The organism is Bosea sp. Tri-49 (assembly GCF_003952665.1).
GTDB lineage: Bacteria > Pseudomonadota > Alphaproteobacteria > Rhizobiales > Beijerinckiaceae > Allobosea.
This window is the reverse complement of the sequence record NZ_CP017946.1, coordinates 5,222,518-5,279,467: the sequence shown is the minus strand read 5'-3', so window position 1 is coordinate 5,279,467 and position 56,950 is coordinate 5,222,518. Positions and strand designations below refer to the sequence as shown.

Sequence of the window (56,950 nt, the reverse complement as noted above, 5' to 3'; positions counted from 1 at the left end):
CGACGATTGGCATAGGAGAGGCTGTAGGCCGGCTGGTCGATGCGCGGCAGCAGCCGCTCGCCGAAGATCGCCAGGATCTCGCGCACCTCCGCGCGCAAGGCGGCCTCCTCGGCCCTGACCGAAGGCGGGCGGACCAGCGCCAGAGCCAGCTCGGCCAGCGGTCCGATCACCGGCCAGTTCGGGCGGACCGCGCGCAATCGGCGATGCGCCCCGACCAGCACATTGTCGGCGACGCTCAGGTTCGCGAAGACACGGCCGTGCTGGAAGGTTCGGGCGAGGCCGGCGGCGGCGACTGCCTCCGGTGGCTTGCCGGTGATGTCCGTGCCGTCGAAGCGGATCGAGCCTTCATCGGGCTTGTCGAGCCCGCTGATCAGGTTGAAGGCGGTGGTCTTGCCGGCACCGTTGGGACCGATGACGCTGACGAGTTCGCCCTCGGCGATCGCAAGGTCGATCCCGGCGACGGCAGTGAGGCCGCCGAAGCGGCGCACCAGACCGCGCGCCTCGAGCAGCGGGCGGGGCGGCTCGACCGAGGGCAGAGGAAAGGGGGCAGTCATGGCGCTTCTCCTCAGACGGTGCCGAGCAGGCCTTGCGGCCGGAAGCGGACGAGCAGAAGGAGCGCGATGCCGTAGAGTAGGATGCGGTACTCGGCCGCGACGCGGAACACTTCTGGCAGGCCGATCAGCGCCAGCGAGCCGAGGATCGCGCCGCCGACATTGCCCATGCCGCCGAGGATCGCGATGGTCAGCGCCAGCACCGAGATCTGGGTGTTGAAGGTCTCGTGGTTGATGAACGAGTACATATGCGCGGTGAAAGCACCGCTGATCCCGGCGAAGAAGCCGCCGAAGGCGAAAGCGAGGCCCTTGTAGCGGTTGAGCCCGATGCCGAAGGAGCGCGCCGCGACATCGTCGTCACGCACCGCCCTGAGCGTGCGGCCGAGATGCGAGCCAAGCAGACGCAGCTGCAGCAGCGCGAGAGCCGCCATCAATGCGAAGGCGAACCAATAGATCGCATTGGTGTCGTAGAGCGCATGGCCGAAGAGCTCGAGCGGCGGGATGGCGGCGACGCCGATCGGCCCGCGTGTCACGCTCTCCCAGTTCAGGATCACGAGCGCGACGATCTCGCCGATGCCGAGCGTCGCGATCGAGACATAATGGCCGCGCAGGCGGAAGGCCGGCGAGACCAGGAGCGTGCCGAGGCTCGCCGCCGCAAGGCCGCCGCAGAGCAAGGTCAGCCAGACCGGCCAGCCGAAATCTGAGGCCAGCAGCGCCGAGGTGTAGCCGCCGATGGCGAGCAATGCGGCGTGACCGAGCGAGACCTGCCCGCTCGTCCCGGCGACGAGCGTCAAGCTCAAGCCCAGCAGCGCGTAGAGCCAGGCATTGGTCAGGGTCTGGATCAGGTAGCCATTGTCGATCAGCAGCGGCAGCGCGACGAAGAAGGCGCCGGCGGCGGCGATGAGCGGGAGCGGCGTCGCCACCGGCTTGCTCGGCGCGACGAAAGTGCCGGTCATCGGCTCGGGCGGCAGCTGGCGGCGGCTGGCGAACAGCCCGTTCGGCCTGAGCACCAGGATCGCGATCAAGAGAATGAAGGCGAAGAGGTTGCGGTAGCTCGTGCCGAGCAGCGCGACGCCATAGCTCTCGATGACGCCGAGCAAGAGCGAGCCGACGATCGCGCCGGGCACATTGCCGACGCCGCCGACCACCTCGGCGACGATGCCCTTCAGCGTCGCCTCGAAGCCCATCGTCGGGGTGATGACGTTGTAGTACATCCCGACGAGCACGCCGCCGACGCCGCCCAAGGCAGAGGCGATGGCGAAGACGATCAGGTTGACCCTGTCGACATCGACGCCCATGGCCCGGGCCGCGTCGCGGTCGAGCGCCGTAGCGCGCACCGCCCAGCCCCATTTCGTCAGCTTGAGGAAGGCGAAGAGCGCGGTCGCCGCGACGATGCCGATGCCGCCGATCAGCAAATCGAGCACGCCGATCGAGCCGCCGCCGATCGCGACGCGCCAGTTCGGCAGCTGCATCGGCACCGAGCGCGGATCAGGGCTGAACAAGATCTGCACGGTCTGGTCGAGCACGAAGCTGAGGCCGATGGTCGCCAGGAGCGGGGCGATCCGCGGCGCGTCCGCCAGCGGGCGAATGCCGAAGCGCTCGATGACGATGCCGAGCAGGCCCGTCAGTACAACCACCAGCGCCAGCGTCACCGGGAACGGCGTCTGCAGAACCGAAACCGCGACCCAGCCGACATAGGCGCCGACGACATAGACCGAACCGTGCGCAAAATTTATCAGGCGGCTGACGCCGAAAATCAGCGCGAGCCCGACCGCCAGCAACGCGTAGATGTTGCCGATGATCAGACCGTTGACGGTGTGATCGAACCAGGAGGTCATCGGTTGGTCTGACGCGTCAGTTCGTCTTCACCCCATCCCACAGCGTGAAGCGCCCGTTACGCACCACGAGCTGAGCGCTCTGGGCGCCCAGGATGCGGCGCGTCTCGGTGTTGAAGGTGGCCTTGCCATAGACCACGCTCGGCACGTCCTTCACCTTGGCCAGCGTGTCCCGGATCGTGGTGCGGTCCAGGTTCGGCGCCTCGCGCAGCACCTGACCGAAGAGAACCACCGTGTCATAGGCGTAAGCGTTGAAGGCGTCCGGCTCCTTGCCGTACTTGGCCTGGAACGCGGTGACGAAGGTCTGAACCTCGGGGCGCGGATCCTCCGGGAAGAAGCGCGCATTGGTGAAGACGCCTTCCGAGGCCTCGGCGCCGAGTTCGATGAACTTCGGCGAATAGATCGAGCTCGACGCCGCGATCGGAACGGTGACGCCGGTCTGGCGGGCCTGGCGGACGATGAGGGCTCCATCGGCATAATAGGAAACCAGGAAAAGCCCGTCTGGCTTTGCGTCGCGCACGCGCACCAGTGTCGAGCGGAAGTCCTTCTCGTCGGGCTGGTAGCCTTCGGCGGCAACGACCTCGGCGCCCAGCTCCTTGGCCGTGGCGGCGAAATGGTCCTTGCTGGTGCGGCCCCAGTCGGTGTTCAGGAACAGGATCGCAATTCGCTTCAAGCCGACCTTGTTGACGACGTAGGTCGCATTCAGCGGCTGCTCGTCGGCCTGGCTGACCGAATTGCTCCAGATGAAGTCGCCCGTCTTGGTGAAGTTCGGATGCGAATTGGTGAAACCGAACTGGACAAGCCCGGCGCGCTGGTAGATCGGCGAGGCCGCCATCGAGGCCGGGCTGGCGAAATCGCCGAGCTCGGCGACGATGCGCTTGTCGGCGACGAATTTCTGCGCGACCGCGACGGTCTGCTTCGGGTCGCTCTGCGTATCCTCGAAGACATAGCGCAGCGGCCGCCCCTTGATGCCCCCTGCTCCATTGATCTGGTCGAGCGCCAGATCGAAGCCCTGCTTCCATTGCGCCCCGTATTGCGCGTTCGGCCCGGTCAGCGGCCCGCTCACGCCAAGCAGGATTGGCTCACCGGTCGGCTCAACGGCGAAGGGAGCGCCGGTCGTGGAAGCCAGGATGATGGCGGCGGCCACAGAGCGCGTAAGCACGCGACGGCTGATCATGTGTTGCTCCGGAAGGTGCCTCGGGCCGCCGGCAGGCGGCGTTCGCTATCACCGTCAGAGTGCTCTCCAGCTGATGGGGCGGTCAATGAAACGTTCTTTCAAAGGAACGCTACAGACAGAACAGCCATCTCAACAGCGTGAGAAAAGGGGAAGATACTTCCCCACGGTCGGGAACGCGTCTACGACGGGGAAGAAATCCGCTGCAAACATACAAATTTTGTAGGATTCACTCGCGCGTTGCCTTTTCTCGCCGGCCGCCCGTTCGTCTATAAGAACGGAGACTCTCCTCTGGAGGGCTGTTCCACCGGCGGCAAGGCTTTGCGGATCATGCCGTGGCAGCCCACAATCTGATGGACAGCAGATGCTCTGGACGATCGGTGGAGAAGGCGAGGTCCGGGCCAACCGGTTCGCCACATGTCGATGACCTCCCAGCCGCAGGCCGAATGTCCGCAAATGGCGCAGAATAGACGAGCGTCCGTCGCAGGCGCTGCAAGCCATTATTGTGTTCTGGCTCCCGAGCTGCCGCTCGGCCAAACCGATCAGGTCCAATCAACCGCGGGCGACGATGAGCGGGTTTACGAATTTGGCTAGGTGCGGCACTCTGCCCACTTCGCCGCAATTCTATTCGCTGATGTTCATCGGCAACCTCAACGAACGTTGGCCTTTATGATGGCCTCCATCTGCAGATTTGAATTAAGTTATTATGTTTATCAGCTATTTAGAAATGTTGTTCAAGTCCCTCTCCCGCTACCATCCCTGCGAATTCAGACAGATTTCACGGCCAGCCTAGGCAGACGACTCTCGCCAGCCGAAAGCTCCGCGTGACCGCACCGCGGCAGCATGCTTGCATGCCGTGCGTCACTGCGGCGTGGAGAGCGTTTGATGGCCTATCGGCATGTCATCGGCCAGACGACCTACCGGTTCGGCGATCTGCGCGAGCTGATGGCCAAGGCGACGCCGCCGCGCTCTGGCGACGAACTCGCCGGGCTTGTCGCCGCCACCGCCGAGGAGGCGGTCGCGGCGCGCTTCGCCCTCGCCGACCTGCCGCTCGCGACCTTCCTCACCGAAGCGCTCGTCCCCTATGAGGACGACGAGATCACGCGGCTCATCATCGATGGGCATGACCGCGCCGCCTTCGCTCCGGTCGTGAGCCTGACCGTCGGCGCGTTCCGCGACTGGCTGCTTTCCGATGCGGCGACGAGCGATGTGCTGGCGCGGCTGGCGCCAGGAATCACGCCAGAGATGGCGGCCGCGGTCTCGAAGATCATGCGCCTTCAGGACCTCATCTCCGTCGCCCGCAAATGCCGGGTCACCACGCGCTTTCGCAACACGATCGGCCTGCCGGGCACGATGGCCGTGCGGCTGCAGCCTAACCACCCGGCCGACGATCCGCGTGGCATCGCCGCCTCCATCCTCGACGGGCTCAGCTACGGCTGCGGCGATGCGACGATCGGCATTAACCCGGTCTCCGACAACCTGTCGGTGCTTAGCGATCTGCTCCATCTCCTCGACGAGGTCATCCAGCGCTTCGCCATCCCGACGCAGGGCTGCGTCCTGACCCACGTCACCTCGACCATCGAGTTGATCGGACGTGGCGCTCCGGTTGACCTGGTCTTTCAGTCCGTCGCCGGGACGGAATCCGCCAACCGCTCCTTCGGCGTCGATCTCGCCATTTTGCGCGAAGCCCACCAGGCCGGCCTGTCGCTGAAGCGCGGCACGCTCGGCAGCAATGTCATGTATTTCGAAACGGGCCAGGGCTCGGCATTGTCGGCCGAGGCACATCACGCCGTCGATCAGCAGACGCTCGAGGCGCGTGCCTATGCGGTTTGTCGAGCCTTCGATCCGTTGCTGGTCAACACCGTGGTCGGCTTCATCGGCCCGGAGTATCTGTACAACGGCAAGCAGATCATCCGCGCCGGGCTGGAGGATCATTTCTGCGGCAAGCTGATGGGTGTCCCGCTTGGCTGCGACGTCTGTTACACCAACCATGCCGAGGCCGATCAGGACGACATGGACGCGCTGCTGACGCTGCTCGCCGCCGCCGGCGTAACCTATGTCATGGGCGTGCCCGGCGCCGACGACGTGATGTTGAACTACCAGTCGACCTCCTTTCACGACCAGCTCTATATCCGCGACTTGCTGGGGCTGAAGCGGGCGCCGGAATTCGAGGCCTGGTTGCAAGACCAGGGCATCAGCGGCGGTGACGGCCGGCTGCTGCCGCAAGCGGCCGCGGCCCGTCTGCTCTCCTCCTTCGCCGCACTGGAAACGCGATGAGCGAGATCGAGAGCTGGAAGCGGCTTGCCGCGCTCACACCGGCCCGCATCGCGCTCGGGCGCGCCGGCTCCGGGCTGCCGACCAGCGAAACCCTGCGCTCCGCGCTCGCGCATGCCCGCGCCAGGGACGCGGTCCATGCCGCCCTCGATACCGACATGCTGGCGCGCGAGATCGGCAAGCTCGGCCTGCAGCTCATCCGCGTGCAGAGCCGCGCGCCGACCCGGGACTCCTATCTCCTGCGCCCAGATCTCGGCCGCAGGTTGTTGCCGGCCGACCGGGAGGCGGTAGCGGCAGTAGCGACGGATCCGGTCGATCTCTCGATCACCATCGCCGACGGTCTCTCGGCGAGCGCGGTCCAGGCCCATGCGCTTCCTGTCCTGCGCTCGCTTGTCGATCATGTGCGGAGCGCCGGCTGGCGCCTTGGCCCGATCGCCCTGGCCACACAGGGCAGGGTCGCGCTCGCCGACGAGATCGGCGAATTGCAGCGGGCGCGGCTCGCGCTGATCCTCCTGGGCGAACGTCCCGGGCTGTCGACGCCCAACAGCCTCGGCCTCTATCTGACCTACGCGCCACGCCCCGGCCGGCAGGACGGCGAACGCAATTGCATCTCGAACGTGCATGACGCCGGATTATCGGCTGCCGAGGCTGCGGCGCGCGCCGCTTGGCTGATCCGCGAAGCCTTCGCGCGGAGCCTTACCGGTGTTGCGCTCAAGGATGAGAGCGGCGCGCGCGCCGCCCGGGAGATCCGTCCAGGCTCCGGTTGCGCAGATGGCGAGCAGCCGCCTAGCTGATCCGCGAGGTGCGTGATGATCGTCGGCCGCGCCCGGCTCGAGCCGGCGGCGTGATTGCATATTGGCGGCCGGTTCAGAGCCGCCATCGGTTCGTCGCCCACCATGCTGCCGCCACGATGGCGACCATGCCGAGCGTGACAAGAAGCGCCTCGCCTATCGAGCCGGCTCCTTCCGTGCGCCCATGAAATTCGTGAACCATGCGCCGTCGACGACCTCCGTCGAGTCGTCGCGCCATTGCGCCGTCACCCGGCACAGCAGTTCGATCTCATCGAAGGAGAGATCGAAAAACGGCAACAGCATCGGGTTGCCGACGATCGAGCGATCGCTCTCGGCTACAGCCTCGCCGTCCATGAACCGTCCCCCCATGCGTCGCCCTCGCATCGGCTCCTTCCGGAGCGCGCCGAGGCAACATCAATCTTATCCGTCCCACCACACCCAAATGGGAGGCATGGCGGACATATTGTTCCCTATGGTACCGATTTCGGCGAATTCGCATAGAGCCTTCGGCGCCGGCGCATTTTGAACAGTGGGGATCACGGCGCCAGATGGCGCGGGCGCCGTCCTTGCGGCGTGCCGCACCAGCCCGGACCTCGCTTATGCCTGCCAATCTCGAACTCGGCCTCGACACTTTCGGCGACGTCACCGCCGGCCCGGACGGCACTTTGCTCCCGCATGCGCAGGTGATCCGCGACCTCGTCGAGCAGGCCGTCCTCGCCGACGAGCTCGGCATCGATTTCTTCGGCATCGGCGAGCACCATCGCGCCGATTTCGCGGTGTCCTCGCCCGAGACCGTGCTTGCCGGCATCGCGACCCGGACCAGCCGCATCCGCCTCGGCTCGGCCGTCACCGTGCTCAGCTCGGATGATCCGATCCGCGTCTTCCAGCGCTTCTCGACGGTGGACGCGCTCTCGAACGGCCGCGCCGAGGTCATCCTCGGCCGCGGCTCCTTCACCGAATCCTTCCCGCTCTTCGGCTTCGACCTCCGGCAATACGAGGTGTTGTTCGAGGAGAAGCTCGACCTCTTCGTCGAATTGATCCGCAAGAAGAACATCAGCTGGGAAGGAACCCTACGCCCACCGCTCCGGGATCAGCAGGTCTTCCCGCCGATCGAGAAGAGTGAGCTGACGACCTGGATCGGCGTCGGCGGCAGCCCGGAATCGGTGGTGCGCGCGGCGCGCTACGACCTGCCGTTGATGCTCGCCATCATCGGCGGCCCGGCCCAGCGCTTTGCCCCTTACGCCCAGCTCTACCGCGACGCGATGGGGCGGCTCGGCCATGGCGAGCGGCCGATCGGCGTGCATTCGCCGGGCTATGTCGCGGCGAGCGACGCTGAAGCCGCCGAGGAGTTCTTCCCGGCCTACAAGGCGATGCGCGATCGCATCGGCGCCGAGCGCGGCTGGGGCCCGATGTCGCGCGAGGAGTTCGAGCGCGAAGTTGCGGGCGGCTCGCTCTATCTCGGCTCGCCCGAGACAGTTGCCCGCAAGATCGCAGCGACAGTGAAAGCGCTCGGTCTCCAGCGCTTCCAGCTCAAGATCAGCGCCGGCCCGCTCTCGCAGGACAAGCTGCTGCGCTGCATCGACCTCTATGGCCGCGAGGTCGTCCCGATGGTGCGCGAACTGGTCGCAGCAAGCTAAGTTACACCGCCCCGTGCGCCTCGACATAGAGCGCATAGAGCGAGTGCGAGCTCGCCATGTAGAGCCGGTTACCCTTCGGTCCACCGAAGCAGAGATTGGCGCAGCGTTCCGGCAGGCGGATGAAGGCGAGCGGCTTGCCGGCCGGGCTGAACACCATCACCCCGTCGAGATCCTCCGACTTGCCGCGCAGGCCATAGACCTTGCGCCCACCGACATCGGCGGGTTCGGCGTTGAGCGCGCCATTGCTGCCATAGCCGCACCAGAGATTGCCGTCGCGGTCGACCCGGAAGCCGTCGAGCGCGCCGAAATCGGCGGCGTCGAACAGCTTGACCTTGTTCGAGACCTTGCCGTCGGCGTCGACGTCATAGCTCCAGATGCTGCGGTTCGGCGTGCCGCGCCACTCGACGACGTAGAGCTTCTTCTCGTCGGGTGAGAAGGCGAGCCCGTTGGGATTGACGAGATCAGTGATTACCGCCGTCAGCTTCCCGTCGGGAGCGAGCCGGTAGACATTCGTCGTCGCCTGCTCCGGCTTGGCGCGCGAGCCTTCCCATTCCCCGTTGATGCCGAAGAGCGGATCGGTGAACCAGATCGTATCGTCCGACCTGACGACGACATCGTTCGGCGCGTTCAGCCGCTTGCCCTCGAACTTGTCGGCGAGGACGGTGATCCGGCCGTTCTTCTCGGTGCGGGTGATACGCCGGGTCACCGAGTGCTCGCAGGTGATCAGCCGGCCCTGGCGGTCGCGGGCATTGCCGTTGGCGTAATTGGCGTTCTCACGGAATACGGTGAAGCTGTTCTTCACCTCATCGTACTTCATGATCCGGTTGTTCGGGATGTCGCTGACGAGGAGGTAGCGCCCGTCCGGGAAGTAGACCGGCCCCTCGGCCCAGCGCATGCCGGTGCCGACCTGCTCGACCGTGCTCGAATAGATCCGGTACTTAGCGAAACTCGGATCGAGGATATCGACCGAAGGGTCCGGATAGCGCTGGTTCGGCTTGAACGGGAAGCCTTGCGCCAATGCTGGAGCGGCCAGCGCCGAGCCGGCTGCCGCGAGCCCGCCCTTTAGCAGGCGACGGCGAGACATCTGCACCATTGTTTCCCCCATGCTTTTGTTGTCGTTGACGGATTCCGGACGCCGCCGACTGGCGGCGCCGGCTAGGCGCGGGCTTTCACAAGGCTCGCCGCCGCATCAGCGGCGGGTGAATGCGGGACTCACTTCCAGTCGGGCCGCCACTTCGCGAACTCGGCCTTGGTCTCGGCGTTGGCTGGGTAGAGGCCGAAGATGCCGCGCCCTTCCCTGACCTTGGCCTCGACGAAATCCTCATAGGCGGTCTGCTCATAGGCCTCGGCGGCGACCTCGTTGGCGATGTCGGCTGGAATCACGCAGACGCCCTCGCCATCGCCGACGACGATGTCGCCGGGATAGACCGGGACGTCGCCGCAGCCGATCGGCGCGTTGATGTCGAGCGCGTGGTGCCGGATCAGGTTGGTCGGCGCGCTCGGGCGGTTGTGATAGGCCGGAAAGCCGAGCGCAGCGATCTCGGGGCTGTCGCGGAAGCCGCCATCGCTGACGATGCCGGCAGCGCCCCGCTGCATCAATCGCGTCACCAGGATGCCGCCAGCCGAAGCCGCGCGCGCATCCTTGCGGCTGTCGATCACCATGACATGGCCGGGCGGGCAGGTCTCGACTGCGACGCGTTGCGGATGCTGCGTACCCTCGAACACGCCGAGATGGTCGAGATCCTCGCGCGCTGGGATGTAGCGCAGCGTGAAGGCCTCCCCGACCATGTGGGGGGCGTTCGGCGACAGCGGCCGCACATCCTGGATGAACTGGTTGCGCAGGCCGCGCTTGAACAGCGCCGTGGTCAAGGTCGCGGTCGAGACACGCTTCAGCTTCTCGCGATTCTCGGGAGTCAGGATAGTCAATGTCATGAGCCAGTACTCGTTGAGAGAGCGGGAGTCGTCATTGCGAGCGTAGCGAAGCAATCCAGAGGCGGCAGCGCTCCAAGTCTCCTGGATTGCTTCGTCGCTCCGCTCCTCACAATGACGGCAGAGGAAGCGGAGTAGATCGCCCTCACTCGATCTTCACATTCGCCTTCTGCGCTACTTCGGCCCAGCGTTTGGTCTCGCTGGCGATATGGGCGGTGAACTCGGCCTGGCTCGAACCAACCGGATCGACGCCGAGCTTCTTGAGCTGCTCGATCACCGCCGGCTCGCGCATGATCGCCTGCGTCTCGCTCGACAATTTGGCGACGATCTCCGGCGGTACTTTCGAGGGCGCGAAGAAGCCGTGCCAGGAACTGGCGTCATAGCCCGGAATGAACTCCGACAGCGCTGGCAGGTCGGGCGCGACCACGAGCCGCTTCGGCGTCGCGGTGGCGAGCGCCCGGATTTTCCCGGCTTCGACATGCGGCCAGGCGATGGTGATGTTGTCGAAGGTGAGCTGGATCTGGCCGGAGAGCAGGTCTTGCGTCACCTGTGCACTCGACCGGTAGGGCACGTGGACCATGTCGGTGCCGGTCGAGACCTTGAACAATTCGGCCGCCATATGGGTCGAGGTGCCGGCGCCCGACGAGCCGAAGGAATATTTGCCCGGATTCTTCTTCAGCAGCTCGATCAGCTCCGGCACGGTCTTGGCCGGCAGGTCGAGATTGACCATCAGCAGGTTCGGCACGCTCGCCACCTGCGAGATCGGCGCGAAATCCTTGATATGGTCATAAGGCATCTTCGTGTAGACGCCGGGATTGATCGCGTGGCTGGAGACCGTGCCCATGGTCAGCATGTAGCCATCCGGATCGGCCTTCGCGACCGCCGCAGCACCGGTATTGCCGCCGGCTCCGACGCGATTCTCGACGATGAACTTGCCGCCAAGGCGCGCGCCCAACCGGTCGGCCAGGATGCGGCCGAGCAGGTCGGTCGTTCCACCGGCGGCGAAGGGCACGACGATGGTGACGACCCTGCTGCCGGGATAGCCGCTCTGCGCCAGGGCAGGAGTAAGTCCTGGCGCGGCCAGCATGGCGCCGGCTCCGGCGAGCAGGCCGCGGCGTGTGATCAATGTCATCCAATCCTCCCTCGTCATTGTCCGTCCGGCCCATGCCGTTCCGGCGTCTTGCGGCCGTCTTGCCCTCTCCATAGCACGCAATTCCAGATTTGAAATCTGAAATTTCAGACTTGATGTCACTTGCGCTTTATGGTGTCTGGTGAGGCAATGGCGACAGGCGGGCCGCGTGCAGAATCGCGGGCAGCGCCGCGCCAGAGGAACCCGGATGCCAGAAGCGCTCGCGATCGAACCTGTCTCGCCGCATTTGCTGCGCTCCCTGCGCGAGCATGTGCACGAGCGCCTGCGCCGGGCGATCGTCGCCGGCCGCTTCCGCAATGGCGAGCGGCTTAACGAGCGCAGCCTCGCCGATATGCTCGGCGTTTCCACCACGCCGGTGAAGGACGCGATCCGCATGCTGGAGAGCGAGGGGCTCGTCCGGACCGAGGCGCGCCGCGGCGTCTTCGTCGAGTTCTCCGCCCGCCAGGCGCTGGAGATGGCGCTCGGCCGCGCCGCGCTCGAAAGCGTCATGACGCATATCGCCGCCAACCGGATCGCCGATGGCGAGATCGTCGAGATGAGCCGCCTGATCGACGAGATGGCGCACGCGACCGCGCATGGCGACCTCGAAGACCTCGTCAATCTCAACGAGGCCTATCACGGCATGATCCACCGTATCTCGGGCTGCAGCTATCTCGAGCGCCGGCTCGATGGCCAGCGCATGTACGACCATGCCCAGCGCATCGCCCTGCTGGGCGAGCCCTCCGAGCGCGCCAGGGGCTTCGAGGAGCATCGCGGCATCTTCGAGGCGCTGCGTACGCGCGAGCCGGCCCGGGCCGAGCAGCGCATGCGCAGCCATATCGTGCGCTCCGCCAAGAGCCATGTGCGCCAGGTCTTCGGCGCCGATGCGGAAGGATTGGACTACGATGAGTGACAAGGTTCGTGCCGCGCTGCGCGGCATTTCCGGCGTGCACGTCACTGCCTGGAAGGGCGATGGCGATGCCGACTGGGCGCTGACCGGCAAGATCGTCGCGCGCATCGCCGGGGCCGGCATCCACAACATCGTCTCGGCCGGCAATACCGGCGAATTCTACCCGATGACGACCGATGAGGTGGTGCGCAGCCACGCCGTCGCGGCCGAGGCCGCCGCCGGCAAGGCGCTGGTCACTGCCGGCATCGGAAGGTCTTTGCGGGAGGCGATCTCGACCGGCAAGCTCGCGGCCAAGGCCGGCTGCGATGCGGTGATGGTGCATCACCCGCTCGACCCCTTCGCCGCCCCGCAGTCCCAGGCCGACTACATCCTCGCCATTGCCGAGGCACTGTCGATCCCGCTCGTCGCCTATATCCGCTCGGATGCGATCGGCGTGAAGGATCTCGCCCGCGTCGCGACGCATGCCAATGTCGCCGGCGTCAAGTTCGCCTCGCCGAACGTCATGCTGCTCGCCGAATGCGTCCGCGCTACGCAAGGCTCGAGCGCCAACTGGATCTGCGGCCTCGCCGAGGGCTGGGCCGCCCCCTTCCACGCGCTCGGCGCCCGCGGCTTCACCTCCGGCCTGGTCAATGTCGCGCCGGAGCGCTCGCTGGCGATCTGGCGGGCATTGGAGGGCAACGACTACGACCTCGCCCGCCGCCTGGTCGACGAGATCGCCGGCTTCGAGACGCTGCGGACCAAATACGGCAACGGCGCCAACGTCACCGTGGTCAAGGAGGCCCTCGGCCTGCTCGGCACGAATGTCGGACCGGTCCGCCTGCCCGGCCTGCCGGAACTCAACGAGAGCGAGCGCGCCGAACTGCGCAAGATCGTTGGAGGCTGGGGAAGCCAGCGAGCGGCAGCGGAGTAGGCTCACGTCATTCTCGGGCGAAGCGCAGCGTAGACCCGAGAATCTCATGACCAGCTAGCTGGTTTCCGAGATGGTCGGGTCAAGCCCGACCATGACGTTCCCCGGCCTGCTTACCAAGTTAGAACACCAAGAATTCGAGGAAACGACCCATGCCCCATCCCCGCAAGACGCCCGACTCGCTGCGCTCAAAGCGCTGGTTCGGCGCCAGCGACCTGCGCTCCTTCGGGCATCGCTCGCGGGCGCTGCAGATGGGCCTCAACCATGACGAGTTCATGGGCAAGCCGGTGATCGGCATCCTCAATACCTGGTCCGAGATCAACCCCTGCCACACCCATCTGCGCGACCGCGCCGAGGCGGTGAAGCGCGCGGTCTGGGCCGCGGGCGGCTTCCCGGTCGAGATCCCCGTGATGTCGGCCTCCGAGCAGTACCAGAAGCCGACGACGATGCTCTATCGCAACTTCCTGGCGATGGAGGCGGAGGAATCGATCAGGTCCCATCCCCTCGACGGCGCGGTCCTGCTCGGCGGCTGCGACAAGTCCACGCCGGCTCTGATCATGGGTGCCTGCAGCGCCGGCCTGCCCTTCATCTTCGTGCCGGCCGGGCCGATGCTGCGCGGCAACTGGGCCGGCAAGACGCTCGGTTCCGGCGCCGATGTCTGGAAGTACTGGGCCGAGAAGGAGGCCGGCAACATCTCCGACGCCGACTGGCGCGACATGGAGAGCGGCATCGCCCGCTCGCATGGCACCTGCATGGTGATGGGCACTGCCGCGACGATGATGAGCCATGCCGAGGTGCTCGGTCTGACCCTGCCCGGCGCCTCCGCCATCCCCGCCGCCGACGCCGCGCATCCGCGCATGGCGGCGGCCGCTGGCAAGCGCATCGTCGAGATGGTCTGGGAGGACCTGACGCCGGACCGTATCCTGACCCGCGAGAGCTTCGAGAACGCGCTCACCGTCCACATGGCGGTCGCCGGCTCGACCAATGCCATCATCCACCTCGTCGCCATGGCCGGCCGCGCCGGGGTGCCGCTGACGCCCGACGACTTCGACGCCTTCTCGCGCAAGGTCCCGGTGATCGCCAACCTGCGGCCCTCCGGCGAGTTCCTGATGGAGGATTTCTTCTATGCCGGCGGCCTGCCGGCCCTGCTGAAGCAGCTCGAGAGCAAGCTTCACACCGGCGCCATGACCGTGACAGGCAAGCCACTTTCCGAGACCATCGCGCTCGCCAAAGTCTACGACGACAACGTCATCCGCCCGCTCGACCGTCCGGTCTCGACCGCCAATGGCCTTGCCGTGCTCAAGGGCAACCTTGCCCCAGGCGGCTGCGTCATCAAGCCGTCCGCCGCCGAGGAGCGATTGCTCAAGCATTCAGGCCCTGCCCTCGTCTTCGAGGACTATGATGCGATGATGAAAGCGGTGAACGACGAGAACCTCGACGTCACCGCCGACCACGTCATGGTGCTGAAGAATTGCGGCCCCGTGGGCGGTCCCGGCATGCCGGAATGGGGCATGCTGCCGATCCCGAAGAAGCTGCTGAAGCAGGGCGTGCGCGACATGCTCAGGCTCTCCGACGCGCGCATGTCCGGCACCAGCTACGGTGCCTGCGTGCTCCACATCGCGCCCGAGGCCTATATCAAGGGCCCGCTCGCCGCCGTGCAAACCGGCGACATCATCACAATCGATGTCGAGGCGCGCACGATTTCGGTTGCGCTCAGCGGTGACCAGATCGCGGCAAGGCTCGCGATCTGGTCACCGCCCAACCGCGACTACCCGCGCGGCTGGGGCAAGATGTCGGCCGCCCATATCCAACAGGCCGACAAGGGCTGCGATTTCGACTACCTCGCCGGCACCGCGAAGGTGGCGGAGCCGGAGATTCACTAGACCCGGATCCGACCGATTTGGAGAAGGCGCTCTGGACGGCCGACGGCTCGTTCCCGCGCCAACCTCATAGGGTGTCGAAAGCACCGTTCGGAGGCGCCGCCCAGGGGAAGCGAGCGAGCACGGCATGGGCCTCTTGCCGGTTGCGCGGCGCGGGATCGAGTGCCTCGGCCAACGCATCGATATCGCGCGCTTGTTCCGGCAAGACACGGCGCGTGCTGCGGAAAGAGTGGCTCGGCCCCCAATCGTCCCAGGGCAGGCATTCGCTTCCCGCGAGCGCCGCGGCGTCGCGAAGGACGGAGGCCGCGATCCACCACTCGCCTGCTATGCCGGCGGACGACAAACCGACAATGCCCGGGTCCAGTTCGCCAGAGCGAACCGCGCGCCATGCCGACGCCGCCGATCGCCAGCCAGTGGGCGGAACGTCGGCGATATCGAACCCGATTCGAAGGCCAGCCCGGGCTCGCGGCCCGAGCTGTGCGTCGAGGACCGCCCACTCGCCATCGAAGCGGTGCTCGCAAACATAGTGATCTTCCCAGTAGCCGGGGTTGAAGTAGCTCGCGAAGCCCGCTCGCAGCCGCGCTGGAATGCCCCTCTCGCGGAATGCGCTCACCGCCAGCAGGGCAAAGTCGCGGCAGGTGACGTACACGTAATCTTCGATGGCGCGATGCACGGAAAGCGGACGCGCGTCGCGCCGGACGACTTCCCCCAGGAGAAGGGACGCACGGCGCAGGCTGCGATCTCCTTCGGCAGCGGCAGGAACCCCAAAGCCGATCTGGCGCGCCACCGCATGGTGGATGACGAATTCCTCCAGATTGTCCGCGATCGCTACCGGGCGATCGGGGAGTTCGCTCAGCCGCAGCCTGTGCGCGCCCGGATCGCTCCACCACGTATGCTTACCATCTGAGGTGCCAGGCTTCATCGGGTCATCCATCGCAAAGGCGGATCGACCCGAGCACGGAACGCCAACTCGCCCGCTTTGTGCAAGGGCTCGATAGCGGTCATCTGCGAGCATCGTCACATCGCTGTAACCGCGGGCAACCAGCGTCGCGGCTCCCAAAGGAGCCACCATGGTCACCCGCCGCAACCTTCTCGCAGCCGGCCTCGCCGCGCCCGCCTTCCTGCCCGGATTGGCGCGGGCGCAGGCCGATACGCGCCCGGTGCTGCGCGTCGCCGTTCAGGCGTTGCCGCCGACGCTGGAGCCGTTCGAGGCGATCTCGAATGTCGGGCTGCGGTCCACCTACAATGTCTTCGACACGCTCTGGCGTCGTGATTTCAACCGCGAGGCCGCGGAAGGCGGCCAGCACCTGCTGCCGCATCTTGCGACCTCGCTACGGCAGCGCGACCCGCTGACCTGGGAGGCGAAGCTACGTGACGGCGTGCGCATGCATGACGGCAGCGTGCTCTCGGCCGAGGACGTCCTTTCGACCTTTTCGCCCGAGCGCATGTACGGCAAGGAGGTCCAGCACCATGAGGGCCGCGTCAATTTTGGCCACCTCACTGCGGTGGAGGCAGAAGGGCGCGATACGGTCGTGTTCAGGACCGCGACTCCCGACGTGGCGATGCCGCAGCGTCTGGCCGCCTATGGCGGCTGGATCCATTCGGCGAAGTTCTACAAGGAGCAGGGCCTCGCCGGCATGCGCCAGAAGCCGGTCGGCAGCGGCCCCTATCGCATCGCCTCGTTCCAGCGCAACCAGCGCCTCGTGCTCGAAAGCCATGACGATTACTGGATGGGCCGCCCCGCCGCGCGCCAGATCATCCTCATCGCCGTGCCCGAAGCCTCGACCCGCCTCGCCGGCCTGCATGCGGGCGATTTCGACCTCGTCACCAACCTGCTTCCCGAACAAGCCGAAACCTTCCGAGGCAGCCCGACGCTCGAGGGCATCGAGGTCGTGCTCGATCTCGCCCATATCCTCTATTACGACACCCGCAACCCGGTGGTGAAGGATGCGCGCGTCCGGCGCGGGCTCAACCATGCCGTCGACATGGAGACACTCGGCAGATCGCTCTGGGGGCCGAACTTCCAGCGCATGGCGGCACTGCAGACGCCGGCCTTCGGCGACTATTACGACGCCGGCCGACGCGGCCACGTCTACGACCCGGATCTCTCTCGCAAGCTCCTGAACGAAGGCGGCTACAAGGGCGAGGAGGTCGTGATCCGGATCGCGCCGGGCTACTACCTGCAGATGGACCTCGCCGTGCAGGTGGTCCAGCAGATGTGGGAGGCGGTCGGCGTCAGGAGCCGTCTCGAAACCGTGGAGAACGTCGCCCAGGTCATTCGCCCGGGCGCCGATGTCCGGCCGATCTCGGTCTCGTTCCGCTTTCCCGATCCGCTCGGCGGCGGGCTGATGGTCAATTTGTCGAAGGACTATTCGACCCAGAAGAGCGGCTTCTGGCAGCCGGTGAAATTCAACGCGATCAGCGACGAGCTCAAGCTCGCGACCGATCCGGCCGAGCGCAAGCGGCTTTGGCTGGCGCTGATGGACGAATACGAGGCGGAGGCGCCAGCGCTGACGCTCTATCAGGTCCGGGAATACTTCGCGAAACGCCGCGATATCAGGTGGAACCACTACCCGCTCTACTACATGGATTTCCGCCCCTTCAACCTGAGCTTCGCATGACCCGCGTCATCGTCCTCTCCGATCCGCATCTCTCCCCGACGCACGGCTTCTTCTGGCCGAACTGGCAGCTCGCCTGCGATGCCGCGAGCCGGATCGAGGCTGCCTGCACCATCGTCAACGGCGACCTTTGCATCGACGGGCCCGATAGCGACGCCGAAATGGAATTCGCTGCCAGGGCGCTGGCCGCGCTGCCCGGCACCGTGCTGCCACTGCCCGGCAATCACGACATCGGGGACGAGCCGCCGGGTCAGGATCCGAACCAGATCGTCGACGAGGCTCGCCTCGCCCGCTGGGACAACGCCATCGGCGCCGATCGCTGGCGTTTCCAGCTCGATGGCTGGACCCTGCTCGGCGTCAACGCACAGCTTTTCGGCTCCAGGCTTGCCCGCGAAGCCGAGCAGAACGATTGGCTCGATGCGATGCTCACGGGAAGCAAGGGCGACCGCGTCGCGCTCGTCCTGCACAAGCCGCTCTTCGTCGAGAGCCCGGACGAGGCGCTGCCCAGCCCCGCTTCGCTCTGCCCGGCTCCGCGCGGCGAGCTGATACAGCGTCTCTGCAAGGCAGATATCCGGCTGATCGTCAGCGGCCATTTGCACGCGCATCGCGATCGCAGCATCGACGGTCTGCGCCATCTCTGGGTACCCTCGCTCGCCTTCTCCGGCAGTCACGGGCTCGACGGCGACGTGCGCTGCGGCTTTGCGGTGCTCGACTTCGATGGCGATCATGTCGGCGTCGAGATCATCAGGCCGGAGGGCCTCGTCTCGCATGACCTCGCCGCGATCAAACAGCATGGCCGCTACCGCTTCCTGCGCGAGATGCCGCCCTCGCCGCCGCGGCTCGCGGCCTGAGTGCCAACTGGCGCTTCTGACGAGGCCCGACTAGCCTTGTTCCGGGCAGCAGGCGCAAGGGCGGCAATGACGAAATCCGAATTGGACGAGCGCCGCTTCGACCCCGCGGTCGCCTATGAGATGGCGACCAACTCGCAGATCGAGCAGGAACGCTGGGTCTTCGCCATGTGCAATGGCCGACGTGACGGCCGTTTCGCCGAGATCGGCGCCTTCGACGGTGTGCTGCACAGCAACAGCTATTTCCTCGAAAGCGAGCATGGCTGGCAGGGCGTCTGCGTCGAACCGAACCCTGCCCTTTTCGCCCGATTGAAAGAGAACCGCAGCGCCGTGTGCCTTGAGCGGGCGGTCTATCGCGAGTCCGGCCAGGTCCTGTCCTTCATCCCCTCCCAGGAGATCGGCACGCTGGCGGAATTCGCCGGCCATGACCGCTATGCCGAGGATCGCGCCCAGGCAGCCGCGACGCATGGGCTGATCCAGGTCGAGACCATCAGCTTCGCCGAGATCGCGACGATGGGCGATTTCGGCGAAACCGGCTTCGACTACGTCTCGCTCGACACGGAGGGGTCAGAGCTCGATATCCTGCGGACCATCGACCTTGCGGATCATCGCATCGCGCTCCTCACCATCGAGCACAACTTCGTCGAGCCGAGGCGCGAACAGATGCGGCTTCTGCTCGCCGAGGCCGGCTACGACCGGCTCAATGTCGGCTTCGACGACTGGTATTGGCACCCCGCCATTCTGACCGAACGGAACCACGGCGTGGTTGTCGACCACAGCGAGATCAACCGGTATTTTAAGAGTATTTTCAAAGACTAAGACTGGCTGCGGTACGTTCTGGCAAAACAGCTGGATGCAGAGCAGGGCCATGTCGCGAATGCCCCGGCTGATGTTGACCTGGTTTAGCAACTCTGGAAGAAGCACGCCCAAGGCAGGCCAGCGGCCGATCTTGCCGCAATTCCGGGATGCACTGTGACCTCGCCAGCCGCACAGCGATTCATCGAACGCGCCAACGACCGCTCCATCGTGGTCGGTATCGTCGGCCTCGGCTATGTCGGCATCCCGCTCGCACTCGCGGCGCTGCACAAGGGCATCAAGGTCATCGGCTTCGACATCGACCAAAAGCGCGTCGACGATCTCAATGCCGGCCGCAGCGCGATCAAGCACATCCCGCTAGACCTGATCGCCGAGGGCGCCAGGGCCGGCAGCTTCGTCGCGACCACCGACTTCGACCGCATGGCCGAGCCCGACGCACTGCTGATCGCCGTGCCGACGCCACTGACAAAACATCGCGAGCCAGACCTCTCCTATGTGGTCAAGACCACGGAGGAGATCAGCACCCGGTTGCGCAAAGGCCAGCTCGTCGTGCTCGAATCGACGACCTACCCCGGCACCACCGACGGGGTGATGCGGCCTATCCTGGAAAGGGCGAGCAGGCTGACAAGTGGCGAGGAATTCTTCCTCGCCTTCTCGCCGGAGCGCGAGGATCCGGGCAATCCGGACTTCGGCACCTCGACGATCCCAAAGGTCGTCGGCGGCGACGGGGCGGATGCGCTCGCCATGGCCCTCGCCCTCTACGGCGCGCTCGTCGTCAAGGCCGTGCCAGTCTCCTCTACCGCGACTGCGGAAGCGGTAAAGCTGACCGAGAACATCTTCCGCGCCGTCAACATCGCCCTCGTCAACGAATTGAAGACCGTCTACGCCGCCATGGGCATCGACGTCTGGGAGGTGATCGATGCCGCCAAGACCAAGCCCTTCGGCTTCATGCCATTCTATCCGGGCCCAGGCCTCGGCGGCCACTGCATCCCGATCGACCCGTTCTACCTGACCTGGAAGGCGCGCGAGTTCGACGTCACCACCCGTTTCATCGAGCTCGCCGGCGAGATCAACACGGCGATGCCGCATTGGGTGGTCGACCGCGTCGCGGAGGCGCTGGACCGGCAGCAGGGCCGTGGACTAAGCGGGGCGCGTATTCTTGTGCTGGGTATCGCCTACAAAAAGAATATCGAAGACACCCGCGAAAGCCCTTCGTTGAAGCTCATTGAGCTCTTGGAAAAGCGAGGCGCGCAAGCCGACTACCATGACCCGCATGTTCCGGAACTACCTCCAACCCGCAAGCATGGCAATCTTGCTGGACGCGCCTCGATTCCACTGACAGCCAACATCATAGCGAGTTATGATGCCATACTGATTGCAACAGATCATGATGCGGTCGACTACCGAGCTCTGGTGGAAAGCGCTAAACTGATAGTCGACACTCGAAACGCCTGTGCCAGAGCAGGGTTTACTAGCAATACGATCGTAAAAGCCTAAATTGAAACGAAACCGTGACCAACGCGGATTAGAATACTCCTGCTGTGTGGGGCATTATTTGCAAGAGCATTCTTAGACACCCTTCCTCGGCTGGGCAGGAATCATTGACGGCGCAGGTAGGCTGGTGCTATGCGCTCGGTTAACCGGAGTTGGTTACTTTGCCTTCCCAGCACGTATTAGGCAGTACATGAATCGCCTGGCCATCGTCACAACTGCTGCACCACCCTCCGCTAGCGGTCAAGCGCGAGTTTTGAGCTTACTTTTAGCACAAGAACGCGACGAACGTTGTCATGTTTTTCTATCCGACCAATTACAAGCACTTGATTCTGGCGAAAGAAAATTTGGCCACTACGTTCCGTTGTCTGCACCGAGATTCCAGATGGTCCGAACGCTCGGGAACGAACATATCCAGCGCTTCAACAATTATGCCGGGCTAGTGCGAGACGTCCTGACGCGCGCAACCGAAATCGCAAGTGCCGTCAAGGAACATCCGGTACAGGTGGTTGTGGGATGCAGCGGCAACCCCTTCGATCTTCCGGCCGCGGCTATCGCCGCAAAACGCCTAAAGCTACCCTTCGTCGCCTATTTGTTCGATGATCCTGTCTACCAGTGGGAGAAGGGTGTCTATCGCTCACTAGCGCGGTTCTGGGAGAAGCGGTGGGCAGCACGCGCCGCAAAGGTGATTGTCCCCAATGAGGTGCTGGCCGAGGACGTACGCGCTCGCGTTCCCGGCGCTTCCATCGCCATCGTTCGTAATCCCGCCGATTTGGCACAGATCGAGCCCGGTGATATGGTCGCTGGCGAGGCGCGGCATGCAAACCCTCCGCCAACCGCCCAAGCTCCCTGGATAGTGCTGTATACTGGTTCGGTGTATAGCGCACAGGCTAGCGCCTTCCGGAATTTGGTCGCTGCGCTGGAGCGAACCGGGGGACGCTTCCATCTTCATGTCTACACGGCGCAGAGCGAGACGCAGGTTCGCGACAACGGTCTTATCGGCCCCTTCGTCCACCGTTTCGACCACCTGCCGCAGGAGCAGGCACTGCTGCGCCAGCGCGAGGCCGACATTTTGTTCTTACCTCTTGCTTTCGAATCTCCGATCCCTGAAGTCGTACGCTCGTCAGCACCCGCCAAGGTCGCGGAATATCTTGCTTCGGGACGACCTGTTATCGTTCACGCACCGCGCGGGTCATTTGTCTCGTCGTTTTTCACGGCCCGTGAGGCAGGGCTGGTGGTCGACCAGCCGGACATTGATGCGCTCGCCCAGGCCCTGACCCGGTTGAGCGAGGATGCGACATTGCGGGCCAATCTCGTCGCCAACGCACGGGCCGCGGCGACAGAATTTGGCGTCGATCGCGCCCGCGCAGCTTTTTCGGCTGCGCTCGCAGAGGTTGGGTAAGATGGGGCCTGTGTTGGATGGAAGACGCCCTCGCATCCTGTTCGTGGCGATGCATCATTCCGTGCATACGGCGCGTTGGATCGAGGCTCTTCTCGACGCGGGCTTCGACCTGCATTTGTATCCGGTCGACCCCGCGCCTCCACACGCTTACATCCGCGGTCTGACATTCCACGTGCCGACGCCGGCGTCGCCCGTTGTCGCTGCGCCACGGGTCTCGCCCGGCAGGCGGGCGGCGCGCTTTCTGCGACATGCACTCAAGGATCCGTCGGACGCGATCCGCCTGCTGCGGGAGAAACTCGCTCACCGTGCGGCGACGCCGCCCGCGCCGCAGCCTCCGCCGCGTGCTGGAGATCCTGTTCGCATTCGTCCCGTTCCGTTCGATGGCGACGATCCGCAGGCGCGGGTGCGGCTCGGCCGCCCCGACGAAAGCGCGGAAACAATCACGGCGCTTCATGGCCCGCAGATGCTGGCCGAAGTGATCGCCGATGTGCAGCCGGACCTCATCCACTCGCTGGAATTCCAGCACAACGCCTACCTCGTACTGGCAGCGCGCGATCTCATGCTTGCGGAAAATCTGTCGCGTGGCTTCCCGCGCTGGCTGGCGACGAATTGGGGCAGTGATATCTATTACTTCGGCCGCGACGAAGCGCATGCGCGTCAAATTCGGCGAGTATGCGAGGCGATCGACCTCTATTCTTGCGAATGTCGCCGCGATCTCGCGCTCGGACGGAGCTTTGGTTATCGAGGCCCCGAATTGCCGGTTCTGGCCAATTCAGGCGGCATCGACGTCGATACTGCCCAACGCTTGCGCGGCGAAGCTCCGCCATCACGGCGCAAGCTCATCATGGTCAAGGGTTACGATCATTTTGCCGGCCGTGCCATGGTCTCCCTTGCCGTGCTTGAGCGTTTCGCTGACCGCTTGAAAGACTATGAGATCGTCATGTTTTCAGTCGGCGCTCGTCCCCGAGCCCGCGCGCTCGAATTGAAGGCCGCTGGTGTCCTCAACATCCGCGTCATCGATCTCGCCACCCATGACGAGATTTTGGAATGCTTCGGACGGGCGCGCGCCTATTTGGCAGTCAGCATTTCCGATGGAATCTCGACCTCGATACTCGAGGCGATGCTGATGGGAGCCTTTCCGATTCAGACCAACACGTCGTGTTGCGAGGAATGGTTCGTGCAGGGAGAGACCGGCTTCGCCGTCTCTCCCGATGATTTCGAGGAGATCTGCGCGCGGTTCGAACGCGCGCTAACGGACGACACCCTGGTCGACGACGCGGCGCCGCGCAATCTTGAGATCATCCGGTCCCGCCTCGATCAGTCGGTCATGAAACCGGCCATTCAGGATTTCTATCGTCAAGCGCTCGGCGTGCCGTTCCGCGATGGGAGTGAACGACGCTGAAAGTTCTTCAGATCAACGCAAGCGACATCATCGGTAGTCGTTTCAATAATTTCGACATTCGCCATCTGCTCGCCGCGGATGGCATCGAGTCCACGCATCTCGTGTGGAGCAAGCTCAGCGACAGCCCCGATTCCCAGCTCTTCTTCGACCTGCCTGGCGCGCGCCTGGCCAACAGGGTCATCAATCGGATCGAAGCGAAACTCTCGATCCATTCGCGGCTGCAATGGCAGGCTTACGCGCTGGCGTTGTCGGAAGCCTATCGCATGGCCGATCTGGTCCATTTCCACATCATTCATGACGGCTATTTCAGCTTGGACGCCCTGCCTTGGCTGACCCGCGGCAAGCCGAGCGTGTGGACCTGGCACGATCCCTGGCCCATGACGGGGCATTGCATCTATTCCCTGGAATGTCAGCGGTGGCTGGAGGGGTGCGGGTCGTGTCCCTCGCTCGACCTGACCTTCCCGATGCGCAAGGACCGCACGGCCGAGCAGTTCGCCTGGAAGAAGCGCATCGTCGCCAAAAGCCGCGCGCAGATCGTGGTCGCCTCCCGCCACATGCGCGACATGGCTGCGCGGTCCCCGATCGCCGCGGGTCAAAATATCGAGGTCATTCCCTTCGGCATCGATCTGACACGCTTCCGTCCGGTCGATCCGCAGCCGGCGCGATCCCGTCTGGGAGTGCTGCCAGGCAGGGTGGTACTCGGCGTGCGTGCTTTTGCCGACAGCCCGTTCAAGGGGTTCGAATATGTCGTCGAAGCCCTGCGCCAGCTACCCGACACGGGCGTCCCTCTGACCATTCTGACGACCCATGGAAAAGGGCACCTCAACGAATTCATCGGGCGCCATCAGATCATCGATCTCGGCTGGGTCAATGACGGCGCGACCATCATGGATACCTTCGCTGCCACGGATATTTTCCTGATGCCTTCGACGGCCGAGGCCTTCGGCATGATGGCGATCGAGGCGCTCGCCTTTGCCAAGCCGATCATCGTTTTCGAGGGCACTGCGCTGCCCGAAGTTGCCGGAGCGCCGGATATTGCGATCGCTACCCCGATGCGCGATGCCGCCTCCCTGTCAGCGGCGATCGAACGCCTCGTCCGGTCTCCCGAAGAGCGCCAGCAGCGCGGCGCGGCGGGCAGGCTCTGGGCGGAGGCTCGTTACAGCGACGTCGATTTTGCGCGCAGGATGGCGGCTCTTTATCGAAAGGTAGCCCAGGGATGACGCGCGAGGCGCCAAGGAGGCGCATCCTTCTCCTGACCGACATCCCCCCATGCAGCAATTTGACTGCCGGGATCGTGACGGCGCAGATGTGTCGGTTCGTTCCGAAGGACGAGCTTGCGATCTTCTGCGTCATGAATCCGTATCTTGAGCCCAAGCTCTATGACGATCTTGCCGGCATCGAGATGAAGGTGGTCCGCAAGCCCACCGAATTGCAGCATCGCACCGTCTACGGCATCAGGGTGGGGAGAGCCGGTGCGGCGGCGATCGAGGCGGTCAAGCGCATGGCGCTGCCCCGCGGCCTCATCCGTCAGGCGATAGCTTATGGCCGGGCGGTCGGTGCGACCGATCTATGGGCGATCCTGCAGGGGCAGACGATGGTCCGCATCGCTGCGCCAGTGGCACGCGGGCTCGGGGTGCCGCTGCGCGTTCACGTCTGGGACCCTTTGCGCTGGTGGCTCGACGCTCACGGGGTCGATCCTATCAATCGCCGGCTCGACCTTGCCCTATTCGATCGCACATTGCGTCAGGCTGCCAGTTGCGCGGCAGCATCGGTGCCGATGGCGCAGCATTATGAGGAGCGATATGGCGTTCCCTCGACGGCGGTCATCGCCTCGATCGATCCCGAGCTCGCGCAAGCGCCGCCGCCGAAGCTTGTCAGCAACGACAGCGTCGTCATCGGCATGGTCGGCCAGTTCTATGCCAGCGAGGAATGGGAAAAGCTCGTAATAGCCCTTAATCTTGCGAAATGGCGAGTGGGGCAACGCAAGGTCGTCCTGATGACCTTCGGCCATGAGCGGCCGCCAACCGACATTCCCGATGGGCATCTCAAATTCATGGGCTGGATGGATCAACCCGAAGTGATCCGGACGATCGCCCGGCATTGCGACATTGCCTATTGCCCTTATCCGTTCGCGGAAAGGATGGCAGAGGTCTCGCGCCTCAGCTTCCCGTCCAAGGTGCCCACCTATCTGGCGGCGGGGCGGCCGATTCTGTTCCACGGCCCATCCTACTCAGCGCCGTACACCTATCTGCAGGAGCGCGCCGCAGCCTATCTGTGCCGCGATCCCTATCCGGCGGCGGTCTATAACGGCCTTGCCCATCTGGTCGAAGATAGCGAGCTATACGAGACGACAGCGCTCGCAGCGAGGCGCGCGTTTCTTGCCGATTTCACGCTGCCGCAGATGGAACGCGCAGTACGCCAGTTTCTGGGCTACGACGTTGGCCTGTCAGGAGCAGACTCACAAATTCGATATGACGCCACCTGACGATGGGAGGCGCCGCGTCTCCGGGGGTGTCGCGATATTTATGAGCGGGATTAAACGGCGATAGCGGCGAACTTTGCAGACTTATGCGTTTGACTGGCAAGTTGTCATATCTGGCTGCGAATGATCTGAGCTGTTTGGGCTTGTTGGCGACATCCTAGGCTCAACATCCACGCCAGGCCCAGATCAACCCGCATCTGAGCAGAATGGCAACGTCCTTGCGTTTCGATCCATCCTTGTGAAACTCTCGCCCTTCAAAGAGACGAAACTCGAGCTTCTCCTGTATATAGCAGCCACGCTTCAACCCTCGATAAATGGGATACGAGTAATCGTGATGGTATTGCGCCAGCTTGCCCGCGGGACCGCTCGCCTCTTCCCGCCACTTCGTCGCCTGCATGATTTTGCCCTACAGGCGGAGGCGGGGCGGATGGCCGCGAGGCGTGAAGCCGACAAACTGGCCGCCCAGCTCAGCGCGTTGCGTACGCAGTTGAGTCCAGAACAGCTGGCAGCTGCGGGGATTGATGACGAAGTGCGCCCAGCGCTAGGTGCACTGACATCAAGGCCTGAGCTCTCGGCGGAAGAGATCAACCGCAACGCGCATTGGCTATATCTAAAGAATCGCCGTCAGCTGATCGAGCTGGACTTTCCTGTTACCCCAAAGGTGCGACATGGCCATGGTCAGCCACCTGAGGCACTTATGCTGGCCCGGCTGACGGCTTGCTCGGATCATTTTGCTTCGCAGATGCGTATGATACTGCCTTTACTGGAGCCGATGCTGACCATTCCCAGCGATCCCATCGCAGATGCAAGCGAGCCGAATTGGGTCAATCCAGCTTTCCCCGCCCTGGACGCGATGGCGCTTTACGGAATGATAGCGCTTCACAAGCCGGAACGCCTGATCGAGATCGGTTCAGGTTTTTCTACGAAGTTTGCCAGGCGCGCGATCCGCGACCATCGCCTCGATACGCAACTCATATCAATTGATCCGGAACCGCGAGCCGAAATCGATGATATCTGCGACGAAGTCATTCGGGCGCCACTGGAAGAAGTCCCGATATCATTTTTTGAAACTCTGACTTCGAAAGACATGGTATTTTTTGATGGAAGTCACCGGTCGTTTCAAAATAGCGACGTGACTGTCTTTTTCAATGAAATACTCCCTCGCTTAAAAAGCGGAACTGTATTTGGAATACATGATATATTCTTGCCGGACGACTACCCTCCCGCATGGCTGGAATGGTATTTCAATGAACAGTATCTCTTGGCATCTTGGTTGCTTGCTGGCGACAAGCTAAAGCCTGATTTCGCCGCTTATTTTATCGGCGAAACCCCAGACCTGCACGCTATCTTCGCATCCATGTGGAGCCATCCGAACCTTGTCGGGGCAAACCACAACGGGGGGGCATTTTTTTCGACAATCTCCTGACAGATGGTCAAGCTGTCGCTTGTCTTCATGTCTGGAGGGCTCGGATGGTGTGGCAGCGTAATCCCGCGCATCAACAGGACCACGCCATGCTTCCGATTAATGGCACCGGAAACAGTTCCGGCGACGACGACGATCGGCTGGCTGTGGTCGCTGGCGAACTGGTCACCGGCGATGGCATCGTCTGAGTATTCGATCTCGGCGGAGTGCCAGACGATACCCTGCCTGAACCACAACCGGACCGAACTCACCGAAGGGCGCAACCAAGAACCAACTCAGATCGAGCGCACGCAACGCAACAGTCAGAATGGCCAAGCCGTGGTCAGCGTCAGATGCTTACCTGATCTGTGAGCCGCCCCATGCTTCACAGGGGAACGCGCCACCAGACCGCAGCGCCGTCCACGGGCTCCATCGGGGCTTCGATGCCATGCTGTCCACGAAAATCGTGGATGGCCTTGGCGCAGGGCTCAAGCACGTAGTCGTCCACGATGACGAAGCCGCCGGGTGACACTTTGTGATAGAGCGCGTTGAGCGCATCCACTGTGCTCTCGTACATGTCACCGTCGAGCCGTAGCACGGCCAATCGGTCGATCGGTGCGACCGGAAGCGTGTCCTTGAACCAGCCTTCGAGAAAGACGACCTGCTCGTCGAGCAGCCCATATCGGCGAAAATTCCCGGCGACGTTTTCACGCGAAATAGCGAGTTGATCATAAGTATGGTGGATGTCGCCCGCATCGGCTGGATTGTGTGTCGCATCGGGTTCGGGCAGGCCGCGGAAACTGTCGGCGACAAAGACCTTACGATCCTTGGCACCGTAGGCTTCGAAAATCCCCTTGGCATAAATGCAGGCGCCACCACGCCAGACGCCGGTTTCAATGAAGTCGCCCGGAATGCCCTCTTCCAGTGCCTGCGTCGTCAGCATCCGCAAATTGCGCATGCGCGCGGTTCCGATCATCGTGATCGCCTGTTCCGGCCAGTCGCGGCCGATGGCGCGCAGCGAGGGATCGAACTTGCGCTCCGTCCAGGGTGCTTGCGAGGCATCCTCGATCAGCAGGCCGGTCAGAGATGCTTCCAGCAGGTCGAGATAGAGTTCTGCCGCGCGCCCCTGGCGTCCAAGGGCGCCGGTATCTCCTCCCAGCAACCGGCGCCCGACGCGGGCTACGGCCTCCTCCTGGCGCGCACCCACGCCAAGGATCTGGGCTGAGACATTGTCCAGCTTCACGGCAGTGGAATCGTGATAGACACCGATCCGCTGGAGCAAGAAGTTGACTTGGTCTTCCATCGTCGCCTTCACGGCCAGTTCCTTGACCAAGGCGTCGCGCTCTTCGCGCAAGGCGTCGCGCTCTTCGGCGGCCTTGCGCGCCTCCTCGCGCAAGGCGTCGCGCGCACGCGCTTCCTCGCGCAAAATTGGAAGACTGCGCACAAGGCGGCTGGTGAAAGAAGGCTGCGTCACTGAACTACCCATCGCTGCGCACTCGACTCGGGCAAAAAATCGAGCGCTCGCATCATCAACTCGGCGGGGAGAGCCCAAACTTTCGCCGCCACTCGTGAATCACAAAATACCGTCAGTTCTATACAGCCCATCGTCGAGATGGCGAATCCAGACGCAACGTTGGGGGCTGTTAGGGAACCAACAATCTTCGTAGCGGCCAGCATCAATCGGCGGAGGCGCTGGCTAGACATTCATAGGCCTCAAGCATCGCTCGATTCTTTCGACTGCTGCGGCTCGACAGGAGCGATCTCGACGCGGTCCATCTCGACTGCGAACAGGACGCCGTTCCGGAAGGGCGAATGAACGTCGAACATCAACGCATCGTGCATCCATTGATGCTGCACATGATTCTCCAACGTTCCGGAAGCGCAGGCGGCGGTCACCGAATAGCGTCCGGACGCGAGCGCTGGCAATCGAAACGCGAAGGTCGTCTCGAGTGTCTGGCCGGCACGTGCCGTGATCGGCTTGTCCAGGGTCTTAAGGAAAGTGTTGTCGCCGAGGATCGGCTGGCCGAGGCGGTCCTTGACGTGGAAGCCCACGATCGGCGCCTCGATATCCTCGATCACGGCGACGTCGATGAGAACCTGCACATTCTCCCCACCCTCGATCCAGTGAAGCGGGGAGCCGTCGGCATGGGTGAGGACGACGCGTTGGATCCGCGCCTTGCCGCTCCCGAAATCGGCGCTATTCGCCATGGTGTCGAAGATGGCCGGACGGTCAGGCTTGGGCGGTTCGGGGAGCGAAGCGCGCTTCGGCTTCGCCTCGGGCGGCACTTCCTCGCCTGTCGTCGCCGGCGCATCGGCCGGGCGCGCATTCGCCTTGCCGCGCGACCGTGGGATCGGCTGATCCGACAGCCCTTGCGCCTGGCTCATGATGGCGGCCGAATAGGCTTCGCAGACATCCTTGGCGGAGCCCTGCATCACCAGATCGCCCTTGTCGATCCAGATCGCGCTGTTGCACAAGCTCATCACCGCGCCGGTGTCGTGACCGCAGAACAGCACCGTTCCGCGTTCCCGGAACTGCCGCAGCCAGCGCAGGCATTTCTGCTGGAAATAGGCGTCGCCGACCGCCAGCGCTTCGTCGATGATCAGCACGTCCGCATCGACATGGGCGATCACCGCGAAGGCCAGGCGCATCGCCATGCCCGTCGAATAGGTCTTCACCGGCCTTTCGATGAATTCGCCGATATCGGCGAAGGCGAGGATGTCGTCGAACCGGTCCTGCGTTTCCTCGCGACTCATGCCGAGGATCGAGGCGTTGAGATAGACGTTCTCGCGACCGGTGAATTCGGGATTGAAGCCAGATCCTAGTTCGAGCAGAGCCGCGACGCGCCCGTTGACTCGTGCCTCGCCCTCGGTGGGCGCTAGGGTCCCGCACACGAGCTGCAGCAGAGTGGATTTGCCCGATCCGTTGCGGCCGATGATGGCCAGGCTGTCGCCGCGCGGAACCTGGAAGCTGAGGGAGTTGAGCGCCCAGTGATCGGTGTAGTAATTCTTCTCCGGCCATTTCAGGCCGAACGAGCGCAGGGCTGGCGCCATCGCCCGCCGCAAGCGTGGCACCACGGCCTGGGCCAGCCGGTCGGATGGGCTCCGGTAGATGTGGTAGGATTTCGCAAGCCGCTTGGCCTCGATCGCGATCTCAGAGGACATCGGCGAAACCTACGCGCAGACGATTGAAGACCCAGAACGCTGCGGGCAGGCTCACCAGCGCTGCCAGCCACAAAAATGCCAGGATCTGCCAGTCCGGAGCTCGGCCGAACAATAGCACATTGCGGGATTCCTCGACCACGATGGTCAGCGGGTTGAGCAGCATCACGGTGCGGAAACCGGGAGGAACCGAGGAGATCGGGTAGAAGATCGGCGTCAGGAACATCGAGGCCGTGACGATGAAAGTCACAATCTGTCCGATATCGCGGAGATAGACGCCCAAGGCCGCAAGTACGTAAGCCGTCGCGAGCAGCAACAGCAGATAGGGAATGATGATCAGGATGAAGAGCGGCGCGGTCGCCTCGACCTGGCCGCTGTGCAGGAGGTGCCCCAGCACGACGATGAGCAGACCGAAACCTGCTGTGATCAGGGCGCCCAAGACGACAACTATGGGCAGGATGCCGAGCGGGAAGACGACCTTCTTTACATAGCTGCTATGGGCGAGGATCAATCCCGCAGCCCGGTTCAACGTCTCCGCAAGCATGGAGTGCAACAGGACGCCGACGAGCAAGATCAAGGTGAAATTGGCATCGGTCCCATCCTGTCCGGTTCCCCAGCGCGTACGAAACACGGCCGAGAAGACAAAAGTGAAGATCAGAGCGGTCAGGAGCGGAGTCAGGAATGCCCAACCGACCCCAAGTACGCTGCCACGATAACGCGCCTCGAAATCACGCATTGTCAGGCGCAAAGTCAGTTCCGTCGTTTGGCGCAGATGATCGCCCCAACTCGTCAACGCTTCAATCCTTGGATCCCAGCCGCATATGATCGTCGGCCGCGGCGCCCCTTTAGCACCTCGTATCTGCGTCCCGCAAACGCGTTCTGCTGCACTGCAAGCCGGCCGGCTCGACAATCCCGGACCGGTTGAGTAAATCCTGCTCGCTTTGGTGGACCCGGCCGATACGTCGACGACGGAATGACGCCATTTCACCGTTTGGGCGGAGATGCTCTTGACCAAAATTCTCATTCTCGGCGCGGCGGGCATGCTCGGCAATGCCGCCTACCGGCTCTTTGCCGCCTCGCCGGGTTTCGAGGTCGTCGGCACGATTCGCGGCAGTGCGCCGGCCGGACTTATACAGAGTTCAACCGCCCGCCTGCTGGGGGGGATCAATGCAACCGATCAGGACGGCCTCGTCCGGATGATCGGCGAGACGCGACCCGACGTGGTGATCAACTGCATCGGCGTCGTCAAGCAGCTCTCCGCCGCCAAGGACTCGCTGGTCTCCATCACGTTGAATTCGCTGCTGCCGCACCGTCTCGCAGAACTTTGCGCGGCGGCAGGGGCGCGTCTCGTGCACGTCTCGACGGACTGTGTTTTCGACGGCCGTAAGGGAGACTACAAGGAAACGGACCTGTCGAACGCCGAAGACCTCTACGGCAAGAGCAAGTTCCTCGGCGAGGTCGACTATCCCAACGCGATCACGCTGCGCACCTCCATCATCGGACATGAGCTCAATTCTGCCCATTCGCTGGTCGACTGGTTCCTGAGTCAGCCCGGCCCCGCGGTGAAGGGCTATCGCAAGGCGATCTACACCGGCCTGCCGACGGTCGAACTGGCGCGTATCATTCGCGACGAGGTCATTCCACGCTTGGAGATGCGCGGTCTCTGGCATGTCGCAGCCGACAAGATCAATAAATTCGAGCTGCTGAAACTGGTAGCGCAGGAATATGGAAAGGCGATCGAGATCGTCCCCGACGACGCGGTGGCGATCGACCGCTCGATGGACGGCTCACGCTTCCAGGTGGCGACGGGATATGTGGCTCCGGCTTGGCCGGAGCTGATCGCACGCATGCGCGCCGCACGTTGAGCGTGCCAGGAGAGAGTGACCTATCCCATGGATATCAAGGGCAAGACCCTGCTCATCACGGGCGGAACCGGATCCTTCGGCAACGTCGTTCTGCGCCGCTTCCTGCGCGAGGGCATCGGCGAGGTCCGTGTCTTCAGCCGCGACGAGAAGAAGCAGGAGGACATGCGCCTCGAGCTGAAGAATGATCGCGTCAAATTCTATATCGGCGACGTGCGCGAGCCCGACAGCCTGCGCGCTCCGATGCGTGGCGTCGACTTCATCTTCCATGCCGCGGCGCTGAAGCAGGTGCCCTCTTGCGAGTTCTACCCGATGGAGGCGGTGCGCACGAACGTCCTCGGCGCGAGCAACGTGCTCGAAGCCGCCATCGACGCCGGCGCTCAGCGTGTCGTCGTGCTGTCTACCGACAAGGCGGTCTATCCGATCAACGCCATGGGTATCAGCAAGGCGATGATGGAGAAGATCACGGTCGCCCGCGCCCGCCTGCTCGCCAAGAGCGATACCACGCTATGCGCCACCCGCTACGGCAATGTCATGGCCTCGCGGGGCTCGGTGATCCCGCTCTTCGTTTCGCAGGTGAAGGCGGGCCAGCCGATCACCATCACCGATCCGAACATGACGCGCTTCCTGATGTCGCTCGAGGAATCGGTCGATCTGGTCATCTATGCCTATCGTAACGCCGAACAGGGCGACATCTTCATCAAGAAGGCACCCGCCTCGACCATCGGCCACCTCGCCGAGGCGGTGATGCAGATCTTCGACAAGCGCGTTCCGGTCAAGGTAATCGGCACCCGCCACGGCGAGAAGCGCTATGAGTCGCTGGTTTCGCGTGAGGAGATGGCGCGTGCTATCGATCACGGCGGCTATTACCGTGTCCCGCAGGACGATCGCGATCTCAACTACGCCAAGTATTTCGTCGAGGGCGAAAGCGCGATCTCAATGGCGGAAGACTACACCTCCGACAATACCGAGCTTCTCGACGTCGAGGGGGTGAAGAAGCTGCTTCTCGGTCTCGACTATATCCAGGCTGAGCTGCAGGGCTAGACATGCGCAAAGTGATGTCGATCGTGGGCACCCGCCCCGAGCTGATCAAGATGTGCCGCGTCATTGCCCTGCTCGACGAGCAGACGCAGCATGTCCTCGTCCATACCGGCCAGAATTACGACTATGGCCTCAATCAGGTGTTCTTCGAGGATCTCGACATCCGTAAGCCCGACCATTTCCTCGAGGCGGCGGGCGGCTCGGCGATCGACACCATTGCCGAGGTGCTCAAGCGCTCCGATGCGGTGATGGAGCAGGAGAAGCCCGACGCGGTGCTGATCTATGGCGACACCAATTCAGGCTTGGCAGTGATCGCGGCGAAGCGGCGAAAGATTCCGGTCTTCCACATGGAGGCCGGCAATCGCTGCTTCGACCAGCGTGTTCCCGAGGAGCTCAACCGCAAGGTCATCGACCATCTCTCCGACATCAACATGACGCTGACGGAGCATGCCCGGCGTTATCTGGTTGCCGAGGGCCTGCCTCCCGAGCTGACCTTCAATGTCGGCTCGCATATGCATGAGGTGCTCGAGCATTTCCGTCCCCGCTACGAGGCTTCCGACATCCTCGCCCGGCTCGACCTGACCGAGCGCCAGTTCTTCGTGGTCTCCAGCCATCGCGAGGAAAACGTCGACAGCGAGCGCAACCTCGCCGACCTGCTCGACTCGCTGAAGGGGTTGGCCGAAACCTATGATTGGCCGGTGATCGTCTCGACCCATCCGCGTACCCGCAAGCGGCTGGAAGCACTCGGCGAGACCGAGCTCGATCCGCGCATCCGTTTCCTGCCGCCCTTCGGCTTCCACGATTATATCAAGCTGCAGATGACGGCGGGCTGCGTCGTTTCCGACAGCGGCACGATCACCGAGGAAAGCTCGCTGCTCGGCTTCCCCGCCGTGACCATCCGCCAGGCGCATGAGCGCCCCGAAGGCATGGACGAGGGCACGCTTGTGATGTGCGGGCTTACGCGCGATTCGGTGCTCGATTCGGTGCGCTTCGTCATGCGCACCCACGCGGCCGGACTCACGCCGCGGCCGGTCGCCGACTATGTCGCCGGTCCTGTGTCGCGCAAGGTCGTCGCCATCGTTCTGAGCTATATCGACTACGTCAATCGCACGGTCTGGCGCAAACAGTGAGGCGGGAGGGCGCGGCATGGCCGGGCTGAAGATCCTGCATGTTGCGCCTCATCTGCGCCAGGGCGGAGCCGAACGGCTGCTGTTCGAACTCGCGACGCATCCTTCGGACGGAACAACACACCATGTCGCGCTTATGCAGGACGAGGTGTTTTTCGACCGTTCCGGCCTGCATATCGAGGATCTCGGCTTCGACCTGAAACGGCGCTTCGGAGCCTTGACCCATCTGCCGGCTTCACGCCGGGGCCTGCGCGCCCTGATCGAACGGCTCAAGCCCGACGTCGTTCAGGGCTGGCTCTATTACGGCGCTTTTCTCAGCCTTGCCGTAGGCAATCGCACGCCGGTCGTCTGGTCGATCCACAACACCACCTTCCCGCGGCTTGCTGCCAATCCACTGCTGCATCTGGTCGACCGTGTGCTCGCCGCGCGCTCGCGCAATCTCCCGGATGCGATCGTCTATTGCGCTGCATCCGCGCGAGCTTTTCACGAGGCGCGCGGCTACGCGCCGGAGCGCGGCCTCGTCATCGACAATGGCGTCGACTTCGCTCTCTTCCGCCCCGACTTGGCCCGGCGCTCGGCGCGTCGGGCCGGTCTGGGCCTTGCCGACAATGCCTTCACCGTACTGCTGAGCGCCCGCAACGACCCGCAGAAGGACCTGCCCAATTGCCTAGACGCTTTCGCGCTGTTCCGGCGCGAGACGCCGGAGGCGCGATTGTTGCTGGCGGGGCGCGGCATGGACGATTCGGATACGGCGCTGCGTGCCATGATCGCTGCGCGCGATCTCGAACCCGCCGTCCTCTTGCTCGGGGCGGTCGCTGACATGCCGGGCCTGCTCGACGCCGCCGACGCCGTTCTGCTCGGCTCGCGCTATGGCGAGGCCATGCCCATGGCATTGCTCGAGGCACTGGCGATGGACAAACCTATCGCCGCGACCCGCGTCGGCGACATCGGGCGGTTGCCCTGTCCGGGCGAAGCGTTGGCACCGCCCGGAGACCCGCGATCGCTGGCTTCCGCCTTGACCTTCGCGCGCATCGGAGATCCGCGCTGGGCGGCGTCCTTTGCCGAGACCCGCGCGCATTACGGGCTCGACACGATGACACGTGCCTATGACGCGCTCTATCGCCGCCTTGCTGCGCAGGAGCCCGCGCCATGACATCGGGACCCCGGCTCGCTGTCGTCACACCGGTCTTCAACGGCGCCGACTATATCGTCGAGACGGTGCGCTCTGTCGCAGAACAACTGCGTCCCGGCGACCGCTACGTGGTGGTCGACGACGGCTCGACCGATGATACGCGGGCTCGCCTCACCGCTGCCGACGCGCCGATCGATCTCTTGGCACAGGCCAACGCCGGTGAGGCGCAGGCCGTCAACGCCGGAATTGCCCGGGCGGCCTGCGATATCGTCGGGATCGTCAACGCCGACGATCCAATCCTGCCTGGCCTCCTCGACGCGGTGCGGGCTGCCTTCCGCGACGACCCGACCCTCGATGCCGTGTATCCCGACTGGCTCAAGATCGACGCAGACGGGCGTCAGCTCGCGAGGATTGCGGTACGCGATTACGACTATGACGTGCTGCTCGGCCAGCATTTCTGTTTTCCGGGCCCCGGCGCTTTCTTTCGAGTCGGAACTCTCGCCGGTGAACCTGTACGCGACGCCCGCTCCTCGCTGATCTCCGATTACGATTTCTGGCTGCGCTTCGGTTTGCACGGGGCGAAGGTGAGGCGGCTGCCATTCGTGCTCGCGACCTGGCGGTTGCATGCCGGCGGTACGACCAGACGCGGCCAGGGGCCACGTCTTGCACGCCAGAGGATCGAGGTGGTCGAGCGCCTGTTATCGCGCCCTGATGTTCCTGCCCATATTCGCGAGCTCGGCCCTCAAGCGCTTAGCGCCGCCTATTATCATGCTGCGCTTGTTGGCCTTCGTACCCCGGACACACCGGCACTGCGCTATGCCTTGAAATCATACTTGCTGAAATGGCGCTGGGCCGAGCCCGTCGTCGCCACTCAGCGCCGCGCTGTCGGACATCTTGCCTACGCCGCAATGCAACCTCTGTCAGGCTGGTTGCACGCATTCGCATCTCCTCTGCTCCCCGCTCGTTTCGGCAGACAGGCAGTTCTCGACCAGACTTTTGGCCTCGATCCTTCAGCGCGGAAGGAAGAACCATGATCGTGCCCGCCCCGCATGTCAGCGTCGTGATCCCGATGTTCAATCGCGTCGCCACCATCCGGCGCGCGATCGACAGCGCCCTGGCACAGAGCTTTCGCAATATCGAGGTGATCGTCGTCGACGACGCATCGCGCGATGAATCCGTCGCGATTGTCGCAGCGATCGACGATCCGCGCCTGCGAGTGCTGCGCCGCGAACAAAATGGCGGCGCCTCAGCGGCGCGCAATACCGGCGTTGCAGCGTCGCGCGGGTCGTTGGTCGCCTTTCTCGATTCCGACGACGAGTGGTTTCCGCGCAAACTCGAAATCCAAGTTGCGGCGCTGGAAGCCGCGCCGGCTCATGCCGGAGTGTCCTGCACCGGCGTGGAAATGCACCTGCTCGATCACGCAATCACGCGTCTGCAGCCGCTCGAGGACAGCCCCGATTGGGCGCGGCGGCTCGCAATGAATTGCGACCTCAGCCCCGGCACGACGCAGCTCACGCGCCGTGCCGTGTTCGACGTCATTGGACCACTCGATGAGACCTTGCCGCGTTTCGAGGATTGGGACTGGTTGATCCGGTATACGCGCACCGGCTCGATCGTTGCGGTTCGCGAACCGCTGGCGCGCGTCTATAATCGCCGCGCGCGGCTCGGCGAGGTTGTCGAGCATTCCGCGGAGCTCTTGCTTGCGAAGCATCGCGGTGTCTTCGACGCCCTCGCGCCAGCCGACCGCCGTAAGGCAGTGGGCGACATCTGGTTGCAGGCTGTCGGCACCTATGCCTTCGAGGGCAAGCTCGGCGCTCTCTTGCGCCCGGCTGCGGCTGCCTTCGCGCAGCGGCCTCTGCGTACGCTCGGCCGCCTCGCCAGCGGAGCCGCAGCGGTGGCACGCGGACGGTTGGCGCGCACGGTGAAAGATCGCAGCTGATGATCCTGTACTGCGCCCCTATCTCCCCTTTTGCCCGCAAGGTGCGCATGCTGACGCGCCACCTCGGTTTCGAAGGAGATGTTGAGGAGCGCTTTGTCGATACGGCAGCGCCGGACGCCACCTTCTTCGCTGCCAACCCACTGGCAAAAATTCCGACACTGGTCACGCCGCAAGGTCAGGCGCTTTTTGATTCTGCCGTGATTGCCGCCTATCTCGACGCGCGCGCCGGCAATCCTCTGACTCCGCCCGGTGAAGCCTGCTTTGCTGCGAAAGCCTACGAGGCGTTGGCCGACGGCGTTATGGAGGCGATCGTCCTCATCGTTTACGAACGGCGCTGGCGCGAAGAAGCAAAGCGCGAGCCGCGCTGGGTCGCGCATCAGGAAGCCAAGATCGCGCGGGGTCTGACGCGCGCAAGCGAGACCGTAGTTCGCCCTGGCCATCAGCTCCAAATAGGCGACTTTTCCTTGGCTGCAGCGCTTGGCTACCTCGATCTTCGCTTCGAAGGCACCTGGCGGGCGACCTTTCCCGACCTGGAGGGTTGGCTCACCGACTTCGCCGCGCAGGTCCCTGCCTTCGAGGCGACGCGCTATCACGCTTCCTCCCAGAGGCGTGCATAGAGCATCAGCCCTGAGCCTGCTCCGGTTGAATGGCCTGTTCCAATCTATTGCATGGCCGATTTGAGAGGGTCGCGCTCTCCCATAGAGATCTAAACAATTGAAAATAGTGGGTAAATTGCCTTAGACATCACTCGACTTGCCATTACCGGCCGCCCCTTTGGACGATAGTCCAGCGTCTCGCTGCAAGCGCCGCTCCCAGTGTTTGGCAACCCGCAGATAGCGATAGAAGGCGTAATTCATTGCGGTCATGAAACCATAGGTGCCGCGTAGCGCATGACGGCGCCCGATATAAGCTTTTAGAAAATTGGCCGGAAATTCGAGGATCAGGCGGAACGCCGACAATGTCTCGCCGCGTGAATCGAGGTCGTTGGCCTGCGCCTCGCTATAGGCGTTGAGCTTGTCCATTTGCTCGCCGAGCGAGCGTACCGAAAAATGATGGATCGTGCCCTTCAAGCGCCCAACCCGAGCGGCTGGCAGAAGATCGACCCGATCATGCACCGGGGAGGAAGAGTACCGCCCCTTGGATTTGCGGTAGAGCCTGACGGGCACGAGCGCATAGGCGAAAGGATGCGGCGCCTTCTCCCCGGGGAAAATTTCGGCGATGCGTATCTTGTAAGCGTCGACGGCCGGCTCACCGCTGCGAAAGAGAGCCGCGATTTCAGCGCCGAGGTCAGGCGGCAGCACTTCGTCCGCGTCAAGATTGAGAAGCCAGTCATGGCGGCACTGATCTTCGGCAAAGCGCTTTTGCTGACCGTAGCCAGGCCAGGGATTAAAGATGACTCGGGCTCCGAGCGCTTGGGCTACCGCTTGCGTGCCGTCCGTGGACCCGGAGTCAACTATGACGATGTCGTTGCTGAGGCTGCGTGCCGCCGTGATGGTACGACCGATCCGATCTGCTTCGTTCCGCGCGATGATGAAGATGGAAACTGATAGCACAGCCGCGTCCAACCCTTGTTATTTCAGGGCTTAAGCATGGAAATCCATGAGCGACAAGCTGGACGGGTGGAAGGCCCCACCATCCGTCCAGGCCAGCCCCCGCTCGCTCAGAGCCTGCCGGAACGAGGCTGACAGCCCATAGCCGACACCGGCCAGCGCGCAGCCGAAACGCAGACCTACAGCCATCAGAGCTCCGCATCGAAGGCGATGTTCTCGAAGGTCGCAAAGACGCGTCCCTGTGCACTGGCGCGTATCCTCGCATATCCCATCGCCGGCGAGGCTGCTGCAATAAGGCGCTCGCCATTCATGACATTCAATTCCTGCGTGACCGAATAGCCCGGAGTCGGCGTAGTCCGCATCTGGGTAGGAAACGGCAGGAAATTCGTGAAATAGCTGGCGGCAGCTTGGAAGGTGTCGATCAGCATCGAAAGGCCGGGCCGCCAGTGATAACGCTCGCAGAGCTGGCGCTCCTGTGTCTGGCTGCGCGCCAACCAAGGGCTCGGCGTCAAACCGAACTCGAGTTTGATCGCACGGAAGCTCACCGCGCCGGCCGCAGGCACGAGTTGGACGGTCAGATTTCCTATATCGCCCGCGAACGGAGTCAACGCGACGAAGCGACGGCCGCTTCCAGCAGTGACCGTCCCGGAAGCGCTGCCGATCGTCACGTCGAGATTGCCGCCACTCAGATTTTCGACCGAGAGGCATAGCGGCGTCGACGCGAAGGATGACACGCCCCAGAGCGCCGGCTCGACGATCTGCCGGATTGCGCCGGAGGTCAGCGTCAGGTCGAAGCCGCTGCGGCTGAGGCTGGCGCCGCCGGTATGCGCCTTCCAGCGATCATAGCCATAAGCGCCCGCCGCCAGGACGCCGCCGGCAAAATTGCGTTGGTTGATCTGGAAATCGCCGTTGATCAGCAGGCTCGGCTGCGGCCACTCGCGCGCCCAGCCGCTCGCCGGCAAGGTGACGAGTCCGCTCGTCCGATCGACGACCAGCGCCTCGGTCCAGCTCGCACCATCGGGGCTGACCTTGATCCGGAGCTGATCGTCGCCGGCTAGCCCGATCTCGGCACGGCCCGAATGGCTGTCCTGGAACAGCAGGCTCGCCGTCCGCGCCGCGGCGGCCTTGTTCAGCTTGAGCCGGTGGTCGGTGCCAGCATGGTTGAACAGGCTGGCGTCGGCGGCAACGGCTAGGCGCGTCGTCGTATCGGCTGTCGTATTCACGCCCCAGAGCGCAGCGCCGAGGCTGCTTTCCGGCTGCGAGCGGCGCCATTGCGTACCGGTCCAGACATGATGCTCGGCCTCATCGCTCACCCAGGCTTGCCAGCCGGCGCGCGGCGAAAGGAAGCTCCAGGCGCCGTCCTCGAAGATGGCGAGGTCATCCGCATGCCCGACGAAGACGCCGGAGCCGCTAGCCGGCACGATATAGGCGGAAGTTTCCACGGGAGTCGCCGGAGGCACGGTCTGCGTCCGGCTGGCGACGACGAGATGCACCAGCGCGTCGAGCCGCATCAGCGCATCATTGTGGGTGACGTGTTTCTGCGCCTGCCCGGCGGCGAGCAGGGGCAGGCCAAGACGCGGCGTTTCGCTCATGGGACCTCGCAGGATCGGAGCGGCGCGCAAAACACGCGCCAAGCGGGCCGATTATGCGGGCGCCGGAAGCCGCGGGGATTGATTGTAACTCTATCCCCGTTCGCGCTCAGTCGAGCTCAAACGCGTCCTTGTAGTCGAGCTTCAATGCCGGATTCTGCTCTTCCTTGCGCAGCAGGCAATTGCCGACGACGAGGAGCTCGATCTCCGAGCCCATGAAGCAGCGGAAAGCATCGCTCGCTGTGCAGACGATCGGCTCGCCGCGGACGTTGAACGAGGTGTTGACCACGACCGGGCAGCCGGTCAGCGCCTTGAAGCGCGAGATCAGCTGATGATAGCGCGGATTGGTCTCTTCATGGACCGTCTGGATACGGGCCGAATAGTCGACATGGGTGACGGCGGGGATGGTCGAGCGCGGCACGTTGAGCTTGTCGATGCCGAATAGCGCTTTCTCGTCGTCGGTCATCTCGCGCCGCAGCTCCTCGCGCACATCGGCGACGAGCAGCATGTAGGGCGAATCGCCGTCGATCTCGAACCAGTCGGCGACGTCCTCGCGCAGCACCGAGGGCGCAAACGGCCGGAAGCTCTCGCGGTACTTCACCTTGAGATTGAGCGTCTTCTGCATCGCCGGCGAGCGCGGATCGCCGAGGATCGAGCGGCCGCCGAGCGCACGCGGGCCAAACTCCATCCGCCCCTGCATCCAGCCCACCGCCTTGCCGTCGGCGAGACCCTGCGCAGTGGCCTCGATCAGCGTGGCATCGTCCAGGACGTCGAACTTCGCCCCGGCGGCCGTCAGCTCGGCAGCTATCTCGGCCTGGCTGAATTCCGGGCCGAGATAGCTGCCACGCATGGCATCGCCCTTGGCGGACACCTCGCGCGGCTTGCCGTGGAAGAGGTGGTAGCCGGCCAGTGCAGCTCCGAGCGCCCCGCCGGCATCGCCCGCCGCCGGCTGAATCCAGAGCCCGTCGAACAGGCCCTCGCGCAGCAATTTGCCATTGGCGACGCAGTTCAACGCGACGCCGCCAGCGAGGCAGAGATTCTTCTGCCCGGTCTCGGCCCGGATCGAGCGGGCGAGTCTGAGCACGATCTCCTCGGTCACCGCCTGGATCGAGGCTGCCATATCCATATGGAACTGGGTCAGCAATTGCTCGGGGCCACGCACCGGCTCGCCGAACAAAGCGGCGAACTTGTCGTTGGTCATGGTCAGGCCGACACCGTAGTTGAAATAGCTCTGGTCGAGCTGGAAGGAGCCGTCCTCCTTCAGGTCGACCAGCGTCTCCAGCATCAGCTTGGCGAAGCGCGGGGTGCCGTAGGGCGCGAGCCCCATGACCTTGTACTCGCCGGAATTGACCTTGAAGCCGATGTAATAGGTCACGGCCGAGTAGAGCAGCCCGAGCGAATGCGGGAAGTGCAGCTCCTTGTGGACCTTGAGGTCACTGCCCTTGCCGATGGCGAGTGTCATCGTCGCCCATTCGCCGACGCCGTCCATGGTCAGCACCGCCGCCTCCTCGAAGGGTGACGGATAGAAAGCGGAGGCTGCATGCGAGAGGTGATGCTCGGTGAAGAGCAGCTTCTCGACATCGAAGCCGGCTGAGAACGTCTTCAGCTCCTTGGCGATGATCTGCTTCTGGAACAGCTTGTCCCTCAGCCAGAGAGGCATCGCCATCTTGAACGACTGGAAGCCGCGCGGCGCGAAGGAGAGATAGGTCTCGAGCAGGCGCTCGAACTTGATGAAGGGCTTGTCGTAGAAGACGACCGCGTCGAGCTCGTCGAGCCCGCAACCGGCGACCGAGAGGCAGTACTCGACCGCATGCTTCGGGAACTCGGCGTCGTGCTTCTTGCGCGTGAAGCGCTCTTCCTGCGCCGCCGCCTCGATGCGCCCATCGACGACCAGCGCGGCCGCGCTGTCGTGATAGAGCCCCGATATCCCGAGAATGCGCATCGCGGCCGGGCGCTCTCAGAACAGCGTGTAGATGAAGGGCGCGATCGCGCTGCCCTTGGTCAGGAACAGCAGGCCGCCGAGCAGCACGCACATCAGAAGAATCGGCACCAGCCAGAACTTCTTTCGCGCCGCCATGAAGCGGAAGAACTCGCGCAGGAACGACATTGGCCTATCCAGGTCAGAATTGATCTTTCATCGAGACCGGTTCCGGTCCCGGCGGATCGCGAACGATCCAGTAGCTCTTCGCCTCCGGCTGCTTCTTCAGCCTGAGGAAATCCTTGCCGACCAGCCGGGCGACAAACGCCATCGGCGTGAAGACGAGGAAGAACAGGATGCCGAGCACGACCGGGTTGATGATCATGGCCAGCAGCAGGCCGAACTTCATCCAGAGCCGGTTCAGCGGCGCGAGCATGGCCGGCCGGATCAGCGCGACGGCGAGGAAACCGGCGGCGACCAGCCCGAGCCAGGGCCAAGCTTCACCCGAATGCCAAGCGGTGTAGAGCCCGATCAGCGCGAAAACGGCAGCAAAGACGAAGCCGAAAGAGCGATCGCTCGATCCTTCGTGGTCGTCATGGCCGGCCCCGGCCCCAAATTCGTGATGGATGCCCTTCGACAAGCCGCCGCTCCTGTTCAGGCGGCATCCTCTAGGCGATTAAGGGAGGAAGGTACAGGGCGAGCAAGGCACAGGCTTTTCCCGTCATGGTCGGGCCTGTCCCGACCATCCACGTCTTGGCCGGTCGAATGCAGTGTTCAAGACGTGGATGCTCGGCACAAGGCCGAGCATGACGAACCGCGAGCGGCGTCAGCTCAGCATCCGCGTATCACCGCAGACCGAGATCTCCTGCCCGGAGATCGTCTTGGCGAAGGGCGAGGCCAGGAAGACGATCTGCTTGGCGATGTCATTGGGATCGACGAACTGCTTGATCGAGACGCCGGCGAAGAGCCGGTCCGTCATCTCGTCATGCGAGACATTGAGCGAGCGCGCCTTGTTGGCGATGACGCTCTGGATGCGCGGCCCGTCGACGAGGCCGGGGCAGATCGCGTTCGCACGGATGCCGAACTCGCCGAGCTCGGCCGAGAGTGCCTTGGTGAAGCCGATCACGCCCCATTTCGCCGCGGCATAGGGCGAGCGCAGCGGGAAGCCGTGCTTGCCGGCCTGGCTCGAGAGATTGACGATCGAGGCGTTCTTCGACTGCTTGAGATGCTCGACCGCGAGCCGGGTGCAGTTGAACTGGCCAGTCAGGTCGATCGCGACGCAGGAATCCCAGTCCTCCGGCGCGATCTCGTCGACCCGCCCGGTCGGGCCGGCGATGCCGGCATTGTTGACAAGGCAATCGAGGCCGCCGAGCGCCGCCAGCGTCTCCTCGAACAGCCGCGCCACCGCCTTGCGGTCGGAGACGTCGCAGATAGAGCGCGTGATCGCAGGATCGCTCTCAGCCATCTCGGCGAGCGCCTTCTCGTCGACATCGCAGATATGGACTCTGGCGCCCTCCGCCGCGAAGGCACGCGCCGTCGCCCGTCCGATGCCATTGGCGCCCGCCGTCACCAGCACGCGCAATCCCTTGATCGTCAGATCCATCGTTTCCGTCCCTTTTCCTTCGTTCTCAAGCGAGCCGGCTATTCCGCCAGCCGCGCCGTCCGTTCGATATGCTCCGCCGCAGCGCTGATGTCCTCGACCAGAGCCTGCTTTGCCGCTGCCGGATCGCGCCGCCGCAGGGCCGCCAGCAACTGGGCATGCGCGACGACGGCACTGCCGCCGTCGAGCCGGCGCGGCTCATGCCGCATGTCGAGATTGAGAATCGGCCCGGCCTTGAGCCAGAGGCGAGAGATCATCTCGATCAGCGAGGGCATGCCCGCGGCTTCGTAGAGCGCAAAATGCAGGTCGCGATTGGCGCCGACCGCAGCGGCAGGGTCCGGCGGGTCTTTTGCCGCGGCCAGGAACGCCGCCTCATGCTGGGCGACCACGGCGATCTGCGCGTCGGTGATCACCTTCGTCGCTTCCTCGGCCGCAAAGCCCTCGACCACCAGCCTGATCCGGGTGAGTTCGCGGAACTGCGCCAGCGTCAACACCGGTACGCGCACCGCCCGCCCCGGCAGAACCTCCAGCGCCTTATCCGCGGCGAGCCGGCTGACCGCCTCGCGCACCGGCATCATCGAAACACCGAGCGCCTCGGCGACGCGGCGCAACGAGAGCTTCTCGCCCGGCGCCAGCCGTCCAGCAATCAGCAGCGCCCGAAGCTCGCCGGTGACCCGTTCGCCCAGCGTTTCGTGGAGCAGGGAGCCAACCTCGTCGAGTGCCGACACCTCTCCCACCTTCCCCGTTCCGGGGGAAGCAGACCGCGCTTGCGGCGCGTCGGAGGGCTGGACTCGGGCAACCATGTCTGCCAACCTAACTGTGATCACAGATCACGACAAGCGGCTCCGAAGCCGCGCAAACCAAGAACGACGATCGACGCAATCCGACGCCAAAGAGCGCGGGAGAGTTCTGGGAGGAACGCATGTCAGAGCAGTCAAGGATCAAGGGCCTTTCGCGTCGCCAGACGCTGGTCGGGCTCGGCGCTACGGCCACCGGCCTCATCGCCAGCCCGGCGGTCATTCTCGCGCAGACGCCGGAGGCGATCCGCTTCGGGCACCTGACACCGCGCACCGGCTTCCTCGGCCCGCTCGGCGAATACGGCGTCATGGCCGCCGATCTCGCCGCTGAGGAGATCAACGCCGCCGGCGGCATCAACGGCCGCAAGCTCGAATTGCTCAAGGAGGACTCGGTCAATCCGCAGACCGCCTCCACCAAGGCCGAGCGCATGATCGAGCGCGACAAGGTCGCCTGCATCATCGGCGAAATCTCTTCCGCCTCCTGCCTGACGATCTCGCAGGTCGCGGCCCGCAACAAGACGCTGTTCCTCAACACCGGCGGCAATTCCGATGCGCTGCGCGGCGAGAGCTGCAACCGCTACATGTTCCATGTCGAGCATCAGAACTCGATGTATGTGAAGAGCTGCGGCCGCTCGCTGCTGGCCCAAGGGCTGGTCAAGGGCAAGAAGTGGTTCTCGCTCACCGCCGACTACGCCTTCGGCCATGACCTCAGCAAGGTCGCCAAGCGCTTCATGGAAGCCAATGGCGGCCAGTTCGCCGCCGACAAGCTGGTCCCGACGGATGCGACCGACTTCTCGGCGCTGCTGCTCGAAATCCGCGCCGCCAAGCCCGATCTCGTCATCTCCAATCTCGCAGGCAACCAGATCACCAACTTCCTCAAGCAGTATTCCGAATTCGGCCTGACCTTCCCGGTCGCCGGCTTCGGCTTCGACACGGCCCTTGCTTGGGCCGCCGGCAAGGATAATTTCGGCGGCACCTGGCCCTGCGTCTGGCATCATTTGATCGATACGCCCTCGACCAAGGCCTTCGTCGCCGCCTTCATCAAGAAATACGGCAAACCGCCGGAGAACCAGGCCTGGGGCGACTATGTCGGCGTCAAGGTCATGGCCCAGTCGATGAACGAGCTGAAGTCGACCGACACCGCCAAGATCCTCGAACACTTGGAAAAGGGTGCGAAATTCGACGTGATGAAGCCGCGCCAGGGCTATTTCCGCGCCTCCGACCACCAGCTGATCAGCGAGATGTACACGATCACCGCCCTGCCGGCGACGCAGGTCAAGAACCAGTGGGACCTCTTCACCTCCTCGGCCCCGGTGCCCGGCCCGAACGAGGACATGGAGGTCATCGCCACCCAGGGCGACGAAGCCGTCTGCAAGATGAGCTGAGGCGCTCACGTCATTCTCGGGCGAAGCGAAGCGCAGACCCGAGAATCTCATGACGGGAAGGCGTTGGCTGGCGCCTCCTTCGGCCTGAGATGCTCGGGTCAAGCCCGAGCATGACGGCGCTGCCGTCCCATCACCCCATCGCGTAACTCCGCAAAGGCGATCCCTTGCTCACCCTTTTCATCCAGCAGGTGCTGAACGGGCTGCTCGACGGGGTCTATTACCTCCTGATCGCGCTCGGCCTGTCGCTGATCTTCTCGCTCGGCGGCATCGTCAACCTGGCGCATGGCGCCTTCTATGCGATCGGCGCCTATCTCACGATCGTGCTCGCCCCCCATATCGGCTTCGGCGGCGCCATCATCGCCTCGCCGGTGCTGGTCGCCCTGATCGGCATCGTCATCGAGCGCGGCCTGTTCCAGCGCTTCTACCGTTCCGACCCGATCCTCTCGCTGCTGCTGACCTTCGGCCTCGCCATGGTCGCCGAGCAGTCGCTGCGCATGATCTTCGGCGCGCCGCCGCTCTCCTTCTCGATCCCGCCGGCGCTGCGCGGCCAGATCTTCATCGGCGACTTCATCTATTCCCGCTATCGGGCACTGCTGATCCTGATCGCCGCGGCTTGCGTGCTCGGCCTCTGGTTCCTCCTGCAGCGCACCGCCTTCGGCCGCGTCGTGCGGGCCGGCGTGCAGAACCCCGACATGGTCGGCGCGCTCGGCATCTCGCTTCAACCCTACATGATGACGGTCGCCGGCATCGGCATCGGCCTTGCCGGTCTCGCCGGCGTGCTGCTCGCGCCAATCTATTCGATCCACCCGGCCATGGGCCAGGAGATCATCACCCCGGCCTTCGTCGTCGTCGTCATCGGCGGCCTCGGCTCCTTCTGGGGCGTCGTCGTCGCCGCCCTGATGGTCGGCCTGGTCAAGGGCATCACCATCGGCCTTGGTCTGACGCAATGGTCGACCGCGGTGATCTACCTGATGATGCTGCTCGTCCTGCTCTTCCGTCCGCGCGGCCTGTTCGGCGAGCGCATCCAGCGCTTCGAGTGAGGCCGACATGACCAGCTTCCAGCGCGACTACCTGCCCCTCGTCCTCGCCGCCCTCGGCCTCGCCCTGCTGCCCTCTCTGATGCATGCGGTCGGACTCGGCACCACCTCCGCCACCGAGGTCGTCGTCTTCGCCATCGCCTGCATGGCCCTCAACGTGCTGGTCGGCACCACCGGGCTCGTCTCCTTCGGCCATGGCGCCTGGTTCGGCATCGCCGCCTATGCTGCCGGCCTGATCCAGCGCAACTGGCTGCCCGGCCAGTTCGCCCTGCCGATCCTGCTCGCGGTCGCGCTCGTCGCGCTGATCGCCTTCGCCTTCGGCGCCCTGATCCTGCGCCGCAAAGGCGTCTATTTCTCGCTGCTGACGCTGGCGCTCGCCGCCATGATCTATTCGGTCGCCTTCCGCTGGACCTCGGTCACCGGTGGCGAGGATGGCTTAGGCGGCATCAAGCGCCCGCTCTTCGCCGGCGTCGATTTCGAGGTCGCCCTGCTCTTCTACATGCTGGTCGCAACGATCGGCTTCGCCGTGGTCTACGGGCTCTGGCGCTTCCATCGCTCGCCGGTCGGCACTGTCCTCGTCGCCATCCGCGAGAACGAGCAGCGCGCCCGCTTCCTCGGCTACGCCACGAACCGCTACAAGCTCGTCGCCTTCACCGTCTCGGCCGCGTTGACCGGGCTCGCCGGCACGCTCCTCCTCTTCAACAACCGCATGACCTCGGCCGAGCCGATCTCGGTCGCCTTCTCCGGCGAGCTCTTGGCGATGGTGGTGATCGGCGGCATGCGCTCCTTCCTGGGGCCGGCGCTCGGCGCGCTCTTCTTCGTCGTCTTCCGCGACTTGCTCTCCAGCGTCACCGAGAACTGGCTGTTCTGGTTCGGCCTGCTCTTCGTCGCTTTCATCGTCTTCTCGCCCGATGGCCTTATCGGCGTCGGCCAGCGTCTGCTCAAGCCCTTCCGCAGGCAGGTCGCAGAGGACGCGGCGATGTCGGCCCGCAAGGCCGGCGCTGTCGAGCTCCCGGCCTTCATGAAGCCGAAGGATGCCGGCGACGGCACCATCCTGACCGCGACCGGCCTCGCCAAGAGCTTCGGCGGCATCAAGGCGGTCGAGAACGTCGACATCGCCATGCGCGACCGACGCCTGCATGCGCTGATCGGCCCCAACGGTGCCGGCAAGACAACTGCCTTCAACCTGATCTCCGGCATGTTCGCGCCCGATCGCGGCGAGGTCCGCCTGCGCGAGCGCAATGTCGCCGGACTCTCCCCGGAGGCGATCACCCGGGCCGGCATCGGCCGCGCCTTCCAGATCACCAACCTGTTCCCGACGCTCTCGGTCGCCGAGAACGTCCGGCTCGCCGTGCAGGCGCGTTCAGCCCAGCGCTTCGGTCTCTGGCAATCCGCCGCCGCCCTCGACCAGGTCAATGACGAGACCCGCCAGGTCATCTCGACCATGGGCCTCTCCGGCATCGAACAGGCGGAGGCGGGCTCGCTCAGCTATGGCGGCCAGCGCCTGCTCGACATGAGCCTCGCCCTCGCCACCAGCCCACGCATCCTCCTCCTCGACGAGCCGCTCGCCGGCCTCGCCGCGGCCGAACGCGAGCGCGTCGGCAACCTGATCAAGTCGATCTCGACCGATCTGCCGGTGCTGCTGGTCGAGCACGACATCGACCGCGTCTTCGCCATCGCCGACCATGTCACGGTGATGAACGAGGGCTCGGTGCTGGTCGACGGCACGGTCGAGGACGCCCGCTCCTCGCCCAAGGTCCAGGCGGTCTATATCGGCTCCGGCGCCCATGCGCTGGCCGAGAAGCCGCGCGAAAGCGCCGCCGGCGACAAGGTCCTGCTGGGACTCAATGAGGTCGACACCTTCTACGGCAAGAGCCACATCTTGCGTGGCGTCACCTTCGGCGTGCACGAGAACGAGATCGTCGCCTTGCTCGGCCGCAACGGCGCCGGCAAATCGACCTTGCTCAAGACCATCACCGGCATCGCCCCGCCCGCCACTGGCACGATCAGTCTCGCCGGCAGCGATATCGCCCGCCTGCCGCCGGCCCAGATTGCCCGCGCCGGCATTGCTTACGTCCCGCAGGGGCGCGGCCTCTTCGCCGGCATGAGCGTCAAGGACAATATGGAGCTCGGGCGCCTGCGCCGGCGCACCGGCAACGGCACGCATTGGGAGGACGAGAAGATCTTCGCCTTCTTCCCCCGCATTCGGGAGCGCTGGCATTCGCCGGCCGATTATCTCTCCGGCGGCGAGCAGCAGATGGTCGCGGTGGCGCGCGCGCTCTCGGGCGACACCAAGGTGCTGCTGCTCGACGAGCCCTTCGAGGGACTGGCGCCGGCGGTGGTCGAGGAGCTGTTCGAGGCCTTCGACAAGCTTCGCAAGGAGATCGCCATCGTCATCGTCGACCATCATCTCGACCTGGCGCTGGCGCTCTCCGACCGCACCGTCGTGCTCGAGCGCGGCCAGGTCACCCATATCGGCCCCTCGCGAGCGTTGAGCCAGGACCTGGCGCTGCGGCGGCAGGTGCTGTGGCTGTGATGGGCAATCCGCTAGACGGCAGAGGCGCGGGGAACCCTTCTCCCGTGTGGGAGAAGGGCAGGGATGAGGGCCTGCCCTATCCGCAGAAGGCGCAGACGGTACCGCCTCGTCCTAATAATCAGCGGCGGTCCCTCACCCCTGCCCCTCTCCCATCCGGGAGAGGGGTTCCCCGCGCCTATCCTATCAATCGAGACCTCCCCGCATGACCAAGATCGCCATCGTCGGCTCGGGCCTGATCGGCCGCGCCTGGGCCACCGTATTCGCCAGCCATGGCTTCGAGGTCGCGCTACACGATGTGAAGGCCGAGGCCGCAAAAGCCGCCCGCGTCCATATCGGCAAGAACCTCAGGGAACTCGCCGGCCACGGCCTGGTCGATGACCCCAAGGGCTCGCTCGCCCGCATCCGCGTCGCCAGAGATCTTGCCGATGCGCTGAAGGGCGTTGCGCTGGTGCAGGAGAACGGACCGGAGACGATCGAGGCCAAGCGCGAGCTCTTCGCGCAGATGGACGCGCTCGCACCGGCCTCCGCCATCCTGGCCTCCTCCACCTCCTTCATCATGGCCTCGACCTTCTCGGAAGAGCTGAAGGGCCGGGCTCGCTGCCTCGTCGCCCATCCGGTCAACCCGCCGCATCTGGTGCCGATCGTCGAGCTCGCCCCGGCGCCCTGGACCGATCCCAAGGTCGTCGCCAAGGCCAAGCGCATCTACGAGCAGGCCGGGCAGGTCGCGATCATGCTGCGCAAGGAGAAGCCCGGCTTCGTGCTCAACCGTTTGCAAGCGGTGCTGCTGGCCGAGGCCTTCCGCCTCGTCGGCGAGGGCGTCGCCAGCGCCGAGGATGTCGACAAGACCATCCGCGACGGGCTCGGCCTGCGCTGGTCGTTCATGGGCCCGTTCGAGACGATCGAGCTCAATGCGCCCGGCGGCATTCCCGACTACTGCGCGCGCTATTCGGAATCGCTCGACCGCATGGTCAAATCCTCGGAGGGGCTCGGCAATCCGTTCAAGCCGGAGACGGTCGCCGAAGTCATGCGCGAATGGCGCGGCGCGCAGGAGGCCAGCCGCATCAAGCGCGTCAGCGATTGGCGCGACAGCCGCCTCGCCGCCCTGCAGGCGCACAAGCGCGCCGCTAAGCGCAAGCCGGCGTGAGTTTCAAAGATTTAGGGATCAGCGAAGGACTTCATCGCATGGCCAAGAACCGCAAAGTCATCATCACCTGCGCCGTCACCGGCGCGATCCACACCCCCTCGATGTCGCCCTACCTGCCGGTGACGCCGGAGGAGATCATCGATGCCGCCGTCGGCGCGGCCGAGGCCGGCGCGGCGCTGGTCCATGTCCACGCCCGCAACCCCAAGACCGGCCAGCCCGATCAGTCGCCGGAAGCCTTCGAGCCCTTCCTCAAGGTGATCAAGCAGCGCTCGAACTGCGTCATCAACATCACCACCGGCGGCGCCCCGACCATGCTGGTCGAGGAGCGGCTGCAGCCCTGCGCCCATTTCAAGCCCGAGGTCGCCTCGCTCAACATGGGCTCGATGAATTTCGGGCTCTACCCGATGCTGAACCGCTTCACGGAGTTCAAGCACGACTGGGAACGCCCGTATCTCGAGGGCTCGAACGACCGTGTGTTCAAGAACACCTTCAAGGACATCGAGAACATCCTGACGACCTGCGCCGAGAACGGCACGCGCTTCGAGATCGAGTGCTACGACATCGGCCATCTCTACACGCTGGCCCATTTCGTCGACCGCGGGCTGGTGAAGCCGCCCTTCTTCGTCCAGTCGGTCTTCGGCCTGCTCGGCGGCATCGGCCCGCATCCCGAGGACGTCGCCCATATGAAGCGCACCGCCGACCGGCTCTTCGGCGACGACTATCACTGGTCGGTGCTCGGCGCCGGCCGCCACCAATTGCCGATCGCGGCGATGGCGGTCGCGATGGGCGGCAATCTGCGCGTCGGCCTGGAAGACTCGCTCTGGCTCGGTCCCGGCCAGCTCGCCAAGTCGAATGCCGACCAGGTTCGCGCCGCGCGCAAGATCATCGAAGGCCTCGGCTTGGAGATCGCGACCCCGGACGATGCCCGCGAGCAGCTCCAGCTCAAGGGCGCCGACAAGGTCGCGTTCTAAAATTGCTTGCACCTGCCTCCGGTGAGCTTGGCTCATCGGAGGCCGAACGATAAACCTCGCGACCGACCCCAGAGCGAACCGGGCCAGCCGCGCAGTCCATGCAGACTTTCACCTTCATCCTGATCCTGGTCATCGCCGTGGTGGCCTCGCAGCCGCTGACCCGGCTGCTCAGGATCATCCCGCTGCCGATCGTCCAGATCACGCTTGGCGCCGCCCTCGCCTGGCCGACCTCAGGCTTCCATACCGCAATCGAGCCGGAGCTCTTCCTCCTGCTCTTCATCGCCCCGCTGCTCTTCGCCGATGCCTGGGAGGCGCCGAAGCGCGAGTACCGCCGGTTGCTGCGGCCGATCCTGTCGCTGTCGTTCGGCCTGGTCTTCTTCACCACCCTCGGCTGCGGCCTCGCTCTGCATTGGCTGGTGCCGTCCATGCCGCTGCCGGTGGCCTTCGCGCTCGCCGCCGTGCTCTCGCCGACCGATGCCGTCGCGGTCTCCTCCATTGTCGACAAGGAGAGCGTGCCGAAGGACCTGATGCATATCCTCGAAGGGGAATCGCTGCTCAACGACGCCTCCGGCCTGGTGATCTTCCGCTTCGCCACCGCCGCGGCCCTGACCGGCAGCTTCTCGCTCTGGCAGGCCTCACTCGCCTTCCTGTTCGCCGTCGCCGGCGGTGTCGCCGCAGGCTTGCTCGCAGTCGTCGTGGTCTCCTGGGCGCTGAAGCTGCTGGCAAAGTTCGATCGGATCGCGCCGGAAGCGCAGGTGCTCGTCGTCATGTTCCTGCCCTTCGCCGCCTTCCTGGCGGCGGAGGCCGTGCATGCCTCCGGCGTGCTCGCCGCCGTCGTCGCCGGCCTGACGGTCGGCCGCACACGCACCGCCAGCCAGCTCAGCGTCTCCGCCTATATGCTCGCCCACTCCTTCTGGACGATGCTCGCCTTCCTCCTCAACGGCACGCTCTTCGTGGTGCTCGGCCTGCAATTGCCGGCGATCATCCGTGCCGTGCCGCCGGCACTGACCAGCTCACACTGGCTCTGGCAGCCGCTCGGCATCGTCGTCGCGCTGACGCTTTGCCTGATCCTGCTGCGCTATCTCTGGATCACGGTGGCGGTCGGGGCCGGACGCATCATCAGCCGGCTCAGGCGCGAGGTTCCGCTCAACGCCACCCCGCGTATCCGTCTTGCAAGCTCGATCGCGGGCGTGCGCGGCGCCGTCACGCTGGCCGGCGTCTTGTCCCTGCCGGTGCTCGCACTCGACGGCTCGCCTTTTCCAGGGCGGGACGTCGCAATCTTTCTGGCCGCCGGCGTGATCCTGCTCTGGCTCGTGATCGCCAGCGTCGGACTGCCGCCGATCGTGCGCGGGCTCGTTGTCGGACACGCCGCTCATGCCACCGAATTGCGGCGGGCACGGATCACCGCGACGGAAGCCGCGATCGCCCGGCTCGAAGGCGTCGCCCATCGCGGCGGTACGGACGGCGCCGCCACGATCGATCAGGCGGTGGCCGAGGGCCTGATCGCGACCTATCGGCGCCGCCTCGCTCTGCTCGACGACGGCACGACGCCGCGGGAGGAGGCAGCGACGCTGCAGAGAGCCGAAAGCACCTTGAGGCAGACTGCTCTGGCGGCCGAGCGCGGAGCCTTGCGCGGTCTGCTCAAGAGCGGCGAGATCGACGACGTGACCTTCAACGCCCTCGTGCACGAACTCGCTTTGCACGACGTGCTGGCCGAGAAGAAGTCCCATTAGTCGCAGGCAGCGGCCTCTGCGGCCGAGGCTACGCCCGGACCGCGAGGATGAACAGGCGCGGGAAACGCAGCAGCACCTTGCCGTCCGGCTCGGCCGGATAGGCGGCTGCGATCTTCTCGCGATAGCTGGCGAGGAAAGCATCGCGCTCCCCGGCCGGCAGCGGGTCGATATAGGGCTTGAGGCCCGTGCTCTTGAACCACTCGACGATCGCATCGTGGCCGGCGAGCGCGTGGACATAGGTCGTCTGCCAGATATCGACCTGGCAGCCGGCCGCCATCAGCCAGCGCCGATAGTCCGAGAACGAGCCGATCACCGCCTTCGAGGCCCGCGCATTGGCGAGGCGGGCCGCCCAGGGCCCCTCGGCGGCGGCCTCGTCCATCGAAACATGCGAGGGCTCGCTCAGATTGTTCGGCATCTGCACGGCGAGCACACCGCCCGGCGCCAGCGACCCGGCCAATCGGGCGAACAGGGCGGGATGGTCGGGAATCCATTGCAGCGCCGCATTGGCGAAGATCAGGTCGTAGCGGCTATCGGCCGACCAGCTCTCCAGATCGGCCAGAGTGAAGGAGAGCTGCGGCAGGCGCTTGCGCGCCTTCTCCAGCATGTCCGGCGAGGAATCGAGCCCTTCGACCTTGGCATCCGGAAAGCGGGCGGCGACGAGTTCAGTGCTGTTGCCCGGCCCGCAGCCAAGATCGATGCAAAGCTGCGGATCGGTGAGGCGCACGCGCTGGATCAGGTCGAGCGGCGGGCGCGTCCGCTCGTCCTCGAAGCGCAGATACTGGTTCGCGTCCCAGTCGACCTTGCCCGTCATCGCGCCTGCTCCGTCCGTCAAACCGTGCGGCGCGATGGCTACGCCTCTAGAGCGAGCGCATCAAGCCGCCATCGACCCGCAGGTTCTGGCCGGTGATGTAGCCAGCGCCCTCCGAGGCGAGGAAGGCGATCGTCGCGGCGATCTCCTCGCTGGTGCCGTAGCGCTGCATAGGCACGCCGTCGCGGCGCTCGTCTGTCTGCGGCAGCGAGTCGATCCAGCCGGGCAGGACATTATTCATCCGCACGTTCTGGGCCGCATACTGGTCGGCGAAGAGCTTGGTGTAGGCGGCGAGCCCGGCGCGGAACACCGCCGAGGTCGGGAAGTTGGCTGCCGGCTCGAAGGCCCAGGCGGTCGAGATGTTGATGATCGCGCCCGACTTCTGTGCCGCCATCACCGGCGCGACCAGCCGGGTCGGCCGGATCACATTCATCAGGTAGACGTCGAGACCGGTATGCCATTGCTCGTCGGTGATCTCGGTGATCGGCGCGCGCGGACCATGGCCGGCGCTGTTGACCAGCACATCGATGCGGCCGAAGCGCGCTATCGTCTCGTCGACCAGCCGCTTCAGGTCATCGTTCGACTGGTTCGAGCCGGTGACGCCGAACCCGCCGAGTTCCTTGGCCAGGGCCTCGCCCTTGCCGGAGGAGGACAGGATCGCGACCTTGAAGCCGTCCTGCGCCAGCCGTTTCGCCGCGGCTGCGCCCATGCCGCTGCCACCGGCGGTGACGATTGCGACTTTTTCTCCTGCCATGGAACGCTCCATCTTTTTGCCGAGGGCGAGCAGCGCTGCGAGCAACGCCGCTCATTCTCGCCTTTCTCGCATTAGCCGCGTAAACTCGCCAGCGAGTTGGCCAGCGTCATATCGATAGAAAAACTACTGCATGACCGAACCGCAGCAGCGCCTGCCCTCGCTCAACGCGTTGCGCGCCTTCGAGACGGCCGCACGGCATCTCAATTTCCGCGCTGCGGCCGATGAGCTCGGCGTTACCCAGGGCGCGGTCGCGCAGCATGTCCGCGGCCTCGAAAGCGAACTTCGCCTGAAGCTGTTCGAGCGCCAGCCCCGCCTGCTCGCTTTAACCAGCGCCGGCCGCAGCTACGCGACCCATGTCGCCCGCGCCTTCGCCCTGCTGGCCGAGGCGACAGACACTCTGCGCCCACAGCCGCTGCGATTGACGATCAGTGCGACGCCGAGCATCGCGGCGAAATGGCTGGTGCCGCGCCTGCCGGACTTCACCACCGCCCATTCGCAGCTCGAACTCAACATCCTCGCCAGCGACGCGCTGGCGAACTTCCAGTCGGATGGCGTAGACATCGCCATTCGCCAGGGCCGCCCCCCGTTCGGCCCCGGCCTGACCGCCGACCTCCTGTTCGAGCACGAGATCGTCGCGGTCTGCCAGCCCGCCATGCGCCCATCCGAGGAGGACCTGGCGAGTCTGCCACTGCTACGCGATGGACACGATCTCTGGCCGGAATTCTTCGAGCGCGCGCTCGGCCGGCCCATGCCTCTGGCGATCCGCAGCACGCGCTTCAACCAGACGGCGCTGGCGATCGATGCCGCGATCGCCGGCCAGGGCATCGCGCTGGCCAGCCGCTTCCTGGTAGAACCTGATCTCGCCGCCGGCCGCCTCGTGCTGGCGACGACGGCGAACATGCGCGGCGGCCTCGATTTCTACGTCGTCAGCGCCCGCAAACCGCGGCACACCGAGCAGACCGCGCTGGTCAGGACGTGGCTGCTCGCCCAGCGCGGCTGAGGCGAACGCTCAGCCGGCGGCAAAAGTCTCCTTGAGCCAACCCTGCCACCTCGGCTCGCTCTCGGCTGCGCGCTTGTCGGCATCATCGCCGTAGAAGAACAGGCAAGCGCTGAGATTGACCTTGTCACCCATCCCGTAGCTGCCGATCAACGCGACGCCGTCATCGGAGCGCAGCAGCACATGCCGCTGTTTCCGATTCTGCTCAGTCTGCTCGACAGTGCCAGCGAAGGCCTGCAGTGCCGCCGGCAATTCGCGCCGCTCGCCGACATTGGCGCCGGAAAGGCCGAGCGTCTCGGTCAACTGCTTCCAGACGGAAAGATGCTCGCCTTCGGTCGGCAGCATCGCCTGGAAGCAGGTCCCCTTCTTGCCGGCGAAATGCGTGAGATAGAG

General features: G+C 64.6%; 52 protein-coding genes (2 of these 52 running past the window's edge). 30 read left to right on the top strand and 22 right to left on the bottom strand.

Annotated features, from left to right (window positions below; all coding sequences use genetic code 11):
* The 3 genes in view from BLM15_RS25430 to BLM15_RS25420 are tightly spaced (at most 16 nt apart) and all read right to left on the bottom strand, a layout consistent with a single transcriptional unit that may run on beyond the window.
* Positions 1-554, bottom strand: the 5' portion of a protein-coding gene (locus BLM15_RS25430) for an ABC transporter ATP-binding protein (protein ID WP_126115364.1). The gene continues 352 nt to the left of window position 1, outside the view; only the first 554 of its 906 coding nucleotides appear in the window; its start codon is at positions 552-554; its stop codon lies beyond the left edge, outside the window.
* 11 nt (positions 555-565) lie between these two features.
* Positions 566-2,389: an ABC transporter permease gene (locus tag BLM15_RS25425; protein WP_126115363.1), complete on the bottom strand. Its 1,824-nt coding sequence runs from the start codon at positions 2,387-2,389 to the stop codon at positions 566-568.
* A 16-nt stretch (positions 2,390-2,405) separates the two neighbouring features.
* Complete coding sequence (locus BLM15_RS25420) at positions 2,406-3,563, bottom strand: ABC transporter substrate-binding protein (RefSeq protein WP_126115362.1); 1,158 nt, start codon at positions 3,561-3,563, stop codon at positions 2,406-2,408.
* Between the two features lie 882 nt (positions 3,564-4,445).
* Here BLM15_RS25420 and BLM15_RS25415 point away from each other — a divergent pair.
* Together BLM15_RS25415 and eutC are read left to right on the top strand one after the other, a co-directional pair.
* On the top strand, positions 4,446-5,837 hold the full coding sequence (locus BLM15_RS25415; RefSeq protein ID WP_126115361.1) for an ethanolamine ammonia-lyase subunit EutB: 1,392 nt from the start codon (positions 4,446-4,448) through the stop codon (positions 5,835-5,837).
* The gene (eutC, locus tag BLM15_RS25410; protein ID WP_126115360.1) at positions 5,834-6,628 is read left to right on the top strand and encodes an ethanolamine ammonia-lyase subunit EutC; all 795 of its coding nucleotides are present in this window, start codon (positions 5,834-5,836) and stop codon (positions 6,626-6,628) included. The genes BLM15_RS25415 and eutC overlap by 4 nt, the downstream gene beginning before the upstream one ends.
* A 153-nt stretch (positions 6,629-6,781) precedes the next feature.
* On the opposite strand, the gene BLM15_RS25405 is transcribed toward eutC, so the two are convergent.
* The gene (locus tag BLM15_RS25405; RefSeq protein WP_126115359.1) at positions 6,782-6,979 is read right to left on the bottom strand and encodes a hypothetical protein; all 198 of its coding nucleotides are present in this window, start codon (positions 6,977-6,979) and stop codon (positions 6,782-6,784) included.
* A gap of 245 nt (positions 6,980-7,224) precedes the next feature.
* Here BLM15_RS25405 and BLM15_RS25400 point away from each other — a divergent pair, with 245 nt between their 5' ends.
* A complete protein-coding gene (locus BLM15_RS25400) occupies positions 7,225-8,262 on the top strand; it encodes an LLM class flavin-dependent oxidoreductase (protein ID WP_126115358.1) in 1,038 nt (345 codons plus the stop codon).
* Position 8,263: 1 nt separating this feature from the next.
* Here BLM15_RS25400 and BLM15_RS25395 read toward each other — a convergent pair whose 3' ends face one another.
* The 3 genes from BLM15_RS25395 to BLM15_RS25385 all read right to left on the bottom strand — a co-directional run bounded on the left by BLM15_RS25395 (position 8,264) and on the right by BLM15_RS25385 (position 11,323).
* Positions 8,264-9,346 carry an SMP-30/gluconolactonase/LRE family protein gene (locus tag BLM15_RS25395; protein WP_442859400.1) on the bottom strand — a complete coding sequence of 361 codons (1,083 nt, stop codon included), beginning with the start codon at positions 9,344-9,346 and terminating at the stop codon, positions 8,264-8,266.
* Positions 9,347-9,474: 128 nt separating this feature from the next.
* Entirely contained in the window at positions 9,475-10,194 is a 720-nt protein-coding gene (locus BLM15_RS25390) for a ribonuclease activity regulator RraA (RefSeq protein WP_126115356.1), read from the bottom strand.
* A 142-nt stretch (positions 10,195-10,336) separates the two neighbouring features.
* The gene (locus BLM15_RS25385) at positions 10,337-11,323 is read right to left on the bottom strand and encodes a Bug family tripartite tricarboxylate transporter substrate binding protein (RefSeq protein ID WP_126115355.1); all 987 of its coding nucleotides are present in this window, start codon (positions 11,321-11,323) and stop codon (positions 10,337-10,339) included.
* 205 nt (positions 11,324-11,528) lie between these two features.
* On the opposite strand from BLM15_RS25385, the gene BLM15_RS25380 reads away from it, so the two are divergent.
* The 3 genes from BLM15_RS25380 to araD all read left to right on the top strand — a co-directional run bounded on the left by BLM15_RS25380 (position 11,529) and on the right by araD (position 15,020).
* Positions 11,529-12,233: a GntR family transcriptional regulator gene (locus BLM15_RS25380; RefSeq protein ID WP_126115354.1), complete on the top strand. Its 705-nt coding sequence runs from the start codon at positions 11,529-11,531 to the stop codon at positions 12,231-12,233.
* Positions 12,226-13,140: a dihydrodipicolinate synthase family protein gene (locus BLM15_RS25375; RefSeq protein ID WP_126115353.1), complete on the top strand. Its 915-nt coding sequence runs from the start codon at positions 12,226-12,228 to the stop codon at positions 13,138-13,140. The genes BLM15_RS25380 and BLM15_RS25375 overlap by 8 nt, the downstream gene beginning before the upstream one ends.
* Before the next feature lie 149 nt (positions 13,141-13,289).
* A complete protein-coding gene (gene araD, locus BLM15_RS25370; RefSeq protein ID WP_126115352.1) occupies positions 13,290-15,020 on the top strand; it encodes an L-arabinonate dehydratase in 1,731 nt (576 codons plus the stop codon).
* A 64-nt stretch (positions 15,021-15,084) separates the two neighbouring features.
* Here the strand turns inward: araD and BLM15_RS25365 are convergent, their stop codons facing one another.
* Positions 15,085-15,939: a transglutaminase-like domain-containing protein gene (locus BLM15_RS25365; protein WP_164547639.1), complete on the bottom strand. Its 855-nt coding sequence runs from the start codon at positions 15,937-15,939 to the stop codon at positions 15,085-15,087.
* A gap of 148 nt (positions 15,940-16,087) precedes the next feature.
* On the opposite strand from BLM15_RS25365, the gene BLM15_RS25360 reads away from it, so the two are divergent.
* The 10 genes from BLM15_RS25360 to BLM15_RS31480 all read left to right on the top strand — a co-directional run bounded on the left by BLM15_RS25360 (position 16,088) and on the right by BLM15_RS31480 (position 27,687).
* The gene (locus BLM15_RS25360) at positions 16,088-17,638 is read left to right on the top strand and encodes an ABC transporter substrate-binding protein (protein WP_126115350.1); all 1,551 of its coding nucleotides are present in this window, start codon (positions 16,088-16,090) and stop codon (positions 17,636-17,638) included.
* Positions 17,635-18,486, top strand: a complete 852-nt coding sequence (locus BLM15_RS25355) for a metallophosphoesterase family protein (protein ID WP_126115349.1) — start codon at positions 17,635-17,637, stop codon at positions 18,484-18,486. Before BLM15_RS25360 ends, BLM15_RS25355 begins: the two co-directional genes overlap by 4 nt.
* A 66-nt stretch (positions 18,487-18,552) precedes the next feature.
* Complete coding sequence (locus tag BLM15_RS25350) at positions 18,553-19,302, top strand: FkbM family methyltransferase (RefSeq protein ID WP_126115348.1); 750 nt, start codon at positions 18,553-18,555, stop codon at positions 19,300-19,302.
* Between the two features lie 153 nt (positions 19,303-19,455).
* Positions 19,456-20,796 carry a nucleotide sugar dehydrogenase gene (locus tag BLM15_RS25345; RefSeq protein ID WP_126115347.1) on the top strand — a complete coding sequence of 447 codons (1,341 nt, stop codon included), beginning with the start codon at positions 19,456-19,458 and terminating at the stop codon, positions 20,794-20,796.
* Between the two features lie 187 nt (positions 20,797-20,983).
* A complete protein-coding gene (locus BLM15_RS25340; protein ID WP_126115346.1) occupies positions 20,984-22,192 on the top strand; it encodes a glycosyltransferase in 1,209 nt (402 codons plus the stop codon).
* Positions 22,137-23,594 carry a glycosyltransferase gene (locus tag BLM15_RS25335; RefSeq protein WP_164547638.1) on the top strand — a complete coding sequence of 486 codons (1,458 nt, stop codon included), beginning with the start codon at positions 22,137-22,139 and terminating at the stop codon, positions 23,592-23,594. The genes BLM15_RS25340 and BLM15_RS25335 overlap by 56 nt, the downstream gene beginning before the upstream one ends.
* Before the next feature lie 101 nt (positions 23,595-23,695).
* Positions 23,696-24,814: a glycosyltransferase gene (locus BLM15_RS25330; RefSeq protein WP_236846425.1), complete on the top strand. Its 1,119-nt coding sequence runs from the start codon at positions 23,696-23,698 to the stop codon at positions 24,812-24,814.
* Positions 24,811-26,079 carry a glycosyltransferase family protein gene (locus tag BLM15_RS25325; RefSeq protein WP_126115343.1) on the top strand — a complete coding sequence of 423 codons (1,269 nt, stop codon included), beginning with the start codon at positions 24,811-24,813 and terminating at the stop codon, positions 26,077-26,079. The genes BLM15_RS25330 and BLM15_RS25325 overlap by 4 nt, the downstream gene beginning before the upstream one ends.
* 331 nt (positions 26,080-26,410) lie before the next feature.
* Entirely contained in the window at positions 26,411-27,502 is a 1,092-nt protein-coding gene (locus BLM15_RS25320) for a class I SAM-dependent methyltransferase (RefSeq protein ID WP_126115342.1), read from the top strand.
* A 44-nt stretch (positions 27,503-27,546) separates the two neighbouring features.
* Positions 27,547-27,687, top strand: a complete 141-nt coding sequence (locus tag BLM15_RS31480; RefSeq protein ID WP_164547637.1) for a hypothetical protein — start codon at positions 27,547-27,549, stop codon at positions 27,685-27,687.
* A 176-nt stretch (positions 27,688-27,863) separates the two neighbouring features.
* Here BLM15_RS31480 and BLM15_RS25315 read toward each other — a convergent pair whose 3' ends face one another.
* From BLM15_RS25315 to BLM15_RS25305, 3 genes are all read right to left on the bottom strand, one after another.
* Positions 27,864-28,952 carry a TylF/MycF family methyltransferase gene (locus BLM15_RS25315; protein WP_236846424.1) on the bottom strand — a complete coding sequence of 363 codons (1,089 nt, stop codon included), beginning with the start codon at positions 28,950-28,952 and terminating at the stop codon, positions 27,864-27,866.
* 239 nt (positions 28,953-29,191) lie between these two features.
* The gene (locus BLM15_RS25310) at positions 29,192-30,640 is read right to left on the bottom strand and encodes an ABC transporter ATP-binding protein (RefSeq protein ID WP_126115341.1); all 1,449 of its coding nucleotides are present in this window, start codon (positions 30,638-30,640) and stop codon (positions 29,192-29,194) included.
* Positions 30,630-31,430, bottom strand: a complete 801-nt coding sequence (locus BLM15_RS25305; protein WP_164547636.1) for an ABC transporter permease — start codon at positions 31,428-31,430, stop codon at positions 30,630-30,632. The genes BLM15_RS25310 and BLM15_RS25305 overlap by 11 nt, the downstream gene beginning before the upstream one ends.
* Positions 31,431-31,644: 214 nt before the next feature.
* On the opposite strand from BLM15_RS25305, the gene BLM15_RS25300 reads away from it, so the two are divergent.
* Genes BLM15_RS25300 through BLM15_RS25270 form a run of 7 tightly spaced genes read left to right on the top strand, consistent with a single transcriptional unit; the run spans position 31,645 to position 38,355 of the window.
* A complete protein-coding gene (locus BLM15_RS25300; RefSeq protein ID WP_236846423.1) occupies positions 31,645-32,502 on the top strand; it encodes a dTDP-4-dehydrorhamnose reductase family protein in 858 nt (285 codons plus the stop codon).
* Positions 32,503-32,529: 27 nt separating this feature from the next.
* A complete protein-coding gene (locus tag BLM15_RS25295; RefSeq protein WP_126116356.1) occupies positions 32,530-33,543 on the top strand; it encodes a polysaccharide biosynthesis protein in 1,014 nt (337 codons plus the stop codon).
* 2 nt (positions 33,544-33,545) lie between these two features.
* Entirely contained in the window at positions 33,546-34,670 is a 1,125-nt protein-coding gene (gene wecB, locus BLM15_RS25290) for a non-hydrolyzing UDP-N-acetylglucosamine 2-epimerase (RefSeq protein ID WP_126115338.1), read from the top strand.
* A gap of 16 nt (positions 34,671-34,686) precedes the next feature.
* On the top strand, positions 34,687-35,820 hold the full coding sequence (locus BLM15_RS25285) for a glycosyltransferase (RefSeq protein ID WP_126115337.1): 1,134 nt from the start codon (positions 34,687-34,689) through the stop codon (positions 35,818-35,820).
* The gene (locus tag BLM15_RS25280; RefSeq protein ID WP_126115336.1) at positions 35,817-36,833 is read left to right on the top strand and encodes a glycosyltransferase; all 1,017 of its coding nucleotides are present in this window, start codon (positions 35,817-35,819) and stop codon (positions 36,831-36,833) included. Before BLM15_RS25285 ends, BLM15_RS25280 begins: the two co-directional genes overlap by 4 nt.
* Complete coding sequence (locus BLM15_RS25275) at positions 36,830-37,738, top strand: glycosyltransferase family 2 protein (protein ID WP_164547635.1); 909 nt, start codon at positions 36,830-36,832, stop codon at positions 37,736-37,738. Before BLM15_RS25280 ends, BLM15_RS25275 begins: the two co-directional genes overlap by 4 nt.
* Positions 37,738-38,355, top strand: a complete 618-nt coding sequence (locus tag BLM15_RS25270) for a glutathione S-transferase (RefSeq protein WP_126115334.1) — start codon at positions 37,738-37,740, stop codon at positions 38,353-38,355. Before BLM15_RS25275 ends, BLM15_RS25270 begins: the two co-directional genes overlap by 1 nt.
* Before the next feature lie 120 nt (positions 38,356-38,475).
* On the opposite strand, the gene BLM15_RS25265 is transcribed toward BLM15_RS25270, so the two are convergent.
* From BLM15_RS25265 to BLM15_RS25240, 8 genes are all read right to left on the bottom strand, one after another.
* The gene (locus tag BLM15_RS25265; protein ID WP_236846422.1) at positions 38,476-39,303 is read right to left on the bottom strand and encodes a glycosyltransferase family 2 protein; all 828 of its coding nucleotides are present in this window, start codon (positions 39,301-39,303) and stop codon (positions 38,476-38,478) included.
* 18 nt (positions 39,304-39,321) lie between these two features.
* Complete coding sequence (locus tag BLM15_RS31675) at positions 39,322-39,477, bottom strand: hypothetical protein (RefSeq protein ID WP_206438718.1); 156 nt, start codon at positions 39,475-39,477, stop codon at positions 39,322-39,324.
* Positions 39,477-40,880 (bottom strand): DUF2793 domain-containing protein, encoded by a 1,404-nt coding sequence (locus BLM15_RS25260; protein WP_126115333.1) that lies wholly within the window; start codon positions 40,878-40,880, stop codon positions 39,477-39,479. The genes BLM15_RS31675 and BLM15_RS25260 overlap by 1 nt, the downstream gene beginning before the upstream one ends.
* A gap of 106 nt (positions 40,881-40,986) precedes the next feature.
* Entirely contained in the window at positions 40,987-42,819 is a 1,833-nt protein-coding gene (locus BLM15_RS25255; RefSeq protein ID WP_126115332.1) for a carbamoyltransferase family protein, read from the bottom strand.
* Between the two features lie 15 nt (positions 42,820-42,834).
* A complete protein-coding gene (locus tag BLM15_RS31470; protein ID WP_164470445.1) occupies positions 42,835-42,984 on the bottom strand; it encodes a DUF5989 family protein in 150 nt (49 codons plus the stop codon).
* 13 nt (positions 42,985-42,997) lie between these two features.
* Positions 42,998-43,435 (bottom strand): SxtJ family membrane protein, encoded by a 438-nt coding sequence (locus BLM15_RS25250; protein WP_236846421.1) that lies wholly within the window; start codon positions 43,433-43,435, stop codon positions 42,998-43,000.
* A 186-nt stretch (positions 43,436-43,621) separates the two neighbouring features.
* Positions 43,622-44,398 (bottom strand): SDR family oxidoreductase, encoded by a 777-nt coding sequence (locus BLM15_RS25245; protein WP_126115331.1) that lies wholly within the window; start codon positions 44,396-44,398, stop codon positions 43,622-43,624.
* Between the two features lie 38 nt (positions 44,399-44,436).
* Positions 44,437-45,123 carry a GntR family transcriptional regulator gene (locus BLM15_RS25240; RefSeq protein WP_236846420.1) on the bottom strand — a complete coding sequence of 229 codons (687 nt, stop codon included), beginning with the start codon at positions 45,121-45,123 and terminating at the stop codon, positions 44,437-44,439.
* Positions 45,124-45,317: 194 nt separating this feature from the next.
* Between BLM15_RS25240 and BLM15_RS25235 the strand changes: the two genes are divergently transcribed.
* From BLM15_RS25235 to BLM15_RS25210, 6 genes are all read left to right on the top strand, one after another.
* Positions 45,318-46,577: an ABC transporter substrate-binding protein gene (locus BLM15_RS25235; RefSeq protein WP_126115329.1), complete on the top strand. Its 1,260-nt coding sequence runs from the start codon at positions 45,318-45,320 to the stop codon at positions 46,575-46,577.
* Positions 46,578-46,741: 164 nt separating this feature from the next.
* Positions 46,742-47,617, top strand: coding sequence for a branched-chain amino acid ABC transporter permease (locus BLM15_RS25230; protein WP_057191370.1), 876 nt, complete (start codon positions 46,742-46,744; stop codon positions 47,615-47,617).
* A gap of 7 nt (positions 47,618-47,624) precedes the next feature.
* Positions 47,625-50,150 (top strand): branched-chain amino acid ABC transporter ATP-binding protein/permease, encoded by a 2,526-nt coding sequence (locus BLM15_RS25225; RefSeq protein WP_126115328.1) that lies wholly within the window; start codon positions 47,625-47,627, stop codon positions 50,148-50,150.
* 202 nt (positions 50,151-50,352) lie between these two features.
* A complete protein-coding gene (locus BLM15_RS25220) occupies positions 50,353-51,294 on the top strand; it encodes a 3-hydroxyacyl-CoA dehydrogenase (protein WP_126115327.1) in 942 nt (313 codons plus the stop codon).
* A gap of 38 nt (positions 51,295-51,332) precedes the next feature.
* Entirely contained in the window at positions 51,333-52,265 is a 933-nt protein-coding gene (kce, locus tag BLM15_RS25215; RefSeq protein WP_126115326.1) for a 3,5-dioxohexanoate:acetyl-CoA acetone transferase, read from the top strand.
* A 98-nt stretch (positions 52,266-52,363) separates the two neighbouring features.
* Positions 52,364-53,998 carry a Na+/H+ antiporter gene (locus BLM15_RS25210; protein WP_126115325.1) on the top strand — a complete coding sequence of 545 codons (1,635 nt, stop codon included), beginning with the start codon at positions 52,364-52,366 and terminating at the stop codon, positions 53,996-53,998.
* A 28-nt stretch (positions 53,999-54,026) separates the two neighbouring features.
* Here the strand turns inward: BLM15_RS25210 and tam are convergent, their stop codons facing one another.
* Together tam and BLM15_RS25200 are read right to left on the bottom strand one after the other, a co-directional pair.
* Complete coding sequence (tam, locus tag BLM15_RS25205; protein ID WP_126115324.1) at positions 54,027-54,809, bottom strand: trans-aconitate 2-methyltransferase; 783 nt, start codon at positions 54,807-54,809, stop codon at positions 54,027-54,029.
* A gap of 46 nt (positions 54,810-54,855) precedes the next feature.
* Positions 54,856-55,560: an SDR family oxidoreductase gene (locus tag BLM15_RS25200; RefSeq protein WP_126115323.1), complete on the bottom strand. Its 705-nt coding sequence runs from the start codon at positions 55,558-55,560 to the stop codon at positions 54,856-54,858.
* 130 nt (positions 55,561-55,690) lie between these two features.
* On the opposite strand from BLM15_RS25200, the gene BLM15_RS25195 reads away from it, so the two are divergent.
* On the top strand, positions 55,691-56,560 hold the full coding sequence (locus tag BLM15_RS25195; RefSeq protein WP_126115322.1) for a LysR substrate-binding domain-containing protein: 870 nt from the start codon (positions 55,691-55,693) through the stop codon (positions 56,558-56,560).
* A gap of 9 nt (positions 56,561-56,569) precedes the next feature.
* Here the strand turns inward: BLM15_RS25195 and BLM15_RS25190 are convergent, their stop codons facing one another.
* On the bottom strand, positions 56,570-56,950 hold the end of the coding sequence (locus tag BLM15_RS25190) for an SRPBCC family protein (protein ID WP_126115321.1). It continues 414 nt past the right edge of the window; the window shows 381 of its 795 coding nt (coding positions 415-795); its start codon lies off the right edge, out of view — the gene reads right to left on this strand; its stop codon occupies positions 56,570-56,572.

Coding starts and splice junctions, on each gene's coding strand:
- BLM15_RS25260 (WP_126115333.1), bottom strand. CDS start 40,880: ATGAGCGAAACGCCGCGTCTTGGCCTGCCCCTGCTCGCCGCCGGGCAG.
- BLM15_RS25400 (WP_126115358.1), top strand. CDS start 7,225: ATGCCTGCCAATCTCGAACTCGGCCTCGACACTTTCGGCGACGTCACC.
- BLM15_RS25275 (WP_164547635.1), top strand. CDS start 36,830: ATGATCGTGCCCGCCCCGCATGTCAGCGTCGTGATCCCGATGTTCAAT.
- BLM15_RS25195 (WP_126115322.1), top strand. CDS start 55,691: ATGACCGAACCGCAGCAGCGCCTGCCCTCGCTCAACGCGTTGCGCGCC.
- BLM15_RS25325 (WP_126115343.1), top strand. CDS start 24,811: ATGACGCGCGAGGCGCCAAGGAGGCGCATCCTTCTCCTGACCGACATC.
- BLM15_RS25415 (WP_126115361.1), top strand. CDS start 4,446: ATGGCCTATCGGCATGTCATCGGCCAGACGACCTACCGGTTCGGCGAT.
- BLM15_RS25350 (WP_126115348.1), top strand. CDS start 18,553: ATGACGAAATCCGAATTGGACGAGCGCCGCTTCGACCCCGCGGTCGCC.
- BLM15_RS25375 (WP_126115353.1), top strand. CDS start 12,226: ATGAGTGACAAGGTTCGTGCCGCGCTGCGCGGCATTTCCGGCGTGCAC.
- BLM15_RS25385 (WP_126115355.1), bottom strand. CDS start 11,323: ATGACATTGATCACACGCCGCGGCCTGCTCGCCGGAGCCGGCGCCATG.
- BLM15_RS25340 (WP_126115346.1), top strand. CDS start 20,984: ATGAATCGCCTGGCCATCGTCACAACTGCTGCACCACCCTCCGCTAGC.
- BLM15_RS25200 (WP_126115323.1), bottom strand. CDS start 55,560: ATGGCAGGAGAAAAAGTCGCAATCGTCACCGCCGGTGGCAGCGGCATG.
- BLM15_RS25280 (WP_126115336.1), top strand. CDS start 35,817: ATGACATCGGGACCCCGGCTCGCTGTCGTCACACCGGTCTTCAACGGC.
- BLM15_RS25360 (WP_126115350.1), top strand. CDS start 16,088: ATGGTCACCCGCCGCAACCTTCTCGCAGCCGGCCTCGCCGCGCCCGCC.
- BLM15_RS31675 (WP_206438718.1), bottom strand. CDS start 39,477: ATGGCTGTAGGTCTGCGTTTCGGCTGCGCGCTGGCCGGTGTCGGCTAT.
- BLM15_RS25245 (WP_126115331.1), bottom strand. CDS start 44,398: ATGGATCTGACGATCAAGGGATTGCGCGTGCTGGTGACGGCGGGCGCC.
- BLM15_RS25320 (WP_126115342.1), top strand. CDS start 26,411: ATGGTATTGCGCCAGCTTGCCCGCGGGACCGCTCGCCTCTTCCCGCCA.
- BLM15_RS25270 (WP_126115334.1), top strand. CDS start 37,738: ATGATCCTGTACTGCGCCCCTATCTCCCCTTTTGCCCGCAAGGTGCGC.
- BLM15_RS31470 (WP_164470445.1), bottom strand. CDS start 42,984: ATGTCGTTCCTGCGCGAGTTCTTCCGCTTCATGGCGGCGCGAAAGAAG.
- BLM15_RS25235 (WP_126115329.1), top strand. CDS start 45,318: ATGTCAGAGCAGTCAAGGATCAAGGGCCTTTCGCGTCGCCAGACGCTG.
- BLM15_RS25220 (WP_126115327.1), top strand. CDS start 50,353: ATGACCAAGATCGCCATCGTCGGCTCGGGCCTGATCGGCCGCGCCTGG.
- BLM15_RS25295 (WP_126116356.1), top strand. CDS start 32,530: ATGGATATCAAGGGCAAGACCCTGCTCATCACGGGCGGAACCGGATCC.
- kce (WP_126115326.1), top strand. CDS start 51,333: ATGGCCAAGAACCGCAAAGTCATCATCACCTGCGCCGTCACCGGCGCG.
- eutC (WP_126115360.1), top strand. CDS start 5,834: ATGAGCGAGATCGAGAGCTGGAAGCGGCTTGCCGCGCTCACACCGGCC.
- BLM15_RS25365 (WP_164547639.1), bottom strand. CDS start 15,939: ATGAAGCCTGGCACCTCAGATGGTAAGCATACGTGGTGGAGCGATCCG.
- BLM15_RS31480 (WP_164547637.1), top strand. CDS start 27,547: ATGGTGTGGCAGCGTAATCCCGCGCATCAACAGGACCACGCCATGCTT.
- BLM15_RS25225 (WP_126115328.1), top strand. CDS start 47,625: ATGACCAGCTTCCAGCGCGACTACCTGCCCCTCGTCCTCGCCGCCCTC.
- BLM15_RS25405 (WP_126115359.1), bottom strand. CDS start 6,979: ATGGACGGCGAGGCTGTAGCCGAGAGCGATCGCTCGATCGTCGGCAAC.
- BLM15_RS25310 (WP_126115341.1), bottom strand. CDS start 30,640: ATGTCCTCTGAGATCGCGATCGAGGCCAAGCGGCTTGCGAAATCCTAC.
- araD (WP_126115352.1), top strand. CDS start 13,290: ATGCCCCATCCCCGCAAGACGCCCGACTCGCTGCGCTCAAAGCGCTGG.
- BLM15_RS25395 (WP_442859400.1), bottom strand. CDS start 9,346: ATGTCTCGCCGTCGCCTGCTAAAGGGCGGGCTCGCGGCAGCCGGCTCG.
- BLM15_RS25390 (WP_126115356.1), bottom strand. CDS start 10,194: ATGACATTGACTATCCTGACTCCCGAGAATCGCGAGAAGCTGAAGCGT.
- BLM15_RS25420 (WP_126115362.1), bottom strand. CDS start 3,563: ATGATCAGCCGTCGCGTGCTTACGCGCTCTGTGGCCGCCGCCATCATC.
- BLM15_RS25285 (WP_126115337.1), top strand. CDS start 34,687: ATGGCCGGGCTGAAGATCCTGCATGTTGCGCCTCATCTGCGCCAGGGC.
- tam (WP_126115324.1), bottom strand. CDS start 54,809: ATGACGGGCAAGGTCGACTGGGACGCGAACCAGTATCTGCGCTTCGAG.
- wecB (WP_126115338.1), top strand. CDS start 33,546: ATGCGCAAAGTGATGTCGATCGTGGGCACCCGCCCCGAGCTGATCAAG.
- BLM15_RS25255 (WP_126115332.1), bottom strand. CDS start 42,819: ATGCGCATTCTCGGGATATCGGGGCTCTATCACGACAGCGCGGCCGCG.
- BLM15_RS25210 (WP_126115325.1), top strand. CDS start 52,364: ATGCAGACTTTCACCTTCATCCTGATCCTGGTCATCGCCGTGGTGGCC.
- BLM15_RS25380 (WP_126115354.1), top strand. CDS start 11,529: ATGCCAGAAGCGCTCGCGATCGAACCTGTCTCGCCGCATTTGCTGCGC.
- BLM15_RS25425 (WP_126115363.1), bottom strand. CDS start 2,389: ATGACCTCCTGGTTCGATCACACCGTCAACGGTCTGATCATCGGCAAC.
- BLM15_RS25355 (WP_126115349.1), top strand. CDS start 17,635: ATGACCCGCGTCATCGTCCTCTCCGATCCGCATCTCTCCCCGACGCAC.